Origin of the sequence: Flavitalea sp., assembly GCF_035489435.1 — a bacterium.
Taxonomy (GTDB): domain Bacteria; phylum Bacteroidota; class Bacteroidia; order Chitinophagales; family Chitinophagaceae; genus DATHKG01.
Genome location: NZ_DATHKG010000108.1, coordinates 1 through 57,671, shown reverse-complemented (window position 1 = coordinate 57,671; position 57,671 = coordinate 1). Strand labels below are relative to the sequence as shown.

Sequence of the window (57,671 nt, the reverse complement as noted above, 5' to 3'; positions counted from 1 at the left end):
TTAATGCTCTTAATCGGTAGCATGTGTTTAACGGCCTGTGACAAGGACGATGACAAAGACAAAGAAAAAACCAATACTGAAAAAATTACCCTGGCTGCCTGGAAATATGATAAGGCTTCCCTGGACGTTAATAAGGATGGTACAGGCGACATCCCGGTTCCCGATTCTGAACTTGAAGCTTGTGAAAGAGACAACCTGATCACTTTCAAAGCTGACAATACAGGCACTATTGATGAGGGTCCTGCTAAGTGTGACCCATCAGATCCTCAATCCATTGGATTTACCTGGACTTTCAAAAATAATGAGACGGTGATTAATTTTCCAACGGCTATCGTAGCAGGAGTTGATGGGGACGTTACGATAGTGTCCTTGTCTGAAACTTCCATGGTTCTGAAGGGAGAAATAGATGGCGTTCCTCCTATTATTTCCCCGACAGGTACAGCAAATATTATTCTGACGCTAAAGCACTAAGCTAAAAGTATCATGGCTTTCGGAAATGTTATCATAGGATTAAAAACATTTCTTTAACGTACTGATAATTTCTTAAGGCATTTTCTTACAATTGAAAGTCTCAAATTCAACCAGAACCTTAAGGTCCAATTGAATTTGAGACTATTAAATTTAAGATCCGGCAGGTATTATCAAGACAAATATTTTCCAACAATTGGCATCCGCCGCCCCACGCCAAAAGCTTTGCAACTTACCCGGATGATAGGACAGAACTGATTCCTTTTGTACTCATTTGTGTTGACAAGCTTCAGTGTTTTGTTCACTACAGCCTCATCGATATCCATTCCAATTATATCCTTTGGTCCCTGTCTTTTTTCTATATACTGGTATAAAATCTTATCAAGGATTGAATAATCAGGCAGGCTGTCACTGTCCCTCTGATTTGGTCTTAATTCTGCAGATGGTGCCTTTTCAATAATATTAGCGGGGATGATCTCTTTGTTTTTATTAATGTACCGGGCAAGTGCATAGACCTGGGTTTTATAAACATCACCCAACACACTGAGTCCGCCGGCCATATCGCCATATAAGGTGCCATACCCTGTTGCGAGTTCACTTTTATTTGAAGTGTTTAAAAGTATATAACCAAACTTATTAGCTATCGCCATTAGGATGTTTCCACGGGTGCGGCTTTGCAGGTTTTCTTCAGCAACACTAAAAGGAAGATCTTTAAAGGCCGGTTTCAATGCAGTCATCAGGCTTTCATAAACATTTTTTATCTCAATGATTTCATAGGGATTATTTAAACGCTGGCTAAGCAATTCTGCATCGGTAACCGAATGTGATGTTGAATACTGAGAGGGCAACAAAACTGCACGTACGTTTTCATGACCTATGGCCTCAACAGCCAGCGCAAGTGTGACGGCGCTGTCAATACCACCGGAAGAACCCAATATTGCTTTTGTAAAACCAAGCTTGCTGAAATAATCGCGAATGCCGAGTATAAGCGCCTGGTGGATCTCACCTATATTTTTTTCAGCAATCATATACTCCATGATCCGAGCCGGATCATTCATTTTAAACACACGCATTTCTTTGTCAAACTGGCGGTCAGGGTTAAGCGGACCGCTGGTACTTCCGCTGTCCCTTGCAAAATCTTCAGAGTCGTATACAAAATAATCCTCCTTAAAATAGGCAAGTTCCTTTACAATTCTGCCCTGGGCATTCATCACCAGGCTGCCGCCATCAAAAACAATTTCTGTTTGTGAACCGACTGCATTGCAGTAGAATATTGGTAGCTTATATTTTAATACATTCGCCCGGATAACTTCTTTACGGTCATCATCATGATCATAATCGAATGGTGATGCAGAAATATTCAGCATAAGATCCGGGGACTGTTCCATCAATATATCCATCGGGCAGATCCTGTATAAAGGATTATCACCCAGGTTCCAGATATCTTCGCAGATTGTAAGTGCTATTTTTTTCCCTTTGAATGGGATTACATTCCATTGATAAGCTGGCTCGAAATAACGGTTTTCGTCAAAGACATCATAAGTAGGCAATAAGGTCTTTTGGGTTGTGGCCAACACCTCTTTCTCATACAGGAACCAGGCAGCATTGAACAGGCTCTTGCCTTCGCTGATGGTATTTCGTTGCGGTGCACCAACTATCACAGCAATCGTGTCTGCATGCTGTTTGATTTCATTGATTGCCTGGTCACATTTATTAATAAAGTCTTCAAATTCAAGGAAGTCACGTGGTGGATAACCACAAATCGACAGTTCCGTAAACACGATGATATCAGCACCATCATTTTTTGCTTTTTTTATAGCCTCGATTGCCTTTCTTGTATTCTCTTCAAAATTTCCAATATGATAATTTTGCTGCGCTAATGCTATCTTCATAGTTCAAAATTAAGTCAAAATCTAAACGAAGGATCTTAAAAAAATATGCCATCGGCTAAAACAATTCAACCTATGCGAAACACCAGAAACCGGCCACAACTTTCCCATCCGATAAAATTTCGCAATCTACGTCATCTCGTAATTACTATCATATTTGCCATTTGCCTGGCTTCATGCAAAGATTCTGATGAGCCCGATGTTTCAGACATTAAAGTGAATCTTGAAATGCAGCGTTTTGAGCAGGATTTTTTTGCAATTGATACCAATGATCTGAATGGCAGCCTCGCTAAACTCCAGGAAAAATATCCCGTGTTCCTCGGAGATTTTATTCAAAAAGTTCTTGGTCTTCCACCTTTGTCTGCCGGCTTACCGGAAACAAGGACCCTCATCACGAAATTTCTTTCAGATTACCGGCCGATCAAAGATTCAACCGACCAGGTATTTAAAAACATTGATAAGTCAAAAGAAGCAATTACTGAAGGCTTGAAATATGTAAAGCGCTATTTTCCTGCCTATAAAACTCCTGGTAAACTAATCACTTTTATCGGGCCTATGGATGCTTATTTCGAAGCTTCCACCGCTGGTTACGGAGATGCCTTAACTACAGACGCATTAATCATTGGCTTGCAACTGCATCTCGGCAGCAACTTTTCGCTTTACAGGTCTGAAATGGGACAAGCATTATTCCCGGCTTATATCTCGAGAAAGTTTTCACCGGAATACATCCCGGTAAATGCTTTGAAGAATATAGTAGATGATCTCTATCCCGAAAATACAGTAGGTAAATCGCTTGTAGAAAAGATGGTGGAGAAAGGTAAGCGCCTGTACCTGTTAGACAAATTCCTGCCTCATACTGCAGACACATTGAAAATCGGTTATACCGAAAAGCAACTAAAAGGATCATATGACAATGAAGGATTAATCTGGAACTTCATACTTACCAATAGTCTTGCATACAATACCGACCCTTCGATCATCAAAGGTTATATCGGGGAAGCGCCGAATACAGCAGAACTTGGTGAAGGATCACCTGGTTATATCGGGCTTTTTATTGGCCGCCAGATAGTAAGAAAGTATATGGAAAAGAATCCTAAGACAACCTTAACTGAACTAATGAAACTGGACCCGAAAAAACTATTTGAACTGAGTAAATACCGGCCGGGATAAAATAAATTTAAAACTGTGCTGCAAGCGTTGCCTGAACCGGCTTTTTGCCTAACTGGCGCATAAAGCGAAAGTGGGAAGCAACAGCTCCTGACATGGTTGGAAACTCGACATAGTTGATACCGTGTTTCTCACAGCTATCCCGCACAATCTTACTCAGCGCAGGATAATGTACGTGGCTTACGCGCGGAAACAGATGATGTTCAATTTGAAAATTCAACCCACCGACGAACCATGAAATGATTTTATTGGAAGGAGCGAAATTCGCAGTTGTTCTTACCTGGTGAATAGCCCATTCATTCTCTACAATTTTATCATCAATACCGGCTGCTTCAAACTCCGTATGTTCAACAACGTGAGCGAGCTGAAATACTATTGCAAGTGTAAATCCAAGCACTACATGCATGCATGCAAAACCGATAGCCCATGGGCCCCAGCCAACCGCAAGTACTGGGATTACAATATAAAACAGTATGTACATGACCTTACTGAACCAGAATGTGAAATGGTCCTGGAAGGTCATCTTTTGTAATTGAGTAGTATATACTTTACCGGATAAGTATTTATTCAGATCCATCATAAAGACCCAGGCGAAAGATGAGATGGCGTAAACCAAAACGACATAGATATGCTGGAACCGGTGAGCAGGCACCCATTTCTGTGTTGAACATTGGCGCATAAGCGGGCTCTTCGCAATATCATCATCAATACCATCAACGTTGGTATAAGTATGATGAATGATATTGTGTTTGAATTTCCAGATGAATGCGTTACCACCCAGCGCATTTAATGTAAGTCCGAGTGTATCATTAACCCATTTCTTGCTTGAATAGCTACCATGACATGCATCATGCATAATATTAAAACCTATGCTTGCCAGGATAAACCCGAGAAGGCATGATAAGGTAATAGCAAGAAAAGCCGGCATGGTTACCGTCAATAAAAGTATGTAGATAGTGATTGCCGCAGGTATTAGCGTTGCAGCTTTTATATACAAACTGAAGTTTCCTGTTTTCTGAATATTGTTTTCTGTAAAGTAGTTATCGACTGAACGTTTAAGCTCGTTAAAGAAAACTTTGTTTTTGTTGTTGAAGCTGAACTTTGACATTGGATGATATGAATGTTTCGATATAGCAAAATATGTAATAGCCTACCGTGAATATACGAAGATAACGAATTAGTATAACCGTTGGTGTAGAAGCAGTGTAAATTAACGTTTTACAATCTTTTCGCGAAGAAGTCCGCGTGTTTCATGTAGCTCAGAAATATCCTTAAATGAATCCTTTGGAACCAGGAAAAAAGACCTTGAATCAAAGTATAAATGAAAGAAATAAGGAGTCTCCACAAAATGACTGAATTTAGTCCATCCCCAATCCTGTATACCCCTTTCAGTTTCCAGGCGAACACCCTGTGGTTCAAAATGCATGATAAACTGGTCCCGGAAAGTTGCGGAGTTCCTGTATATACTTGCAGGCAATATTCTCCAGATAACGAGCATTAAAACAAACCATAACACCGAAAAGATCAGAAAAGAGACTGCCTGGATCATTTTGAAGTAAAAAAGTATTGCAGAAGCGATCGCAAACACATTAATAAAAATCAACAGGAGTTTTATTTCTTTCCGGTTGATAAAATGATAACGAAGTCCCTGTAATACCTGTTTTTTCTCATACCCGAATTGTACAGTCATTTTAGCTTTGATGTTATGGTTGAATGTTCAAAATACCAATAATTCGGGCAAATATGTGTGCGACAGTGTCAAAGAATAAAAAATCCTGTAAAACACAGGCTTATTCCAGCCGATCAGATTTTTTCGTTTTTTACAGCGGGTTATTCAATGCACCTTTGGACCGGATTTTATGAATAATTATATTAATTTGTTTGAACATCCTGGCACCATAACAAGGCAACGAAAAACGGCACCTGCCTGGATTATTTTCTTTCTTCTTTTTGTTTCATGTGCAACAGGAGAAAAGAAAGCCACGGTCAAAGCATTTTATTACTGGAAGTCTTATCTGGAACTATCGTCGCCGGAAAAAAATGCAATTTCAACATTGGGCATCCGCAAAATGTATATTAAATTTTTTGATGTTGTCTGGAACGAGGGCTCTCATTCACCCTTCCCGGTTGCTAAACTAACAATAGATGAGTCGATTCCGGCTTACCTTTCAAATGAATCCATTGAAATCATTCCAACTGTATTCATTACCAATGAATGCCTGTCGCGGGTGGATAGCGACAAAATTCCGGATCTGGCTTCCCAGGTGAACAACCTGGTTAATTCAATGCTTCGAACCAATGGTTTTATAAGCAACAAGATCCGCGAGTTGCAATTTGATTGCGACTGGACCGCTTCGACCAGTGATAATTATTTCACGTTTCTGAATTCAATAAAAAAACTGCGTGCATCTCAAAAAACCCGGCTTTCCGCGACGATCAGGTTGTATCAATGTAAGTATCTGAAAAGAACCGGGGTGCCACCGGTTGACCGGGGCCTCCTGATGTGTTACAACATGGGGAATCTGCGTGATCCATCCCACAAAAAAAATTCTATCCTGGATCTTAATGATCTGGAACAATACACAGCCGGGCTCGAAAATTATCCCCTCCCTCTTGACCTGGCCTTTCCGCTTTTCGACTGGAAGGTGTTATTCCGGGCCAATACTTATGCTGGACTTGTTCAGCGTCTGCCGCAACATCAACTTGAAGATTCCCGGGTTTCCGTACGGGAAGACAATGTTTTCAGGCTGCTGAGGGATACGATAATCGGGGGTTATTCATTCAGGAAAGGTGATCTGCTGAGGGATGAACAAAGCAATCCCGGCGATATTATCAGCGCAGGAAAAATTTTGAGCAGGAAACTAAAAAATAAAGAAATTACAATAAGTCTTTATCACCTCGATTCAGCCACGATCGGAAAATATACTATGCATGAACTGGAAAATATATTTAGTAGCGTTCATTAACATTATAGCCGTTTGCCTGCCTTATAATATAATCGGCTGTGCATCAGACGGTGTAGATCCGCACGATTATTTTGTTTCGTTTTTTGATAAAAATCTTTCCACTGAATCCACACTGAAACCTTTCTATTACACAAGCTACCAGTTTCTGTATGACCCTGAAGAAATCGTTGATGTGTCCAGACTAACATCAGCCGAATGGGTCGGTTATAGCGGGAAAGCAATATCAACAGATGATGCCTATGATTTTGTTTGTCGCATAAATGTTCAGCTTCTTTCCGCAATATACCAGCACATAGAAAAAAAAGTACCACTGGCTATTCCTGATTCAATTCTTAATAATGGACTCGCTAAATACTTCATTGAAACCGATGATCGGGAAGCACTTGGTTACCTGATGTTTGCGCGCAAACTCGAACCCCATGTCACCGGTAGCTGGAGTGGCTGGGAACCACTCGAAAGAGACAGCCTGGCTATGTCGAAACTGATTCGAAACGGTGAACAGCTTTTTGCGGTGGCAAAAAACGATTTTATAAGACTGAGATATGCTTATCAGTTAATAAGACTTGCTCATTATAGTAGACGATACAAGGATTGTATAAATTGGTATGATCAATATATCAAACCGATGACGTCAAAAGGGGTAGTACCTGAACTTTCGGTTTCACTAAAAGCCGGCGCCCTGTTACGTTTAGGGAAAAAGAACGAAGCCGCATATGAATTCAGTAAACTTTTCAGCCGGAACAGATTTAACAGGATATCCAATTACATGAGTTTTGACTGGAGCGTGAAAAGATTTGATGCAAATAATCGCCTTGCCTGCCTGCAGCTTTGTAAGAACGACGGGGAAAAGGCGGACCTGCTTGGTCTGTTTGCTTTAGGCAGTAATGAAGATGAACTTAAGACACTAGAACAGATTTTTAAACTCTCACCTGATTCAAGGTTGCTTGAGCTCTTAATTATACGTGAGATACATAAACTGGAAGAAAATTATTTTACTCCTGGCCTTGCATTTTCTTCCGGGAAGGAATTATCAGTAATCGGATACGAAGAAAAATCTGAAAAAGACAGTTCGTATATAATAGCCATGCAGGAAATAACAGGCTTCATTAATCTTTGCAAAAGAATTGCTGCCGATACAAAACCCCGGAACAGCAATGTTTATTCCCTTGCTGCCGCCCACGCGGCGATGATAGGCCATGACATTAACGGTGCTTCACTTATTCTTAAGGGTATAAAACAACAGGAATTAACCGGCGCTCTTAAAGATCAATGGAACATGACTAATATACTTGTTACCATCAATGCCAAAGATTCCATGAGCCCTGCTTTTGAAGACCAGTTAATGACTTCTGTAAAATGGCTGGAGTCGAAAGCCCGGAACAATAAAGAATATCAGAAGTTCTACAGGAGATTATTCGCAGATGTACTTGCCCCCAAATACCAGCAAATGAAAGGTCCGGACCAGGTAAAATACCTGCTTTGCGAAGGGGTGGGAGACCACATCTCAAAATCTTCCGAAGGAGCTGGCTGGGGTTATCCCTCAGCTTTGTCTCATCTTCGAAACCAGGTTGATGCACCCCGGATTGAACAACTAATTCAACTCATGGAAAGCAAAAAACAATCGGCCTTCAACAAATTCCTTGTAGCTAACAGTGATTTTACAAGGGATGATCTTAATGATATTGCCGGCACTACCTGGTTGCGTAAGTTTAATTTTACTGCCGCAGAAAAATGGTTCAGCAAAGTCCCGGCTGATTATTATCAAAAGGAACCTTTTAAAACTTATCTCAGAGCTAACCCCTTTGCGGACCTGATCCTGGATACTCATGCACCAACAGCACAGGATACAGTTGTCTATACAAAACTTTCATTCACCAGGAAGATGATTGCATTGGAAAAACAATTGACCACTGGTACAGGCGATCAAAAAGCCCGCGCTTATTATGAGCTGGCAAAAGGTTGCTATCATACGAGTTATTGGGGTAACAGCTGGTTGATGGTTGCCTATGAATGGTCAAGCTACTATGATCTGTCATCCAAAACGGAAAATGAAAATGTAGAATACTGGTACGTCAATCGTGCAAAAGATTATTATCTAAAAGCCTATAATGGATTTACTGATCGTAATATGAAAGCCAAAGCGCTTTTTATGGCAGCTAAATGTGATCAGAAACAAGAGGCCGATCTACCCAACTTTTTTTCCTACGGCGACATGAAGGAATATAACGCCGCCATAAGCAAATGGGTCAGTGCATTTGATAAGAAAAATAAATATTTCTCAACCCTTGGGAAAGACTACAACAATACAGCCTTTTATAAAGAGGCTTTAAGATCTTGTAGTTTCCTAAAAGATTTCATAATAAAGGGGAATCAAAAATAAGATCAGCAAAAATAAAGGGGGATCAAAAAGAACGTGGTGAATATAACAGCTGAGTGATGAGAGTAGCAGCCAGCATTATCTGACCCATTTCCCACATTTTGCTTTTCCATTGGCGGCTTGCATCGGCGAAATATACCGGCTACAGGAAGTAAAAGCTATTGAAAGGACTACAATAATCAGAACAAGTTTAGATTTCATATCAGGGTTGTTTGTGGGTACTGGATCGGGTTGTTTGTTTCTACGGGTGTTAAAAAATGATCGGATATTTTCTATTGAGAAAAGCATGCCAGTTTTGAAAATCTCGTACTCTTTCTGCCATTATGCGCATATTTACATTTCACTTCGTATTTATACTAATAGAAAACTACTGTTATATAAATTTATCTTCACGCATCACCCCATCCAATTGTGCTTTTCGGCAATGATGAAATAAACGGACGGCTCCTGATGAAATTGTGTCAGCAAATCAAAAAGAAAAGTGAATGTTTTCAGTAAAAAAAATCCGCCCAATAATATGAGCGGACTTTACTAATAACCATAACCGTCCAGATTATACGTTAAATGTATTTATATGATCAGCTGCATCCCATACTGTTGCCACAGTTTAGGCATTTGTAACAGGTGCCGCTTCTTATTGTAATATGTCCACAGGTATTACAGGCCGGTGCATCACTTTGCATACTCCTGGCTGCAGCATTTACAGCGTTCATACTGCCCGAACCGTCCATTCTTGATGCATTCACCGAAGGCCTTGAAGTTGTTGGCTTTGATTTATTTTCAGCCGCTGCCGGTATCATAGACTTCAAAATCCTCACATCACTTAATGGCGGTGTTTTTTTATCTCCCCCGGTAGCCGGGTTGTTTTCATTTACGGGTTGATTGTCATCCCAGTGTTCTTCCCCGGTGTTCGCTATCTCCGGCTTGTCGAGCACATGCACAAGATCTGTCCTGCCAAGATATTCATAGGCCAGTGCCCTGAAAATGAAATCCACTATAGAAGTTGTGCTTTTAATATTCGGGTGATCCACCATTCCCGATGGTTCAAAACGGGTAAACACAAATTTCTCAACAAACTCCTCCATAGGTACCCCGTATTGAAGGCCGATTGAAATTGAGATCGCAAAACAGTTGAGCATACTTCGCATGGTTGCTCCTTCCTTTGCCATATCAATAAAGATCTCACCCACGGTTCCGTCGTTATATTCTCCTGTACGAAGGAATATTGCCTGGCCATTGATTTTGGCCTTCTGAGTGAACCCGCGCCTTTTTGCTGGCAGGGTGCGCCTTTCAACGATCCTCGCCAGTTCGCGTTTCAGTTTGGTATCAGGTGAAGATTGCACTCTCTTGGTCACTTCCTCGAGCAGTTCGCTGACTGAAAGCTTACTCATATCAACGATATTGCTTTCAACAGGTAATTTTTCTTCAGCAACCGTTTCATCAGACTTTTTCTTTTTGTCTGATTTATTACTCAGTGGTTGTGACATTTTAGAACCATCACGATAAAGCGCACACGCTTTCAAACCCAGCTGCCAGCTTAGCAAATATGAATCGGCTATCTCTTCTACATTCGCCTCATTTGGCAGGTTAATGGTTTTGGAAATTGCGCCGCTGATAAAAGGTTGGGCTGCAGCCATCATCCGGATATGACCATGTGCATGGATAAATCGCTCGCCTTTTTTTCCGCATTTATTGGCGCAATCAAATACTGTAAGATGTTCGTCTTTTAAAAGGGGGGCACCTTCAACTGTCATGGTTCCGCAAACAAAATCATTGGCCGCTTCCATTTGCTCTTCGGTGAAACCGAGTGCATCAAGCAGGCTCCATTCGAAATTGAAATACTGCTCCGGTTTGAATCCAAGACGTTGCAGACACTCTTCACCCAGGTTATATACATTGAACACGAAGCCAATTTCAAATGCTGTATTAACAGCATTGTCAAGCTTTTTTATTTCCTCAGCTATAAAACCTTTTTCACTTAAAGTCTGATGGTTTATATATGGTGCTCCCTGGAAAGTTCCCGTACCAACTGCATACTTGATAATGGCATCGGATTCCTTCGAACTATATCCCAGGTTTTTCAGTGCGGATGGAACCGATTGATTGATGATCTTGAAGTATCCACCACCTGAAAGCTTTTTAAATTTAACGAGTGCAAAGTCAGGCTCCACTCCGGTAGTGTCACAGTCCATTACCAGCCCGATTGTACCTGTAGGTGCAATAACCGTTGTTTGCGCATTGCGGTATCCGTGTTTTTCGCCAAGTTGTACGGCTTCATCCCAGGCTTTGGTCGCCGCTTTCAGCAAATAGTCGGGGCAATACCTGGCTTTTATTCCCTGTGGTTTAACACTTAAGTTTTCATATTCATCTGCATCATAAGCTGCAAGCCTGTGATTGCGCATAACACGCATCATATGCTTTTTGTTTGCTTCATAACCCGGAAAAGGTCCAAGGATAGAAGCAAGCTCTGCAGATGTCTTGTAAGAGATTCCTGTCATGATTGCTGAAATAGCCCCGGCAATTCCCCTTGCTTCTTCACTGTCATAAGCTATACCCATAACCATCAGCATAGAACCGAGGTTTGCATAACCCAATCCAAGTGTCCGATAATCATAACTCAGTTGTGCCACCTCTTTAGAAGGAAACTGTGCCATCAAAACAGAAATTTCGAGAACAGTTGTCCATAACCGGCAGGTATAAGCGAAACCATCAACATCAAAGTTGTTGGTTGATTCATCGTAAAAACGCCTGAGGTTTACAGAAGCGAGGTTACATGCGGTATTATCAAGGAACATGTATTCACTGCAGGGATTCGATGCACGGATCTCTCCACCTTCAGGGCAGGTATGCCATTCATTGATCGTTGTATTGTATTGTGTACCGGGATCCGCACAACGCCAGGCTGCATAGGAAATCTTGTTCCATACTTCTCTGGCAGGCACTTTCTTCATTATCCGGCCATCGCTTCTTGCCTTTAGTTCCCAGTCTTCATTTTTTTCAAGCTTCTCAAAAAATTCATTGGGAATTCTGACAGAGTTATTTGAGTTCTGACCGGAAACAGTTTTGTATGCGTCACCTTCGTAATCGCTTGAATAACCTGCAGCAATAAGCGCTGCTACCTTCTGTTCTTCTTCGACCTTCCAATTTATAAAATCCAGTATTTCCGGATGGTCAAGATCAAGACAAACCATTTTTGCTGCACGCCTGGTAGTTCCACCACTTTTAATGGCACCTGCCGCACGATCACCGATCTTCAAAAAACTCATCAGACCGCTGGAAGTTCCGCCACCACTAAGTTTTTCATTCTCACCACGTATGTTGGAATAATTCGTACCCACTCCTGAGCCATATTTGAATATCCTTGCTTCACGAACCCAAAGGTCCATGATGCCGCCATCGTTTACCAGGTCATCATCTACGGAAAGAATAAAACATGCATGTGGTTGTGGACGTTCATATGCAGAAGTGGATTTCTTTAATTGTCCATCCAGTTGGTCAACATAATAATGCCCTTGTGGCTTTCCCTTGATACCATAGCTTTCATGCAGCCCTGTGTTAAACCACTGCGGACTGTTAGGAACACAAGCCTGGTTGAGTATGCAATAAACCAGTTCTTCATAAAATATCTGTGCATCCTTCTCGGTTCCAAAATAATTGTAACGTTGTCCCCAAACCTTCCAGCAATTGGCCATACGATGAGCTACCTGTTTGGCAGAGGTTTCCCTTCCCATTGAACCATCAGCCTGGGGTACACCGGCCTTTCTGAAATATTTTTGGGCGAGTATATCTGTTGCAATCTGGCTCCAGGTTTTTGGAACCTCCACATTTGTCATTTCAAAAACAATTTCACCGCTTGGATTCCTGATAACAGATGTCCGATAGTCATATTCAAACTGATCAAACACGCTGGTGCCCTCGATTGTAAAGCGGCGGCTGTATTGCAAGCCTTGTTCAGATTGCTTCTTGTTAGCCATACTAAAAATATTTTTAGATGATAAGTATTCAGGTGAAACAGTTTCTCAGGGAGGGTTAACGAAAATATCTTTCTGGAATCAGAATTCCGTGCTGTAAATATGCACAGGCTGTGGATAAAGGACTGTTAAAATTTTGTATGCAGCCATGGGTTTGATTTATCTCTCAAATGCGTTTTTTTGTCATTTTTTCAGACCCTAAAAATCGCGAAAAACCACTTAGTAAACATACCCGTAAAACGAGTAAACATACCCTTCCTGATTTGTATTTAACGGAAGTGATTGAGGTTTAACTGAATAAACAATAACAACTATATTAAGCTTATGTTATCCCTTTATCGGTTATTTTCGCTTTTTTTAATAGGTTTTATGAGCAGGTTAAGGATTTATCTCATCGTATCTCTGATTGGAAGTTTATTAATGATTGGGAACAGCTGCATTTCACAAACAACCTTTAATGGTTGGTTTGGAGCTTTCAGCACTTTTAAATTTGATAAGAAATTCAGTGTTAACGTGGATGTGCAAGCCCGTAGCACCGATCAGCTGGAACACCTGAATACCTTCATTTTTCGCCCGGGTCTGAACTGGCATTTCAGAAAAAATATGATTGCAACCGTAGGATATGGCTATTTTCATATCCGTCGTATGAATTCCGGAATTTCAGGCTATGCGCCCGAACATCGAATCTGGCAGCAACTCATTATTAACCACAATGCCGGATTTATCCCTATTCAACACCGGTTCAGGCTAGAGCAAAGATTCATTGGCAAAACCACTGTTGAAAACGGGGATTTGAAAGTAAGTGGTAACAGCTTTGCAAACAGGATCAGGTATTTCAACCGGGCAATCATTCCATTTAATGGTTCTAAACCCTTTATACATGGAATATTTGGTGCACTGCAAAATGAGGTGTTCCTGAATATTGGAGACAAATCTGCAGTGAACGGAAAGTTCTTTGACCAGAACCGTGTCTATCTGGCGATTGGATATAGACTGAGTGCAAAATTTGATTTAGAAGCTGGTTATATGAATCAATATGTTTCCGGTTCAAATGATAATCTAAGCAGGGCTCATATCCTCCAGCTTGCTACTTATCTTCGATTGTAGTATATTTCAAGCGATTACGTATGTTATGCAGATGGGCAAAACTTAACATCCTTTGGAAAAGTTTTCGCATTTTTGCAATAAGCACCAACTGAAAGTGAATGAAGCAAGGCATTTATCAATCTTTACTGGATAAAAAATCTAAGGGACAAAAGTCTTTCGCTGTACTTATTGACCCTGATAAGGTTGATGAAGCCCTGATAGAAGAACTGGTCACACTTTCTGTCGAAGCAAAAGTTGATTATTTATTTATTGGAGGCAGCCTGGTGATCAGCAATCAACTGGATGAGGTAGTAAAGCAGGTAAAAAACACTTGTGATATACCCACTATCCTTTTTCCCGGCAGTCCCAGCCAGATCTCCTCATATGCTGATGCATTGTTGTATCTCTCCGTAATTTCCGGCCGGAACCCCGAACTGCTTATTGGCCAGCATGTGATTTCAGCCCCTTTTGTAAGGCAAAGCGGACTTGAGATAATGTCTACCGGTTATATGGTTATTGACGGTGGTGCACCTACTACGGTATCTTATATCAGCAACACCATCCCAATACCGGCAGATAAAAATGAAATAGCCATGTGCACTGCAATGGCTGGTGAGATGCTTGGCATGAAACTCATTTATATGGATGCTGGCAGTGGTGCAAGGCGCCCGATAACCGAAAGTATGATTGCAAAAGTCTCCGGCGTGATTGAGGCTCCCCTTGTTGTAGGTGGAGGAATTACTGATCCTGAAAAAGCTTATCTCAATTGCAGGGCTGGCGCAGATGTTATCGTTATTGGTAATGCTATTGAAAAAGACGCCTCTCTCATTAAAGAAATGAGTGCAGCAATTCATAGTTCTCCGCAAGTGAGATTCGAAAATCTTTAACCTTGAAGGTTCAGGCTTCATCCAGATCTACCCACTCACCATGAGCACAATTACTTGCAACAACAATACGTTATTGATTGTATAGATTTGGAAAATACAAATTACCTATTTAAGATATCTGCATGCGTTTTCTGGTGTTTGTCTGTATAACGGTATTGTGTAGTGGTTGCTTCAGCAGATTTGTAATGACCGAAAAGGAAATCAGGAACCATTACAAAAACAAGGCTGTTAAGCCAACTTATTTTACAATTAAGAACGATTCGGTAAGCCTGTTTTGTGCAACAACTGGCTCTGATACCTTACCTCCGTTATTGCTTGTACATGGAGCTCCTGGTGCCTGGTATGGAAGCCGTAACCTGCTTGACGATACCATCGTTCAAAAACAGTATCATATTATTGCAATGGACAGGCTTGGATATAATAAATCAAGGTTCAAAGGAAAAAGAGGACCCGTAACATCTATTGAAACGCAGGCCGTTGCTATCCACGAAGCTCTCAGACTTAATAAATCTTCCAAAACAGGTGTTGTGATGGGATCTTCATTTGGTGGACCGATAGCAGCTAAGATTGCTATTATGTACCCGGACAGGTTTCACCAGTTGGTAATGCTTGCGCCCGCCATAGATCCGGACAACGAAAAGTATTGGTGGTTCCACCTGTTTATACGGGGCGGACTTGTAAGAGCGCTGATGCCGAAGTTTGTAAACAACGCAACTGACGAAAAATTCGCTCATGTCGAAGAACTGAAAAAGCTGCTGCCTGAATGGAGCAAACTTTCTATCCCGATTACTATGGTCCAGGGTGGGGAAGATAATGTGGTTTACCCATCGAATCTCGACTTTGCAAAAAAAGCTTTGTTGGGAAAACCGGCCGAGTTCGTGTTTCTGCCTGCCTCAGGTCACATGATCAGATCCCAGAATCCTGACCTGGTCAGATCTATAGTCCTGAAGGCCCGCAAGTTCGCAAAACTCAGGATATTCAAGTCCAATCGCAAATCCGAGTTAGCTAACTATCAATAATTTGCCTCTTAACATATATTTTACACCAACCTGCTAAATTAATTCCTCAAAAACAGGTAAAAACCTGAAAATTTTATTTTCTTTGCATAGTAAAAAACAATTCGATAGCGTTTATTCTCAGAGAATGATAAAAAACCTTTACATATCAAATGCGGACACAGCAAATATTGCTGAGTTACTGCGTGGGGTTTTTCCTGTACATCTCTGTACAGTTTTTCCTTTTCAGCCTATCCCCTTTTGGGTACGACGTTGATACAATCCAGCACCCATAGTGTCCCCTGTTAAATCGGAACTATGAAATCCCTTCGAGGGAACAACCATATATCGTGGTACGGCTAATGCCGGCATTTTTCAACTCGCGTTTATTTTCATTAAAATGGACACTCAACAGGAACAATTTCAAATCCTTATAGCTAACGAATCTCATACAGGATTCGGGCAAATCATCTGTGACGAAATGGCTTCGTCTGCACAAGCACGTGGAACTGGCATTGCCAAAAGAAGTCCTGAATATATCCAGGCAAAAATGAGAGAAGGCAAAGCAGTTATCGCTTTTACATCGGAGGGAATCTGGGCAGGTTTTTGTTATATCGAAACATGGAGCCATGGCGAATATGTAGCTAATTCCGGTCTAATCGTTGCCCCTGCATTCCGGAAAAGCGGACTTGCAAAAAAAATCAAAAAGAAAATATTTGAACTAAGCCGCAAAACTTATCCTGAATCCAAAATTTTTGGACTTACAACCGGACTTGCAGTAATGAAAATTAACTCAGAGCTTGGTTACGAGCCTGTCACCTATTCCGAGCTTACCCAGGATGAGGCTTTCTGGGCTGGATGTAAAAGTTGTGTGAACTACGAGATCCTGATGAGCAAGGACCGGAAGAACTGTATGTGTACTGCAATGTTATATGATCCAAAAGATCATTACGAGCCAGAAGAAACGATACAGGATTTCAAGAAACATTCTTCTTTATACGAACGCTTCATGCGTATCAAACAGTGGAAATTGCTGAAGCCGTTACTCCGAAGGGACAAGGATAGCAAGAAAGCAGACAAATCAAAGCCCTCACTGCTCCATTTCTTTTTCCATTTTTAACCGGTAACGTACAGAACACCTGATTTTTTCCCGTTGTTAGCTGTTCAGCGTTAACTGAATCGTACTTTTGCTATCGTTTAAGCTTTAGCAGATCTTTGTTCATTATTTTAAATCAATCATGTTTCCATGGGTAATAAAGTTGTACTGGCCTACAGCGGCGGATTAGATACTACATACTGTGCTATCTACCTGCGCAAAATTAAAAATCTTGAAGTTCATGCACTCACGGTGAATACCGGGGGTTTCAGTGCCGAAGAAATCGGCAATATTGAAAAACGCGCCAAAGAACTTGGTGTCGCTTCTTTCACCTGTGTTGATGTAACAAGAGATTATTACGATTCATGTATCCGCTACCTCGTTTATGGCAATGTGCTGAAAAATGCAACCTATCCCTTAAGTGTAAGCGCAGAAAGAATGGTCCAGGCAATTGCTGTCGCTAAACATGTACAGGCAACCGACGCTTCTTATGTGGCGCATGGCAGTACAGGTGCAGGCAATGACCAGGTGAGGTTTGACATGGTTTTCCAGAGTATGTTACCGGGTGTTGAAATCCTTACCCCTATCCGGGATATGCAGCTCAGCCGCGAAGCAGAGATTAATTTTCTAAAAGAACATGGTGTCGATATGAATTTTCATAAGGCACAATACAGTATCAATAAAGGTTTATGGGGCACATCAGTTGGCGGTAAAGAAACTTTAACAAGCAGGGAATACCTACCTGAAGAAGCCTGGCCGACCCAGGTTACCGAATCCGGCTTAAGAAATATCGAACTGGTTTTTGAGAAGGGTGAACTTAAAGGCGTAGATGGAAAGACCTATGATCACCCGGTAGAAGCCATACAATATCTTCAGTCAATTGCCCAGCCTTATGGTGTCGGGCGGGATATACATGTTGGTGATACCATTATTGGCATAAAGGGTCGCGTTGGATTTGAGGCAGCGGCACCACTCATCATCATCAAAGCACATCACCTGCTTGAAAAACATACTTTGACAAAACACCAGTTATACTGGAAAGAACAATTAAGTACCTGGTATGGCAACTGGTTACACGAAGGTCAGATGCTTGACCCGACAATGCGTAATATTGAAAAATTCCTGGCAGATACACAGGAAACAGTAAGTGGAAAAGTGTTTGTCACCGTTCAACCATATCGATTTATCGTAACCGGCATCGAATCACCGCACGACCTGATGAGCAATAAATTTGGAAGCTATGGTGAGATGAACAAAGGATTCACCGGCGATGATGTAAAAGGATTTGCCCGGATCTTCGGTAACCAGGCAGCAATTTATCATAAAGTCAATACAACAGATAATGATTAAGGTAGGCATAGTCGGAGGCGCGGGTTATACAGGCGGGGAACTGTTAAGGCTTCTTGTAAATCACCCGGAAGCGAATATAATTTTTGTGCATAGCAAGAGTAATGCAGGCAATACAGTTGCCAGTGTACATGGTGATCTTGCGGGCGAAACCTCATTGCTGTTTTCCGATAAACTAAATGATGATATCGAAGTATTGTTTCTTTGTGTGGGCCATGGGGAGGCAAAGAAATTTCTGCAGAACAATTCAATCGCTGATAACGTACGCATCATTGATCTCTCACAGGATTTCAGGTTGAAAGAAGCTAATATTCTAAAAGCTTCGGAAGGCTCAAACGACTCGAATGGCTTAAGTCCGTCTAAAGGTAAGAATGAACGGAGATTTGTTTACGGCCTTCCTGAATTAAATAAAGAAGAGATAAGACGTGCATTTAATATTGCAAACCCAGGTTGTTTTGCCACCGCTTTGCAGCTGGGTCTGTTGCCATTAGCAAAAGCCGGTTTGCTGAAGGATGTTTATACCACCGGCATTACCGGTTCAACCGGTGCCGGGCAGGGACTTAGCCCCACATCACATTTCTCATGGCGGGCAAATAATATCCAGGCTTATAAGACGCTGACACATCAGCATCTGAAGGAGGTTGGTCAGTCACTTACCCAGCTAAATGATAAATCTGATATTGACATCAATTTTGTTCCCTGGCGCGGTGATTTTACCAGAGGGATATTTATCAGCTCACAATTAAAATGTGATCTTTCTCAAACTGAGTTGGATGAATTGTATGAATCCTTTTATAATGATCATCCATTTACCATCATAAGCAAAGAACCGATATATCTGAAACAGGTAGTGAACACGAATAAATGTTTTATCCAGCTTGAAAAAGTTGGTGATAAACTGGTGGTGCACTCAATTATAGATAACCTGTTGAAAGGTGCCAGTGGCCACGCAGTGCAAAACATGAACCTGATGTTTGGCATTGATGAAACAACCGGCCTGCGATTAAAGGCAAACTATTTTTAGGTCAACAACACTGTTCAATCTTTTAATTTTGAATTATGAAATTATTCGACGTTTATCCTATTAATGATATCACTATAACCAAAGCCCGGGGCTCGAATGTCTGGGACGATAAAGGCACTCAATATCTGGATCTTTATGGTGGACATGCCGTGATCTCAATTGGCCATACACACCCGCATTATGTTGAAAGACTCAATACGCAATTAAACAATGTTGGTTTTTATTCCAATTCAATACGTATCCCTTTACAGGAAGAGCTTGCTTTAAAACTTGGGAAGGTTTCAGGTAAAGAAGATTACCAGTTGTTCTTGTGCAACTCCGGGGCTGAGGCAAATGAAAATGCACTGAAGCTTGCATCTTTTTACAATAACAGGAAAAAAATCATTGCTTTCAGAAAGGCATTTCATGGGCGTACCTCCCTGGCTGTAAGCGTTACTGATAATCCAAAAATTGTTGCGCCAGTTAATCAGAATGACAATGTGATTTTTCTGCCCTTCAACGATGAATCATCTCTTGATGCAATATTCCGGGCGCAGGGTGATCAGATTTGTGCAGTAATCATTGAAGGTATACAAGGTGTGGGCGGAATCAATGTAGCCAGCGATAGCTTTCTGCAATCAATTCGCAAAAACTGTGATAAATACAATGCTGTATTTATCGCCGATAGTGTACAATGCGGATACGGAAGAACCGGCAAATTCTTTTCCCAGGATTTCAGTGGTGTTAACGCTGATATATATTCAATGGCCAAAGGCATGGGCAATGGATTTCCGGTTGCCGGGATTATCATAGCACCACATATCAAGCCGGTACCGTTGATGCTCGGCACTACCTTTGGCGGAAATCATCTTGCCTGCGCTGCGGCACTTGCTGTCCTGGAAGTTATTGAGTCAGAAAATCTGATCGCAAATGCAGCGACAGTTGGTGCATATATCATGGACAAACTGAAAGAAATTCCATCCTTACAGAACATAAGAGGAAGAGGTCTGATGATCGGATTTGATGTGCCGGAGAACCTGAAGGATTTGAAAAAGAATCTCCTTTTCAAATATCATATTTTTACCGGTGAGGCTAAGCCAAATGTTATAAGGCTTCTTCCTTCGCTGGCACTTACAAAAGCCGATGCCGATATTTTTCTTGAAGCAATCCGGGCTGAAATTGAAGCCCTGGAGCCGTCAACTCAACAAGCTCATAATTAATGAAAAATTTTATCTCTGTTAATGATGTTTCACATATTGACGGGCTGGTTGCAAAAGCCCTGATGTATAAGGCCGATCCTTTTAGCGACTTATCCCTGGGAACGAACAAACGTATCGGCTGCCTTTTCCTTAATCCTAGTATGCGCACTCGTTTAAGTACGCAGGTTGCTGCGCAGAATCTAGGCATGGAAGCCATCGTTTTTAATGTTGATAAGGAAGGGTGGGCTTTGGAATTTGAAGAAGAAGCCATTATGAGCGGAAACAAGGTAGAACATGTTAAGGATGCGGCACCTATCATGGGCAAATATTTTGATATCCTTGCCATCAGGACTTTTCCGGGTTTGAAAAACAGGGAAGAAGATTACAGTGAACTATATATAAATCAATTTATAAAATATGCCGGGATTCCGGTCGTCAGCCTCGAAAGTGCTACCCTGCATCCTTTGCAGAGCCTTACTGATATTATTACGATAAAAGAATCAATGAGTAAATGGACCAGCCCGGCCCGTAAGCCAAAAATTGTAATGACCTGGGCACCACATGTTAAGGCACTGCCACAATGTGTGGCGAATAGTTTCTCTCAATGGGTAAATGCCTGGGGCCAGGCAGATTTCGTTATCGCACACCCCGAAGATTATGAGCTCGACGAAAAGTTTACCAAGGGGGCAACAATAACACATGACCAGGACGAAGCACTTAAAGATGCGGACTTTGTTTATGTGAAGAACTGGAGTACCTACAATGATTATGGCAGAATCTATTGTAATGATCCGGAATGGATGCTGACAAATGAAAAGCTTGGATTAACAAACAATGCAAAGGTGATGCATTGTTTGCCTGTTCGCCGCAATGTTGAATTAAGTGATGAAATACTTGATGGCCCGGATAGTATAGTGACACTTGAAGCTTCGAATAGGGTTTGGGCAGCGCAGGCGGTGATTAGTGAGATCCTTAAGGAGTTATGAGTGATGAGTGATGAGTGGAGTGGTAAGTGGTAAGTTAAGTTTTTGAAATTATGAGTGATGACTAATAATTGACGGTTGATTGGGATGTTTGATGAGGAATAATGGATGATGGATGTGGGGTTGATGTGTAAGGATTGATGTGTAAGGATTGATGTGGGAGGTTAATGTGGGAGGATTGATGTGCGAAATACAGTAATGATAATAAGAGTTCATGAACAAGTTGTTTGTTATAAAAATTGGTGGAAATATTGTGGACGATGAGATAGCTCTTTCGGCTTTTCTTGATTTGTTTGCTGGTGTGGCTGGCAAAAAGATTCTTGTACATGGCGGAGGCAAAGTTGCTACCCGGCTTGCAAAGGATCTCAATGTGCCACAACAACTGGTAGATGGCCGGCGGATTACTGATGCTGCAACACTCAGGATCGTAACCATGGTTTATGCCGGTCTGATCAATAAAAATATCGTAGCGCAATTGCAATCAAAAGGATCAGATGCAATCGGCCTTACCGGCGCCGATGGCAATGCTATCACCGCTCATAAGAGGAAACACGCCGCGCTTGACTATGGTTTTGCCGGTGATGTTGACAATATCAATTCAAAGATGATTTCGGGTTTACTGGAACAAGGGCTTGACCTGGTTTTCGCACCTATAACACACGACAATAAGGGACAGCTCTTAAATACAAACGCAGATACCATTGCCCAGGAACTGGCCCGTGGTCTGAGTAAAAACTATGAAGTTCATCTGATCTATTCATTCGAAAAAGCCGGAGTGCTTGAGGATGCAAATGATGATAACACAGTAATAAAAAGGATAGATCCGGATACCTACCAGTCGTTGAAAGAAAAACAGATCATTTTTGCAGGAATGATACCCAAACTCGATAACGCATTTGAGGCAATCCGGAGTGGTGTGAGCAGGGTAATTATTGGCAAAGGAGAACAACTTGCCGAACTAATAACCGGCGCCGCCGGTACAACCATTACGGATGCAGCATGACCGAATCGACATATTACAGGCAGACGCAATAAACTTGCTCAAAGAGCTTATTGCGACTCCTTCATTTAGTAAAGAGGAAGATCAGACGGCGGGAATCCTATGCCGGTTTCTCGGAGAACGCGATGTGATTCATTACCGGATCCAAAATAATGTTTACGCTTTTAACAAGCATTATGATGAATTAAAACCTTCGGTTTTACTCAACTCTCATCATGACACGGTAAAACCCAACAAAGCTTATACACTGGATCCTTTTACACCGGTTGTAAAAGACGGAAAACTTTTTGGGCTTGGATCTAATGATGCCGGGGGCTGTCTTGTTTCGCTGATAGCAACGTTCCTGTATTTTTATCATCGTGAAGATTTGCCTTTTAACCTGGTGCTTGCTGCCAGTGCTGAAGAGGAGATCAGTGGGTTTAATGGAATTGAATTGCTGTTGAAAGACCTTGGACCAATCAGCTTCGGTATTGTTGGCGAACCCACACAAATGCATATGGCGATTGCGGAGAAAGGTCTGCTGGTACTTGATGTTTATGCCGAAGGAAAAGCAGGCCATGCTGCACGTGAAGAAGGTGAGAATGCAATTTACAAGACCCTGAAAGATATGCAGTGGTTCAGCACTTACAAGTATCCAAAAAACTCGGAACTTCTCGGACCCGTAAAGATGAGTGTAACAGTAATCGAAACAGAAAATAAAGCTCACAATGTGGTGCCTTCCAGCTGTCATTTTGTGGTCGATGTGAGAGTGAATGAGCTTTATAGTTTTGAAGAAGTGCTTGGCGTTATAAAATCTCATACCAGTTGCGTGGTAACACCAAGAAGTTTAAGGATGCGTTCTTCATATATTTCGCTTGACCATCCGATTGTAAAGGCTGGTATCAAACTTGGTCGCGATTATTACGGATCTCCCACCACTTCTGACAAAGCGCTAATGCCTTTCAATACCTTGAAGATGGGTCCAGGTGATTCAGCCCGTAGCCATACAGCTGATGAGTACATATTTATCGAAGAGGTTAACAATGGCATCGAACTGTACATTCAATTTTTAAATGAGCTGATATGAAATTATGGAGTAAAGAGAAAACCAACACATCCGAACTTATAGAAAGGTTCACAGTTGGCAGGGACAAGGAATTTGACATCCTGCTGGCTGAACACGATGCACTCGGTTCCATTGCTCATGTAAAGATGCTTGGCCAGGTTGGGTTGATGAAAAAAGAAGACGCAGAGACCGCTGTTAAAGGGCTTGAAGACATTCTTGCAATTATCAGGTCAGGTGGTTTTGTTATTGAAGATGGTGTTGAAGATGTTCATTCGCAGATAGAATTTTTACTCACGAAAAATATTGGCGAGGCTGGTAAACAGATTCATAGCGGCCGAAGCAGGAATGACCAGGTTGCTGTTGCGATCAAATTATATCTCAGGTCAGAAATACTTAAGATCACGGAGGCCACCAAGTCTTTGTTCAACTTACTTATTGATCAGAGCGAAAAGTTTAAAGACAAATTATTGCCGGGTTATACGCATTTGCAAATTGCTATGCCTTCATCTTTTGGCCTATGGTTCGGCGCTTATGCCGAGAGCCTGGTTGATGATACGGAAATGCTTGCCGCAGCATATGCTGTGGCTAATAAAAATCCGCTCGGAAGCGGTGCGGGCTATGGTTCGTCTTTCCCTCTGAACAGGACCATGACAACTGAGCTACTGAATTTTGGAGCCATGAATTATAATTCGGTTTATGCCCAGATGAGCCGTGGCAAAACCGAAAAAATTGTTGCCACAGGTATTGCCTCCATTGCTGCTACATTGAGCAAACTTTCAATGGATGCCTGTCTTTATATTAATCAGAATTTCGGTTTTATTTCGTTTCCCCCGGAGCTAACAACCGGCAGTAGCATTATGCCGCATAAAAAAAATCCGGATGTTTTTGAATTGATCAGGGCAAAATGCAACCGGATACAGTCAACTCCCAACGAATTGACCCTATTGATCAATAACCTGCCTTCCGGTTATCATCGTGATATGCAGCTTACAAAAGAAATACTCTTTCCTGCGATTGAAGAATTGAAATCCTGCCTGGAAATTATCCAGCTGATGCTTTCAAACATCACTGTCAAAGATCATATACTGGACGATGAAAAGTATCGTTACTTATTTAGTGTAGAAGCAGTAAACGAACTGGTAAATAAAGGCATTTCATTCCGCGATGCCTACAAAGAAATAGGCAACCAGATAGACAGTGGCAATTTCAATTTCGACTACAAACAACAACTTCACCACACCCACGAAGGAAGCCTTGGTAATCTCTCGAATGACAAGATTCGAAACGAAATGGAGAAAACCCTAAACAAGTTTTAGTTATGAGTTATGAGTTATGAGTGAGTTATGAGATGTTTAGTTGAAAGTGGGTTATGAAGCTTTTAATTATGAATGTTGTGCAAAGTATTTCACTCATAATTCTCAACTCATAACTCACTCATAACTCATCACTATATAAAGCCTATCTCAGTTGTTTCGTGTCTACCCTTGTTGGCGTGTCTTTACCTGCGATGATGCTGGTTGAGCTGAGCGCTATGGCCTTGATGATCTCAGCCATGTTGTTCATATCAAGGGTTTCGATTTCATCATCCTTTGTATGATAAAATTTTTCGGAGTCCATCTTTGAGGTAGAAATAGTGTGTGCCGCTACCCCCTGGCGCGCGAGGGTGGCATTATCGGAACGATAAAAAAGTTGCTGTTCGGGATAAGGATCAGGATAAAATTTGAAGGCAGTACCAGCCAGATTTTTTTCGAGGATCTTACCAAGATCAGTTTTTTCATAGCCCGTTATATAGGCTGAGTTTTTTCCCCATTTGCTGTCGGTTCCAATCATTTCTATATTAAACATAGCCATCACCTTTGATGAATCGAATTGGCCTGAAAAATGTCTTGCGCCGAAGCCGCCGACTTCTTCACCTGTAAATGCTGCAAATACTATAGTTCTTGCGTTATCTTTTTTCTTTGCAAAATAGTTTGCAAGCATGATCACCGCAGTTGTACCAGCCGCGTCGTCGTTTGCACCATTGTAAATAGAATCGCCGTTTGCATCAGCTGGACCGATACCGAGATGATCGTAATGAGCCGAAAAAATTACGATTTCGTCTGGTTTTGATTTGCCGGGTATCATGCCCACCACGTTTTTCAGGGGCATCTGTTCCGTTTTTTTGTTAAGCGTCAGTGCAAACGTTGAGGGCTGTGTTGAACCTAAAAGAAAAACAAGATTAGATTTCATGGCAGGATTTATTCTCCTCGCCTGGCGGATGCTAATGAAAACCTGGGCATGTGCAGTATCCACCAGTATTAAATAATTACCTGTTGATTGTTGCAATCGGCGGAACACCACCTGCGGGGTATCAGTTGCCTTGATCGTGATTTTCTCAATAGTTGAATCATTGGTCAGCGTGTAAGTTTCGCGGGCCGATAAAAAAGCAACATTGTTCGGGTTAACAGGTGATCCGTCTACTGTGCCTGAGATAATAAACTCTGTTTGTGGCACAGAAAACTCCTGTAGATAAGAACCCTTTACCGGTTGAATACCGGATTTACGAAACTCTTCAGCTATGTATTCAGCAGCCTTGTCGATACCGGGAGTAAATGTTTTTCTGCCCTGCATTTCATCTGAAGATAATTTTCTTTCTATCTGTTCAACAGCTTTGGCGTTGATTATCTTATCTATCTGCTGCGCGTTCGTTATCGTTGCCAGGCTCAGCGCACTAACAACAGTAAATAAATATTTTCTCATGTTTGTTTATAAACTCATCATCTCTTTAAACTTAACTGTCTGGCGGCGGCTAACTTCAATCTTTTCTCCCCCTTTTAGCTCAAGCAGCAGACCTCCGTTGAAATAAGGTTCAATCTTTTCAATCAAACGAAGATTAATGATGTGTTTTCGGTTAGCCCTGAAAAATGTTTTCTCATCAAGCCTTTCTTCGAGTGAATTAAGCGACTTCAATATCAGTGGCTTGTTTGGACCAAAATAAACCTTGGCATAGTTACCAACGCTTTCGAATAACCGGATTTCAGACAGTTTAACGAACCAGCAGCGTTCTCCATCTTTCACAAACACCTGGTCGTGTTCACTGAGGATAGAACGGTTCACGTTCGGGTTCATTGGCATTGAACCATTCTCCTTTTCATCCTGCATATGGAGCTTCTGAATAGCGTCGGCAAGTCTTTTGGGTTCAACCGGTTTCAGAAGATAATCCAATGCATTTACTTCAAACGCTTTCAGTGCATATTCATCATAAGCCGTGGTAAAGATTACATTTGGTATCCGGTCCAGTTCAGACAACATATCGAATCCAGTTTTTCCCGGCATCTGGATGTCGAGAAAAATGAGTTCAGGATTCATGTTTTCTATACGCTCGATACCCTCACCGGCATTCGCGGCTTCAGCAACGACCTCGATTTCCGGGAAGTCCAGCAATAATTTTCTTAACTCGTTTCTTGCTAATCTTTCGTCATCAATTATTATAGCTCTGATCATACCTGTAACTATTTTTTGCAACGGGAATCAATACTCGAACTTCCACCAGTTCCGAATTAACCTGGCGGATAGCAAAATTAGCTTTTTCTCCAAACAAAAGATGTAGCCTGTTTTTTGTACTGGAAAGCCCGAATCCGTCGCCCGCATTACCATAGCCGTTAAGATGGCCGGTGTTCTGTATAATCAGTTCATGGAATTCGTCACGGAATTCCGAAATCACCTTTACGATTCCGCCGTTTATCTGTTTACCAATTCCGTGTTTAATAGCGTTTTCGACCAGCGTTTGCAACATCATCGGGGGGATAGGCTGATCAAGTGTATCTTCATCAATCTCATACTCTATCTGCAGCCGGTCTTCAAACCTGATATGTTCAAGAGCGAGATAGTCTTTTACAATATTGAGTTCTTTTTCGAAAGGCACTGTTTCCAGTTTTTCAGCCTGCATAGAACTACGCAGAATATTACTCAGTTCGGTTATTGCATTTCTGGCGCGGCCCGGATTTTCATCAATCAGTGCCCTGATACTGTTTAATGCATTAAAGATAAAATGCGGATTGATATGAGACTTAATGGTCTTCAGCTCCAGTTCCTTGACTAACGCCTCCAGCTTCAGGGTATCGAGTTGCTGGCGTCGGTTGGTTTCGATATAATGATAGAAATAATAAATGAGCACCCAGGGTATTACAAGAAATCCACTGCTTAATATGTTTGCGATAAAACGGGTTGTTATATCAAGCCTGTTTTCAGTAGTAAGGTTGAAAATTTCTATCCCCGCCATCACAACCAAACTATTAATAACGCAGGTAATGAGGATGGCAAATACCAGTCTTGAAAAGATCTGCTCATTAGGCAGAAGCATCCATTTTTTCCTCTTGATGTATTCCCGTAGCAGGTGGGTACTCAGTATTCCACCACCGATCATCACGAGGATCTTTTCAATCCTGTCTAAATTGATTTCTTCTTTGAAGATGAAAACATATAAGAGGGCTGATAGGCCTGCAAGACCTGCCCAACCCAGAATCTGGCAAAGCCAGTAATTGGATATTTTTTTGAGAACGCTCATAGTTATCCTACAAAACTAGGGTTTACGCCAAGAGCCCTTGGGTTAAATGTTATATGTGGCATAAAATGACTGTCAGGTTTAGAGTGTATGGCCGGTGCCGCAGAGTCAAAATATACTATTTTCTTAAAAATCAACGTTCTACTGCGAAGAACAGCCATTTGGGGTTGTAATCCTAAGATATAGCTTTTGTGTCAAAAGGTATAAAAACAGTATTTTTGTCTTATAAAATCAAAGAATGAACATCAATCCCGGGGCTTTGCTTCAAACGGTGAACTCACCGGCGGACCTGCGAAAACTCAGCAAAGAACAGCTTATCCAGCTTTGCGACGAACTAAGGCAGTATATTATTGATGTTGTTAGTGTTCATGGCGGTCATTTCGGGGCCAGCCTGGGAGTTATTGAACTTACTGTTGCACTTCATTATATCCTTGATACCCCAACCGATCAGCTTGTTTGGGATGTGGGTCACCAGGCTTACGGTCATAAGATCCTTACAGGTCGCCGTGACAATTTTTATACAAATCGTAAATACAACGGACTCAGCGGTTTCCCAAAAAGATCCGAATCAGAATATGACACTTTTGGCGTAGGTCACTCTTCAACTTCCATCAGTGCCGCCCTCGGGATGGCCATCGCTGCCAAATATAAGGGTGAGAACCGCAAGGCTGTTGCTGTGATAGGCGACGGGGCGATGACTGCAGGTCTTGCTTTTGAAGGAATGAATCATGCCGGTGTGGCTGACACGGACCTGCTCATCATCCTGAACGACAATTGCATGAGCATTGATCAGAATGTAGGCGCGCTCAAGGAGTATTTAACCGACATAACCACTTCTCCAACTTATAATAAGTTTAAGGACGATATCTGGAAAGCATTGGGCAAACTGCCGCTTGGCGGGAATTTCAGCCGTGGCATGGCCAGCAAACTGGAACAATCGATAAAAGGCTTTATCAATAAAAGCAGTAACCTGTTCGAGGCACTTCAAATCCGGTATTTCGGCCCCATTGACGGCCATAATATCACCAACCTGGTTGACACCTTAAAAGATCTGAAGGATATTCCCGGCCCAAAACTGCTCCATGTTGTTACCGTAAAAGGTAAAGGATATGCCCTGGCAGAAAAGGAACAAACACTTTGGCACGCACCGGGACTTTTCGATAAAATAACCGGGGAAATCTTCAAAAAGAAATTTGACATCCCACAACCGCCAAAATACCAGGATGTTTTCGGTCATACCATCATAGAGCTGGCAGAAAAAAACGACAAGATTTTCGGAATAACACCAGCTATGCCTTCAGGTTCATCTCTTAAATTTATGATGGATAAAATGCCTGACCGTGCAATTGATGTAGGGATTTGCGAGCAACACGCAGTTACCGTGAGCGCTGGTATGGCCACACAGGGCCTGCGCGTTTATTGCAATATTTATTCCTCATTTATGCAAAGGGCTTTTGACCAGGTTGTACATGATGTCGCAATTCAACAGCTGCCTGTCATTTTCTGCCTCGACCGTGCCGGCCTGGTTGGCGAAGATGGACCCACACATCATGGTGCTTATGATATCGCTTATATGCGCTCGATACCAAATATGATCGTAAGTGCGCCGATGAACGAAAGCGAACTGCGGAACCTGATGTATACAGCGCAGCTTGAATCAAATAACTCCCCTTTTGTGATCCGATATCCAAGGGGCGAAGGTGTAATGCCGGAATGGAAAACACCATTTGAGGAAATTCAGATAGGTAAAGGGAGAAAACTGAAAGATGGATCAGGTATTGCTGTTCTCTCAATTGGCCATCCGGGCAATTTTGTTAGTTCTGCGCTGAGGGAACTGAGAACCGAGGGACTAAATCCTGCTCATTATGATATGCGATTTGTAAAACCTCTTGATGAAGAGATGCTTCATGAAATATTTTCGAAATTTACGAAGGTTGTTACTGTTGAAGATGGAACAGTGACCGGTGGTTTTGGATCGGCTATCCTGGAATTCATGGCCCTATACAATTACAAGGCTGATGTAAAAATATTAGGTATCCCTGATCGCCTCGTTGAACACGGTACACTTAAGCAATTACAGGCTGAATGCGGTTTTGATGCTGCAGGCATAGCTCTTGCCATTCGGGAGATGATGAAAGATTCACTTAAGGTGGGTGTTTTTCAATAACCCGGATCAGGATAAATATTTACAGGATAAATTTAGATAAGATCAAGTATCACCGCTTTAGATATCATCAGTTGTCACCACGTCCTCTTCGCGGTTTTCATTGAACTCTACAATGAAATTATTCCGGCCTTCGCCGATCATGATGGTCATGTACTTTCCCTGGACCAATTCGAGCATCGAGAGGAAAAGGAAAATCGCATGTATCCTGTCCTGGCAAGGTTCGAAGATTTTTTCGAATGACATTACCTTTTCCCTTTTCACAGCATCTATCATGTGTTGGCGGCTGCCTTGCATGGTGTAGTTATAATTAACTACCGTGTGTACAGGCTTAAGTTTTTGCTGTTCCAATCTTTTGATCACCTTTTCGAAGGTTTTCATCAGCTTAAACAGGGTTATGGCCTGGATTTCGGTGCCTTCGCCACTTTCCTCGCCGATCAGTGCAAGTTCAGACTGGGTGTTCCCCCTCCTGACCATCAGCATACGCATAGCTTCCATCTCCGCCATCTTTGCAGAAGCTTCCTTGAAACGTTTGTATTCCATGATCTTGTCGATCAATTCCTGCCTTGGATCAATTTCATTCCCCTGGGGATCAATCTCTTTGCGAGGTAGCAACAATTTTGCCTTTATCCGCATCAGGGTAGAAACAAAAAGGATGAATTCACTTGACAGCTCGATATTCAGCTTTTCCTGCGAATGAATATAATCCAGGAAGTCTTTTATGATCTTAGTGATTGGGATATTATAAATATCCAGCTCGTCACGCTCGATGAAAAACAATAAGAGGTCGAAAGGACCCTCAAACTGAGGTAATACGATCTGGTATGATGACTGATTCAATTCAGAGATATTTAGTAAGCGTTCACGACAAACCTACACCAATTATGATCAGGATAAAAAACAGGTAACTCACAATTTTAACGGGTGATTGTGGAATAAATTATCGTTCCGGTGGCGCTTTTATCAAAAACTAACCGGCTCTTATCAAAAACTAACCGATAGCCCGACAGCCAGCAGCGACCTCAATTGAATGGCGGCTGAAGTCTTTTTATCTCCAAACTGCCTGACGTCATCATCATAAATCAGGTCGAAATTATAAGTCACATTCAGTATCTTATTTACTTTCATAACAATCAGATTGGTCCAGAATACATCTACATTCTGAGGTTTAGCAGCATTTTCCTGGATGTCGATCTGCCCGGGACCTGTAGCAGTAAAGCGCTCTGTTCCGAGATAATTGGAATAAAGATCCATACGGCTCTTATAACTCACATTTTTAAACAGCTCTTTGTTGAAGGTGATGGAAGCGAAGCCACCCACTTCGGTTCTTACTTTCCTTTGTGGATTAACCCCGTACAAAGCGGCCAGGGGAAGTTCAAAACCGCCACCATCTGCAGCAGGTATTACACCGTTCGGGAAAAAATAACTTCCAGGCTCGTTAGTGACAATAACGAAACGTGCGGATACCGGTGAAACAAAAATATTAAAATAAGGCGCGGGGTGGTAATCAATACCTGGGGCGACGATAAGATATGCCGGGGCCATAAAATTCGAGGTTGCCTTCTGATAGTCTTTACCCAGGTAATCATAGTCATAACCCGGGGCAAACTGAGTCCGGAAATTTACCACGCCCGCAAGGCTGAAATGCTCACTTAAGGCATGACCGGCCTTAGAGTACAGGTCAATTTTATCATCAGTTTTCCGCAGCCCATTGGATGTTGTATTTATCATCGCATAGCCTAGGTCAAGGGTATTTTCCCATTTGAATCTGCCGGATTTATAACGGGCATATACACTCAGGTAACCAGCAAGAGAAAGTGAGAATTTCTCAGCACCCGCTGCCCAGTTTTTACTGGATCCCTGACCAGCATTCAATGTGAACACACCTCCGGTTCTCCAGCCTTTGATATGTGTAGTATCATCAGTAAATCCTTTTTTCTCGGACGTTTCCTTAATTGTTTTGATTGTCGGATCCTGGGCTAACGATATCGTAACGAAAACAAATAAAAAATAAAATGATAAGAATAAATGCTTCATATTATAAGATTTTACGTGAAAAATCTAAGTTGTGATTTATAAACAGGCAATCGCCTGAAGGGCAAAAGCCATACCAATGCTTCAAAGTTTACTGCAGTGAAACAGCCTAATGATTTAATAACTTACTGTTGCTATTGAACAGTCAATCGATACGATTTCCGGCAAAACCATCTATACCTGTAATAGCGATTTACCTGTAGTAGTGATTTACCAGTAGTAGCGATTTACCTGTAATCGCGCAAGCATTGTAGCAGAAATGGGGAATGATAAATATTGACTTAAAGTCTATGGCTTTTTGAGTTCGTCGCGTATCTCCATAAGCAGTTTGTCAGTTGAACTTGGTCCTGCAGGAGCGACTTCCTCCTTTTTGTTAAAGCGGTTCATGGCCCTGATGATCAGGAAAAGTATAAGAGCAACAATAATGAAGTTGATACAAGCAGAAAGGAAAACTCCAATTTTTACTGTTCCAAAAATCCTTAGCTTATCCAGTTCCGTTAGGTTGGCACGCTCTAATATAGGTTTCAGAAGCAGCGGTGTGATCACGTCTTCAATAAGAGAGTTAACAATCTTGCTGAAAGCGGCGCCAATTATCACACCTATAGCGAGATCTACAACGTTGCCTTTCATTGCGAACGTCTTGAATTCTTTTAAAAAACCCATGGAACAATTTTTAATGGTTAACGATCAATGCCTCAGTAATTTAACTGATTTCGGGGATGTCAACAAAGCAATTGTTAAAAAGTTGCACTCCTTTATATTATAATGCATCTGGATTATAAAGCATTTGTATTATAAGCATCAGTATTATAAAGTATCCTTTATTTTATAAAGCCTCATTCCACTGGCTCAGACATTCTTGTTTAGTATCGGGGTGGATATTTCCCGGTTATAGCTGCCCGTTAATCAATTAAGGTAAACTCGCTAACCAGCTATTTAGATTTTTGCATTGGTGGGTATTGCATCCTGAAACCCTTCAGGGTATCCAAAATTATGCTTGCGATAAGATGCTCCTTATACCAGTTCTGATCGGCCGGTACAATAGTCCAGGGCACTTCGTTGCAGTGCTCAAAAGCATCTTCATACATTTCAATATATTTATCGCGCAACTTTGCTTCTGCGAAATCACCTTCATTGAACTTCCATTGTTTTGACGGGATGCTCATCCGTTCCTCCAGCCTGCCCGCCTGCTCTTCGGCTGATACATGCAGGTAAAATTTAAGTATCGTGGTATTATTATGTTCAGTGATAAGTTCTTCAAATTTATTGATGGCATTCATCCTTTTTTTAGCCAGGTCATCATCGCACCAATTGTGAACCCGTGTTACCAATATATCTTCATAATGTGACCGGTTAAAAACCTGGATCATCCCCTTTGCAGGTGCTGATTTGTGAATGCGCCATAAAAAATCATGTGAAAGTTCTTCTTCTGTTGGAACCTTAAATGAATGGACCAAAACACCCTGTGGATTGAAGGCACCGAACACATTTCTGATAACACCATCTTTTCCGCTCGCATCCATTCCTTGCAATATTACCAGGAGTGAATGTTTCGATTCAGCATAAAGCAGATTTTGCAAGTCGTTCAGCTCTCTAAGCATAGCTGCCGTAATCGCTTTTGTTTTTTCTTTTTCAAATTCTTTGGGTGCCCTTGTACTTATTTTGGAGAGTTTTATCTTATCCATGCAGGTTGATATTATATACAGAATATTGTGGCCGCAGACGCAACTACCTTCAGCATAGCAGTATCAGATATGATATATTCAATAATAAAAGATATTGAATACTCAACATCTGTCAGAAGTCATGTGTCAGACAATGTTGTCAGATAATGTTGCCAGACAGCCTTGTCAGACAGTCATGATCTCTTTTTCTTTGGCGGCAAAATGTTTATCCACCAGGTTGATATATTTGTCTGTAAGATCCTGGATTTCTTTTTCTGCGTCCTTGCAAATGTCTTCGCTCAGGCCATTTTTTTGAAGCTTTCTAACTTGTTCAATGGCATCGCGGCGTATATTACGAATCGCAACCTTTGAGCTCTCGCCTTCAGCATTTGCCCTTTTTACCAACTCGCGTCTGCGCTCTTCCGTCAGTGGTGGCATAAACAGCCTGATGATTACGCCATCGTTCTGAGGAGTAACCCCAAGGTTGGCAGCAATGATGGCACGTTCTATCGGCTGCAACATATTTTTTTCCCAGGGCTGAATGGTGAGCGTGCGAACATCTGCCACTGAAACATTTCCTACCTGGTTCACCGGTGTCGGAGTACCATAATAATCAACAACAAGTCCTTCGACGAGGTTTGGGTTTGCCTTGCCCGCCCTTACTTTTATCAGTTCTGACTCAAGATGGGTGATCGCTTTTTCCATCCCTTCATGTGCCTCTTCGGTGATCATACTAAGCTCTTCTGACATATTCATTGTTTAATTGGATGCAAACCTAAAAAAAAATCAAGCTCAAACATTCAATTCTGCCTGATAAGTCTGATGAATGTTCTGACAAGTGACTGCGGCCATCTTTGTGCCACAGAATCGCTGAGCTAATTTTTGTGTTCGAGGATAGTGTCTTTTGTAAGAGGTACAATCTTGGTGCTTGCCTGTTCGGAAAGTGACTCCTGCATAGCTTTGGCAACAAAGAGTCTTGGTTTGCGACGGGTATAGTACAGTGCCGCAATCCCTGCAAAAAACAGTATAACAGTATAAAATATTAACCAGGTACAACCCAGGCTCCGGCAAAAATAACTGGCGACAATAAACGTAAAATTTATCGACACAAGGGTGATAGTAATAAAACGGTGAGATAAGCCTTTATCAAGCAGCAGGTGATGAACATGGTTCCTGTCCGGGCTAAAGGGTGAGCGCCTGTTGACAATGCGGATGGCGAAAACACGAAGAGTATCAAGCAAAGGAACCATCAAAATTGCAAACCCGATAGCCGGGGCAGCCACAATAGGGAAAGCCGTTTCTGCGAGATCCGCTATATTAATAAATTTAACGACCAGGATAGCATTGATCAGGCCAATCAACATCGAACCCGTGTCGCCCATAAATATCTTAGCAGGCTGAAAATTAAAGATCAGGAACGCAGCAACGCTACCAGCAGTAGCAAACGATAATATTGAATAAGAGTACAGATCGAGCTTTAAAAAATAGAAGCCGAAAATGGTGGATGCCATCAGACCCAGGCTACCGGCCAAACCGTCAATACCATCAATCAGGTTAAAACTATTTATGATAACAATGATAGTAAAATAGGTCAGCAGTAGGCTAAACATGTCCGGTAGTTCATAAATACCCAGGAAGCCATGCATGCTTTTAATCTGAACACCACCCTTATATATGATAAGGAAGGTTGCAAGTACCTGCCCGATAAATTTCTTAATAGGTGAAATAATCAGGATATCATCCTTAATACCAAGGAAAAAGATCACGAAGGCTGCGGCAAAGAAGTACTGAAATTCACCCGCAACCTGGAAACGAAGGGTAATAAGGCAGGCCAGGATAAAGCCTGCGAAAATGCCAAGGCCACCAAGCGAGGGAATTGGTGACTGATGAATTTTCCTTTCATCCGGGATATCAAACAGTTTTTTCCTCTCGGAAACTGTTATAATAGCGGGTATAGAAAGAAAAGTTATTGAGAATGAGATAGCTATAGATAATAAAACATCAAACATTAGCCTGCTTTTGAATGGTAAAATTCACACCTCTGTTCTACGTTTGGCTCCATAGCCCCTGACTTCACCGGGCTGCAAATTAATATTTGTTTCCCGAATATCCTCTTTTCAAAACACGCTTTCTTGTCGCATTAAAGACTATCATAATGTATTTTGATAATCTTTAAAGTTTGAGCGTGAACAACCAGATTTCCTTTAGTTTTGCGACCATATATATAAAATGTCATGCCAGAATTAAAAGAAATTGCCAGCCAGGTTCGAAGAGATATAGTAAGAATGGTCCATGGTTCTGCCAGTGGCCACCCTGGAGGTTCTCTGGGTTGTGCTGATTTTTTGACTGCTTTGTACTTCAAGATAATGCATCATAAGCCCGAATTTAACATGGACGCCACCAATGAGGATGTGTTTTTCCTCTCAAACGGGCATATTTCTCCCGTTTTCTATAGTGTTCTTGCCCGTTCGGGATATTTTGACGTAAAAGAACTGGCAACTTTCAGAAAACTTAATTCAAGATTGCAGGGGCATCCCGCTACACATGAGCATTTACCAGGTGTACGGATAGCCAGCGGTTCTTTGGGCCAGGGTATGAGCGTTGCCATTGGAGCCGCGCTTGCAAAAAAAATCAACGGTGACAAACACCTGGTTTATTCATTGCATGGAGATGGTGAATTGAATGAAGGTCAGAACTGGGAAGCTATCATGTTCGCATCAGCAAATAAAGTAGATAATCTCATAGCTACGATAGACTGGAATGGCCAGCAGATTGATGGTCCTACCTCTAAGGTTCTTGATATGGGAGATATCCCCGCAAAGTTTGAGGCTTTTGGCTGGGAAGTACTTCAACTTGATAATGGAAATGATGTGGACGCAGTGGTTATTGCCCTGGAAAAAGCAAAGACATTTGCGGGAAAAGGCAAGCCTATCGTTCTCGTGATGCGCACAGCCATGGGTAGTGGAGTTGATTTCATGCAGGGAAGCCACGAATGGCACGGTATAGCTCCAAATGACGAACAACTGGCAAAGGCGCTGAGTCAGTTGCCTGAAACGCTTGGAGACTATTAATAAAGGATCAGGTACCAGGTAAGTTGATCAAAAACTAAAGCTCACCACAAATTCGATATCTATGGGATTGGTAGAATATTTTAAGCGAAAGTTCCTCAAAAGAAAAGCGAGAAGGATTTTTGGTGAATATCCAACAGTTGTCAATGATTTTTTTCTGGCTGCTGACGGAAAGATCCAGTTTGCAAACTGGGAAAACCCGCTGATGAAACCGAAGTCAATAACTCAGTCCGAGGTCAACTTCTTCAAAAGATTTATTCCTGCCGGGTCTATGGCAATAGATATCGGTACCAATATCGGGGACACAACAGTTCCAATGGCAATTGCTGCGGGTAAAGAAGGTGTTACGCTTGGTTTTGATCCCAACCCGCATGTATTTAAGGTACTTGAAGCAAATGCGAATCTTAACAAGGATAAAACCAATATCATTCCTCTTCCATATGCGATCACTGAAAAGGAGGGAGAGTTTTATTATACCTCATCCGAAGCATCATTCAGTAATGGCGGCATCACCAGTGAGCCAAGCAAGATACATGGAGCATATTCGTTAAGCACAAAGATAAAAGGGATAGTTCTCGAAGATTATCTAAAGAGTCAGCTTCCACATTGGTTACCAAAATTATCTTTCATTAAGATTGATGCTGAAGGTTATGATAAAGAAATCATCATTTCTATTCATTCTTTGATAGAGAAATACAAACCAGTAGTGATTTCAGAATGTTTCACGAAGATGTCAAAACCAGAAAGGGATGCGTTGTTTGATAGCATAGCTCTAAAAGGCTATGATCTTTTCTTCTTTGAAGACTTCGACGAGAACGCAGCTGTAATACCGCTTACGAAAGATGACATGATGCGGTGGAAAAACTTCAACTTCTACGCAACACCTAAGAAAAACTAACAGATCCAAAAACTCAACTCTTAAGCTCAATAGGCTGAGCCGCTGCCTTTCTTGATGGATACCAGGCAGCAATACCAGCAACAAGGAATACCGTAATCAATACGAGTATGAAGTCTCCGGCTTTTAAAGTAACCGGGTAATAGTCGATCAGGAAGGTGCCACCTTCTATCGGCACCAACTTATATTTTACCTGTGCCCAGCAAATGATAACCGCGAGTATGAAACCGGTAAATGCACCAATACCTGCAAGCAACAAACCTTCCTGGAAAAATATACCCTGAATACGTTTATTGGTTGCACCCATGGCTTTCAATACCTGGATGTCTTTCTGTTTTTCAAGTACAAGCATTGTTAAGGCACCAATCATTGTAAACGCTGCAACTATCAACATCAGGGTAAGTATACCGTATATCGCCCATTTCTCGAGATTCATTACACTATACAGGCTTTTATTTTGTTCATACCTTGATTCAATCAGGTAAGTGGGTCCGAATATTTTGCTTAAAGAATTTTTCACAGAAGTACCATCACCAGGGTTTTTCAGGGCGATCTCAATATTACCCGTTTCATTCTCTTTCATCCCCAACATCCGGCGCATGAAATCGATATTTGTTATTGCATACTTATTATCCAGGTCCTGTTGGATAAAAAAAGAACCGGTGGGATTCATATTTTCGGCTGACATCACCTGCGTCGGATCAACTACATTTATGTTTACCCCTCGCTTGAACATATATGCTGTAACCGGGTAAAGGCTTCTGTCTGATTCGATAGCTAACCCGTTTTCAATTCCAGAGCCCAATACAACGGAAGGTGCTTCAGCGGTGCCCAGTTCAAAGCTACCCCTGATCAGTTTTTTACTTACATCGGATACGTTGCTGTAATTTTCGTCTACCCCTTTCAGATACAAGGGAATCTGATTCTCACCATTGCGAATAAGCGTTTTTTCTTCTACAGTCAGTGAATAATCTTTGATTTCGTTGTTCGCCTTTAGTTGTTCAAGTTGCCGGGCTGTGACCTGCATAAATTTTCCTTTGGCAGGCGAAATACGTATATCTGTATAAAAAGTAGAATAAAGAGATTTGACAAGGCCTTCGAAGCCATTGAAAACACTTAACACTATAATAAAGGAAGCGGTAATAACTACTATTGCCAGGGCACTCACCCAGGCAATGATATTAATAGCATTTGTGGACTTTTTAGCTTTAAAATAACGCCAGGCGAACAGTAGATTCATAATGAACAGTTCACTCGTTATCTTTCTTTTTGATGCTATTGAGCAGCTGTTCCATCTTAAAAGCCTGGTCAAGCGTGTCATCATGATAAAACTGAAGCACAGGCATACGTCGCAACTGTTTTGACACTCTTGACGTTAATTCTTTTTTTATCTCCCAGCTACGGTCGCTGAATTTTTGCATTACAGCCTTTACATCATTCACTTTAAAAAGGCTTAGATATATGCGGGCCTCGAGCAGATCAGGGGTTACTTTTACGGATGATATGGACACCATTCCTCCATCGACCATAGATAAACCAAGTCTTTGAAATATCTGATTCAATTCTTCGTTTAACAAGCCGGCAATCTGTTTTTGTCGTTTACCTTCTTCCATTACATTAACTTATTAATACTTGTAAAAGTACTTACTTTGCACGGTTTACTAACCATTTTAACCTGATGAAACGCCCATGACGAGATTTTCATGCACCGGAAGTTGTCTCCAGGGCGTTCTCCCGCAAAAGCGGGACAGGCTATTCGACAAAAAAGAAAAAATTATGAACGGATGAAAAGATTTTCGATCATTATAAAGTACCTCCGGGATCAGAAGGGAAATATTCTTTGGTATACATTGTTCATGTTTCTTTCCATTATCTTTTCAATATTCTCTTTTGCAATGGTTGCGCCATTTCTGCAAATGTTATTCACCAAAGGAGAAATCGCGGTTCCACAACCGGCACAGGGCATATCGCTTGAAAATTTTACAGATTATATTGACTTTTATTTATACAACTGGATGCAGCTCAATGGCAAGTCTTATGCGCTTGCGGCGGTGTGTATCCTGGTAGTTGTGGCAACTCTGATCAAAAACGTCTTCCTTTACCTGTCTTACAGGGTTATGGCACCTATTCGTAACCACGTAATGACTGAACTACGTGCTAACCTGTATTCGAAGATTTTGCGATTGCCAATCGGCTATTTTACTGATCAACGTAAGGGTGATATCATCAGCAGAATGAGCAATGACATGAATGAAATCGAATGGAGCATTATCGGTACCCTGGAAGGTCTTATCCGGGAGCCACTCACGATCATTATTATACTTACTACACTTGTAATACTTAGTCCCACCCTTTCCGTTTTTCTTCTGGTTTTGTTACCCGTTACCGGCTTTGTTATTGGTCGCCTGAGTCGTTCACTTAAAAAAAACAGCGGCAAAGCACAGGAAGAACTTGGAGGATTGTTATCAGTAGTTGATGAAACGCTGGGTGGTTTGCGGGTAATCAAGGCCTTTAATGCAGAGAAGAAAATTGGTCAGAAATTCTTCAATATAAATAATTACTTAAATCACCTTCGTAATAAAATTGCTTTCAGGAGAGACATGGCTTCACCATTGTCGGAAACCTTAGGGGTATTGGTGTTGGTTTGTATCCTGTGGTTTGGCGGTAGCCTTGTTTTACAGAACGAGGTAATGAAGCCTACCGATTTTATCACTTATATTATCCTCTTTACTCAAATCATTAACCCTTCCAAATCGTTGTCTACCGCATTTTATAATGCGCAAAAGGGCAGTGCGGCCATCGAAAGAATTGAAGAGATCCTTGTTGCCCCGGTGGTAGTGGAAGAACTTGAAAATCCTAAGGTACTAACAGAATTTTCAAGCAAAATCGAGTTTCGCAATGTCACTTTCCGATATGAGGATATCGTTATCCTGGATGATATTAACCTGGTTATTGAAAAAGGAAAAACAGTTGCACTGGTCGGTTCATCCGGTGCGGGTAAATCTACTTTAGCCGATCTTATTCCCAGGTTTCATGATGTGAGCGAGGGTCAAATCCTTGTCGACGGTGTTAATATCAGGGAGTACTCATTACAGTCGCTAAGGGAACAGATGGGTATAGTTACCCAGGAACCAATCCTGTTTAATGACAGTATCGCCAACAACATTGCCCTTGGTACGCCTTCGGCAAATATTGCAGAAATCGAATCCGCTGCGCGTGTTGCAAATGCACACGATTTTATCATGAGCAAGGAAGAAAATTACCAGACCAATATTGGTGACCGGGGTGGCAAACTCAGTGGCGGGGAAAGACAAAGGGTAACTATCGCCCGGGCAGTTCTCAAAAATCCGCCTATACTAATTCTTGATGAAGCCACATCTTCGCTTGATACGGAAAGCGAAAGACTCGTTCAGGACGCCATTAATAAAATGATGCAAAATCGCACCAGTATCGTTATCGCACACAGGCTCAGTACTATCCGGCATGCAAATGAAATCGTTGTTCTTCAGAAAGGAAAAATCGTCGAAAGAGGCACTCACGATCAGTTGCTTTCAGTAAACGGATTTTACCGTAAACTTGTGGAAATGCAGGAAGTACGTTAAGAGAGTGATGAGTTATGAGTGATGAGTTATGAGTAAAAAGTGGTAAGTTTTAAGCGACTGGTATATATATCAAAAAAAGCCCGGTTCTGAGATACAGAACCGGGATATATGTTTTGATATGAATATTAAAGAAGTTGCGCAGACTATTTATTCATCATTTGCTTAGCCTCAATGCTGAGGGTAGCATGAGGTACAGCGCGGAGACGGGCTTTGTCAATAAGCTTTCCGGTAACACGGCAGATACCATAAGTTTTGTTTTCTATCCGCATCATCGCTTTTTCAAGGTGATCGGTATAGTTGATCTGGCGGCTGGCCATCTGCGCAAGTTGTTCTCTCTCCATGCTCATACTGCCATCTTCCATAGTAAGATAACGGTTATCAGTATCATCACCACCCATCTCATCTTTCCGGGTGATCAGTCCCTGCAGATATTGCAGTTCCTTTTTAGCCTGGTCAAGTTTCTTCTGGATCAACTCACGGAACTCCTGGAGTTCCCCATCACTATATCTCATAGTTGGGCCAGAGTTTGAAGCTTCTGGCTGATCCAACACCGATTTTGTGAATTCGGGTTCGTACTTCCTGGATGTAGTGGTATTAATCTTGGGCATTTCGAGCTTTGCGGGCTTTGCAGGGGCAGCTTTTTTAGCAACCACGGGTGCCGCTGGAACTGGTGTCGGAGTTGGTGCTGGTGCTTCTGCTTTTTTTGCTTCAGCTTTCTTTCCTTCCACTTTCTTTTCCACTGGTGGTGTACTATTGTTTGTCGGTTTCTTCACTTCTACTTTTTTAATGGTTTTAGCCGCCACGTTTGGTTTGGCAGCTGCAGATTTCTTTGGAACAGGCGCATGTTTTGCGGCTTTCTTTACCGGGGCGTGCTTGGAAGACACAGCTTTTGCTGCGGGTTTCGCAACTTTAGCTGGAGCTTTCGCTGCAGGCTTTTTGGCAGGGGCCGATTTTTTCACTGGTGTTGTTTTCTTAGCAGTCTTCGCCGCTTTTTTGTTGGTTGCCATGTTGTTAGGCTTTTTTTGTAACAAACACTTTTAATGAAAGGTCATTTACTTCAATTTGAGTGCCATTCGGTAAATCTGACACTACTTCCAATTTATCTGCTAAAATTTCCGCGCAAATATAATCATTAAATTGCGCAAGTGAGTCATTCAATTGCTCTTGTCCCATTACTTTAACAACTATCCTGTCGGTCAGTTCAAACCCACTGTCTTTCCGGATCTTTTGGATGCGATTGACAAATTCTCTCGCGTTGCCTTCACTGAGGAGTTCTTTCGTAATTGTTACGTCCAGTGCGACAGTCAATAGGTCTTTGTTAGCAACGATCCAGCCGGGAATATCTTCGCTGGATATATCAACTTCCTGAATATGTAATATTAAGCGTTCGTTATCAATTAACAATGGATAGGAACCATCTTTTTCTAACTCGGCGATTTGTTCCTGGTTGAAGTTTGCCAGGGCGGAAGAAACAGCTTTCATTTTCGGTCCAAGCTTCTTTCCAAGCGCCACAAAATTCGGTTTTATTTTTTTCTTTATAAAACCTTCATCCCCCTTTATATATTGAATTTCTTTTACATTTACTTCGCTCATTACCAAATCAGCAATCAGTGAAATCTGAGACTCCATGTTTTTGTTTAGTACTGGTATCAGGATTTTCTGAAGTGGTTGTCTCACCCTGATATTCACTTTTTTACGAAGAGAAAGCACCAAAGAGGAAATATCCTGGGCAATTTGCATCCTCTCTTCCAGCTTCAGGTCAATTTTTTGCTCATCGGCCCCGGGAAAATCTGCATGATGTACAGAAAGTACTGGCGACAGACCAGTCACCGCGTTCAGGTTCCGGAAAACAGTATCGCTGAAAAAAGGTGAAATAGGTGCCATGAGTCTTGTTACAGTTTCCAGGCATTCATATAAAGTCTGGTATGCGCAGATCTTATCCTGCTCATATTCACCTTTCCAGAATCGCCTGCGACAAAGCCGCACATACCAGTTACTTAGATGTTCATCCACGAACTCCTCTATTGCCCGGCCAGCCTGGGTGGGTTCATAGTCATCCATGGCCAGGTTCACGGATTTTACCAGGGAGTTCAGGGAAGATATGATCCAACGATCTATTTCAGGCCTTTCATTTAATGGCACCGGCTTTTCCCGGAATGAAAAACCATCCACGTTTGCATATAGTGCGAAAAACTGGTATGTATTATAAAAGGTTCCAAAAAACTTACGTTGCACTTCTTTGATTCCATCCAGGTCGAACTTCATGTTCTCCCATGGAGAAGCATTTGTTATCAGGTACCAACGGGTGGCATCTGCACCAAACTGCTCAATGGTCTTAAACGGATCTACCACATTGCCAACCCTCTTACTCATCTTATTGCCGTTTTTATCCAGCACAAGTCCGTTTGAAACACAGGTTTTGTACGCTACTGAGTCAAACAACAAGGAAGAAATCGCGTGCAGGGTATAAAACCAGCCACGGGTCTGATCAACACCTTCAGCTATAAAATCAGCCGGGTAACTTTGATCAAATGGCTTGTTAAAAGGTTGAGGATCACCGGCGTCCAGTTTCTCATAGTCTAAACCCCATTGGGCATAGGGCATGGCTCCACTGTCGAACCACACGTCAATCAGGTCAGGCACCCGGGTCATCGGTTTACCGGAATCACTGAGTAAGGTTATGCCGTCAACATAAGGTTTATGCAAGTCGATCTCTGCATCACCGGCACGCAAACTGGCAGGATTGAGGTCACCTGCTTTTACAATTTCCTGTTTTAGCTCTCTTAGGTTGCTGATGCATTTCATTTCAGAGCCATCTTCCGTTTTCCAGATTGGCAGCGGCGTTCCCCAGAAACGACTACGGCTAAGGTTCCAGTCTACCACATTTTCAAGCCAGTTTCCAAAACGACCCTCTCCCGTTGACCTTGGCTTCCAGTTAATGGTGTTATTCAACGCTACCATTTTTTCCCGCGCAGCTGTTGTTTTTATGAACCAGGCATCGAGGGGATAGTAAAGTACTGGCTTATCGGTTCTCCAGCAATGCGGATAGTTGTGTTCGTATTTTTCTACCTTGAATGCCCTGTTCTCTTTTTTGAGTTTCACGGAGATGTCCACGTTCACATCAACATAATCAGGTTCGTCTTTGTAATTTTTTACATATCTGTTGCTGAATTCACCAAGTCCATCAATAAATTTGCCCTGGCGGTCTACCATGGTAAGGATACCAATTCCATATTTAGATCCTATCTTATAATCATCTGCACCAAATGCCGGAGCTGTATGCACTATGCCGGTGCCATCTTCTGTAGTAACAAAGTCACCTACCAGAACCCTGAACGGATCACCACCGGAAACTTCGGGCGAATTGGCTTCATAAGGCAATAATTGTTCATATCTGCAACCTTCCAGCACAGCACCTTTGAAATTGCCAAGTATAGTCCAGGGGATGAGTTTATCGCCTTCTTTATAGGTGTCAAAAGCCGTATTTTCAGCTTCAGCTTTAAAATATTTTGAAATAAGTGCTTTAGCCAGCACCACGTTAATGGGCAAACCGGTATATGGGTTGAAGGAGTGCACCAGTACATATTCGATTTTCGGGCCTACTGTTAACCCCAGGTTTGAAGGCAGCGTCCAGGGTGTCGTGGTCCAGGCCATAAAGCAGATCTCACCATTTGCTGCTGATTCACTGCCCTGGGCTGATTTATTGAGCATTTCAAACAAGAAGGCTGACTTTGCATCATCCAAGGCTTTGAACATAGCAACGACACTGGTGTCTTTTACCATCTTGTAAGTGCCGGGCTGGTTCAGTTCATGAGAGCTAAGACCAGTTCCTGCTGCAGGAGAATAGGGTTGAATACTTACACTTTCATAGAGCAGTCCTTTTTTATAAAGCTGGCTCAGCAACCACCATAATGTTTCGATATATGAATTCTCAAATGTGATATAAGGATCATCGAGATTAACCCAATAACCCATCTTCGTGGTAAGTTCATCCCACTTGTCTTTATACCTCATTACCGCCTCACGGCATTTCAGATTATATTCTTCGACACTGATTTTTTTTCCAATATCTTCTTTGGTTATGCCCAGTTCTTTTTCAACTCCAAGTTCAATTGGCAAGCCGTGGGTATCCCAACCTGCTTTCCGCTTAACCTGGAACCCTTTCATGGTTTTGTATCGGCAAACCAGGTCTTTTAATGTGCGTCCGATAACATGGTGTATTCCCGGCATTCCGTTCGCACTGGGCGGGCCTTCGTAAAACACAAATGGTTTTGCTCCATCCCTGAGGGAGATACTTTTCTCAAAGGTGGCATCCGTTCCCCAACTATTGAGCATTTCCTGCTCCATTGCTGGTAAATTGAGTTGTGAAAATTCCCGGTATCTTGAAGCCATTGTATAAAATTCCTGGTAGATAAAACTGTTTAAAAGTTCGCGAAGTTACTTAATTTCCGGCTATCGGATTTGAAGCCTTGGGCATCCTAAGAATAGGAATTTTTAGAATAAGAATTTTTAGAATGCGAATTTGTGAGAATTCATTTTTTGGCAAGGTATTAGTAATGTATGTGGGTAGTTCTTAATGTGCGAGTGAATAAGAAGCAGGTATATCGTTCATCCTCATGCTCCTATATGTAAACCCTTACATTCGGCGCCATACTTATTAAAAACGAATTAAAACCACTTTTTTTCTGGTTTTAAGTAAGCGTTTTTTCTCATACAGTTTGGCTTTTGGCATAGTTTATGAAACTGAATATGTGTTGTTATTACAATCTATAGCAATAAGCTATTTGATATATACCTTACTATTGGAAACCTTTTCTACGGTTTAGGGTTTAGGGGTTAAAAAGGGGAGTATTCCTACTCCCCTTTCCTTTTATTCTTAATCAGGGGAAAGGTTTTCTTAATTTCGTCAGATCTACCCGTTTTTAATCAGGATTTTTGGGTAAGTTCGTCAGAGCCTGCCTGAAAAACCAATTATTCCAATGCTTTTCTAAGAAAAACCAGTATCCAATTATTGTCTGAAATCCAGGTTTATCCAATTTTAGAATTCCAATTATCCATTATTCACTGAAAACTATCATGCGTTAGAGGCCGGTTCTCCGGAAAAAAATTTCTTACCTTAATAAAAAAACCTTCCCAATTTGTTTAGGAAGGTTTTTTTATGAGATATTTTAAGAGAATTATGAATTATGAGTTATGAGTTATGAAATTGCACCAGGCCATATTTCGTAAATCACAATTTTATATTTCTGATTTTCCATTCATCAATCACTCATCACTCATCACTTATAACTCATCACTTCTTATGAGCCGATGATTGCATGATGTCTCTATCAAATAAGTAGAGCCCGCTTTTGTCGTCTCCGATCAATTCAAGTTTATCATTCATTGTTCTTGCCAGTCTTTCTTCTTCAATTTGTTCGTTTACATACCATTGAAGGAAATTATGAGTCGCATAATCTTTCTCTCTTAAAGACTGATCAACAATATCATTAATACTTTCGCTTACAGCTTCTTCGTGTTTCAGCAGTTCTTCAAAAGCCTGCTTGAGGGATACGAATGTCAGTATTGGCTGGGTAAGGGCCGGCACCATGGCAAAACCACCCCGCTCATTTACAAAGTTCATGAGCTTCAGCATATGCATCCGCTCCTCGTCTGAATGTTTATAAAAAAAATCTGTGACACCTTTAAGCCCGGGTTGAATATCGGCCCAGCTGGCCATGGCCAGATATGCCTGTGAAGATTGAGCTTCCATTTGAATCTGCCTGTTAAGAGATTCCTGCATAGTTTTACTTAGCATAGTGCGATTATTTATAAAAAGTAATTGACTGAATCTTATCAGTTGACTATTGAAGTCAGTTGACCATTGAAGTTAGCTGATGTTTAGCATCTAAACCAGCTGACCACGAAATTACTGATCTGCGAAATTACTGACCTACATGGACACCTGGCTACTGGGACTAAGGACTCTTAGCTTTTTGGACTCCCGGCACTACATGGATTCTTGGCCACAATAGACTCCCGGCAATACGGACTTCTGGCTATACGGCCTTCTGGCTATACGGCCTTCTGGCTACCGGGACCAGGGACTCTTAGCTCTTTGGACTTCCGGCTACATGGACTTTTAATGGAACAACAGTTCACAAGGTTTCAACCCCGTATGTTTTTTGAAAGCAGTGGAAAAATGGGAAATGGAGGAATAACCGAGCATCATGGATACGTCTGTAACACTGAGTCCTTTCTCATATAAAAGGTAACGCGCATGCTCCATCCGCTGGCTTTGGTAAAAATCAAAGATGGTGGTGCCAAACATCTCTTTGAAACCTTTTTTCAGGTAACATTCATTAATGGCAACTTTCCGGCTCAATTCCTTAATTGTAATAGGCTCTCCGATATGTTGCAGCAAAACCTCCCTGGCCTTGGTGATCTTCGTCCTATCCGCTTCATTTGCCAGGAACTTGCATTGAAAACTCTCGATGTTTTTGTCACCCAGCATACATTCAAGACTGTATAACAATAACATCTGTGTCTGGGCATTTATATAAATGTTCTCGAGACTACCGGTATGGCTATGATTCAACAATGCCTCCAGTACCATTCTTGTCCGGCTGCAAAGCGAAAGTATTTTTGTGAAGGAGGATTTATGTTTGAACTGAAGGATGTTTTCAGAAACGACATCAACTGTTTTACCCGGTTTAACAAACTGCGACAAATGCACAGGGGAGAAACGGAAGCTTAACAGATCTATACTTTCCACCCGCTCAGAGCAATTGTGTGATGAATTCAGTCGGCAGCTGTTACATTCCGTGTCTTTCTGTTTGCAATAAACATTACCTGAAATACAGAATCTCAACTCAAGAGAGTGTTCAGAAACGGCATCCTTAGCATAATGATAAACCAGCATCCCTGTGTCTTCAATATTCCATTGCGGGTTTTTCAGATGTCGCTTAATGGTGTACTGGACGGACCCTGGCATATGCTGATCCTTTTCATGCAAAACGCTTAGCTCGCCTTGCATTATTGGCTGCTTGTATGCGATTGATAAAATGTCAGGTGCCTGGAACATGGCGGCAAATTTAGTTCGAAAAAAGCATTCCCAATGAAAAGAAGAACCAAAATAAAAAAAGCAACAGTAATATGACAATCCGAAAATGGGGAACAAATATTTGCTAATCAGGCTTCAATCAAATACTTGTTAATCAGGCTTTAATCAAAACTTTGATTCCCTGCAGCTGCCATCTTGAGAATCTGGTCAAACTGTTCCGGTGTAAGGTCATTATAAAAGAAATAAACAGGGTCGATGGGTCGGCCGTTTTTGTGGACCTCGTAATGACAATGTGGCCCTGTCGATTTGCCGGTGCTACCGACATAACCGATGATCTCGCCACGTTTTACCCGGGTACTGTTTTTTATCTTCACTTTAAACATGTGTCCATAAAGCGTTTCATAGCCATAACCATGATCAAGTATTACATAATTTCCGTAGCCATTGCCCGCGTTACCCGCAACTTTAGCCACCCCATTCGCGGTAGCATAAATGGGCGTACCCTGGGGAGCCGTAAAATCGAGCCCGGCATGAAATCGCACTGTCTTGTAAACGGGATCAATCCTGTATCCGAAACCTGAAGCGACTCTTTTTAATTCTTTATTGCTGATGGGTTGAATGGCTGGTGTGCTTGCCAGCAACTGTTCCTTGTTTCGGATGAAGCCGGCGATCTCGATGTAAGATTTCTCCTGTACTTTTATCCGGCTTGACAGGGTATTCAGGGTTTGGACTATCGACTGTTCCAGGTCAAACCGGTTCATGGCCTGCACGATTTTTATTTCCTGCTGCTGTTCGAGCTGTTTAGCCCGCGCACTATCTGGTATTGGATTTGACTCAAATATTTCGCGGTAAACTTCATTGTCACGTTTTTCAAGATCGTGCATCTGTCGTTGGAGCTCAAGGGTCTTATCTTCCAGAACAAGGAAATTTTCCTGGAGTCTTTCATTTGCCTGGAGAAGACGTTTCTCATTGGCCGATGGAAAATAACGATACGCGATAGAGACAATAATAATAGCGGTCACTAATGCAGCTGAAATAAAACCGAGGACGCGCAACAGAGTTACACGCAGGGGGGTTTCCAGCTTTTCATAGCGGAGGGTATTGGTGTTATAGTAATATTTGATTTTCTTCACCTGTTTGCCTATTCCTTAACTTTGCGATCGTTCAATAAAGACAACTTTCACAAATATAAAGACTTAAAAGAGGCTTTCACATATCAAAGATTATTCCGTTTATGTTAAACAGCGCTGAAATACGACAGAAATTTCTGGATTTTTTTCAATCTAAGAACCATGTAATCGTGGCTTCCGCTCCTATCGTGGTAAAGAATGATCCAACGCTGCTGTTTACAAACGCGGGGATGAACCAGTTTAAAGATATTTTTCTGGGGAATAAAGCCATCCAATATCCGCGGGTTGCTGACACACAGAAATGTCTCCGCGTGAGTGGCAAACACAATGACCTGGAAGAAGTAGGGGTAGACACCTATCATCATACAATGTTTGAAATGCTGGGAAACTGGAGCTTTGGTGATTATTTCAAAAAAGAAGCTATTGCCTGGAGTTGGGAATTGCTTACAAATGTGTTGGGACTGGATAAAGACCGTTTATATGTCACCATTTTTGAAGGTGATGCCGCTGAAAACCTGGAAAAAGATGAAGAAGCTGAAAACGAATGGAAAAAGTGGCTCCCGGCGGACCGGATTCTGAAGGGTAATAAAAAAGACAATTTCTGGGAGATGGGTGACACCGGACCTTGCGGCCCCTGCACTGAAATTCATGTTGACTGCCGCACGGATAGTGAAAGGGCATCGGTTGCCGGATCTAAGCTGGTAAACAATGACCATCCCCAGGTGATTGAAATCTGGAACAATGTATTTATGCAGTTTAACCGTTTGAAAGATGGAAAACTTGAACCCCTCCCTGCCCGCCACGTGGATACAGGGATGGGTTTTGAGCGACTTGTACGCGTTATTCAGAAAAAAAATTCAAACTACGATACAGATATTTTTGCTGGTACTATCACGCTTACGGGTGAGCTCACTGGCAAAAATTATGAAGGGACTGATTCGAAAGCAGATGTAGCATTCAGGGTAATTGCTGATCATATCCGGGCTATCAGTTTTTCAATTGCTGATGGCCAGTTTCCGGCTAACACCGGTGCAGGTTATGTAATCAGGCGGATCCTCCGGCGAGCTGTACGTTATTCTTATTCTTACCTGGATTACAAAAAGCCATTGCTCAACCAACTTGTAATTAAGCTGGCTCTCCAGTTTAAATATGTGTTCCCCGAATTATACAACCAGGCCGAATTTGTGGCCAGGGTCATTAAGGAGGAGGAAGAATCTTTTCTTAAAACCCTTGACAAAGGAATAAACCGCTTTAATATTTATACAATAGCGGGAAAAGATCTTCCCAGCGTAGTTCCGGACCCAATTCAATTGGAAGACGAGGATGATATTCGTAAGATGAGTGATCAGCATAAGTTTTTGAAACAAAGGCAATCAAAAGTTGTAGCTGGTGAATTTGCTTTTGAATTAAACGATACCTATGGGTTCCCGATAGACCTTACCACACTCATGGCTAAAGAAATTGGCTGGACAGTTGACCATACCGGGTTCCAGGAAGCTTTGCAGGTGCAGAAAGACCGCAGCCGTGCTGCTACCACTTTAGATACAGGTGATTGGGTTCAACTGGAAGAAAATAACAAATCTGAATTCGTTGGATATAGCGAGAAGGAAACTGAAACCAGGCTGGTGAAATACCGGAAGGTAAAAGCACGTGGGAAAGAATCCTATCAACTGGTATTACAGGAAACGCCATTTTATGCCGAGAGCGGAGGCCAGGTGGGTGACACAGGCGTTTTAGAGTTTGGCGGAGAAACCATTGGCATCACAGATACCAGGAAGGAAAATGATCTGTTCATCCAGTTTTCGGATGAACTTCCCGGCAATCTTACTGCCCGGGTTACAGCAAAAGTTGATGCTGAAAGAAGGCAGCAAATCAGTGTGCATCACACAGCTACTCATTTACTGCATGCCGCTTTGCGTACTGTATTGGGAACGCATGTTGTCCAAAAAGGATCTTTAGTGAATGATGAACACCTGCGTTTTGACTTTTCTCATTTTGCAAAGATGACGGAAGATGAGATTCATCGTACAGAACAGATCGTCAATGAAAGAATACGCGCAAATATCCCCGTAATAATAAAATGGATGAATAAGGATGAAGCCATGAAATTGGGCGCTATGGCCCTTTTCGGGGAAAAATACGGGGATCGTGTGCGAGTGGTTATTATAGATCCTGGATTTTCAGTTGAACTTTGCGGCGGAACCCATGCAGGAGCCACCGGGGAACTTGGTTTGTTTAAGATCCGGCATGAAGCCGCTGTTGCTGCCGGTGCCAGGCGTATTGAGGCACTGAGCGGAAAATATGCGGTTCAGTTTGTAGATGAACAGCTGGCAGAATTGCGAACTATAAAGGAACATTTCAAAAATCCAAAGGATCTCAACAGGTCCGTTGAGATGATGCTGGCTGAAAATTCAGACCTCCGGAAAAAGATCGAACACCAGGAAAACCGGCTGCTTGTTGGCATCCGGAATGAACTGATGCAAAAAGATCAGATTATCAACGGAGTAACTTTTGTTGGTGAAGTTATCACGGTAAATAATGCCGATGCTTTGCGCAAACTATGTACTGACCTAAAAAACAATCTCCATGACCACCTGGTTGTGCTTTGCGCAAACATAGGTGGCAAACCGGCAGTAGCTGTTGGCATTTCGGACACGGTGGTGGCAGCAAAAAATCTCGATGCTGCCAAAATTATCAAAGAACTTGTGGCACCCCTTATTAAAGGAGGAGGAGGCGGACAGAAAAACCTCGCAACCGCTGGTGGCCAGGATGCCGGATCGTTGGATGAAGTAATATCGAGGGTAAGGGGATTGCTGTAATACCGCAATAATGCTTTCTTGCAACTAATCCAGCCTTCCGGAAATCGGCAAACATTTTCTTAACCCGGCTTGTTCGTTCTTGTCAGAGGCTTATTTTCTCCTTAACAAAACCTTTACTGCGAAATTTTTCGTATTTCCATTTATTCCCTATATTTGAAGTACGAAATCTAACGTAGTTGTAAACCGAAAATAAATTAAGGAATGAAAAAATCTGTTTTGCCTGTTGCAGCCCTGATGGCTTTTAGTCTTATGATCATGGGCACTGCCGTTGCCCAGGATGTAGAGAAGGATAAAGAGAAAGAAAAAGCTAAAACCAAATCCAAACTCGGCGAATATGAAGAAATCATCATAAAGAAAAAAACGGATGCTGATACCAAGGTAACTGTTGAAATAAAAGATGGTGAAGTAAGAGTAGATGGTAAACCTATCGATGATTATGAAAGTGAAGCGTTATCAGTTCGCCGTCGTAAACCAGCAGTAATTACATACGGCAGGGCAACATCACCTTTCAGCTCAGGTAATGTTACCATAAACGGCGATTCTGATATTTGGTCTGGTCTTGACTCGAACCGTGCTTTTCTGGGTATCTCAAGCCAGGACTCACCGGATGGAGTTAAAATTATGCAGGTAACCGACGAAAGCGCTGCTGAAAAAGCGGGTTTAAAATCCGGTGATATCATCGTTAAAATCGATGAAAAAAATATTGAAGATCCGGAGGATGTTACTGCGACCATACGCAAACACAAGCCGAATGACAAGATAACTATCACGTATAAGCGTAATGATAAGGAAGCAAAAGCAACTGCAACCCTTGGTAAAGCGAAGGGGAGTTTTTACCAGTCATTCAACTTTAACAATGATGTTCATCCACAGATTGAAAGGTTGAGATCTATGGAAAACTTCAGATTTGAATCACCCGTTGCGCCAGGTATGACTTTCACCAATCGTCAGAGAATTGGTATCCGTGCCCAGGATACCGAAGAATCAAATGGAGCTAAGGTACTTGATGTGAGCCACGAGTCAGCCGCTGAAAAAGCCGGAATTAAAGAAGGTGATATCATTACTTCTTTTGATGGCAAAAGGATTACAAATGCTGATGAGTTATCCGCAGCTGCAAGAGAAGCTAAGGATAAAACCACCATGGATGTAAAATATAACAGGGCAGGTAAAGCCCTGACTGCACAGATAAAGATTGCAAAAAAGTTGAAAACCACCAGCCTGTAAGCGAAATCTGAAAACTTTGTATTAAATACAAGTTTTGAATTTAATACAAGGTGTTTTGCAAACATGACTGAAAAGAGGAAAGGGTTTCGGGATTTCGCCCGTAACCCTTTCTTCTTTTCAGGCTGGCTTTTAAGGCTGGAATGGGCTTCACAGCGTTTTGGTGTTAAGCCAGTCCCGGTTTTACCACTGGTCCAAGAAAACAGGACAGGGGATATTAAATGCGGACTGAATAAGGTAAATTTGTCGCCAAATAGATGCGATGTTTGATGATTATGAAACGGTGATTGGACTAGAGGTGCATGCTCAGTTACTAACAAAAAGTAAATTGTTTTGCGGTGATAGTTCATCCTTTGGTGCTGAGCCAAATACACATATCAGCCCTATTACATTAGGGCACCCGGGTACCTTGCCAAAACTGAATAAGGTAGCTGTGGAACTATCAATCAAGATGGGACTGGCTTGTCATTCCCGTATAAGCCGTCACAACTATTTCGCACGCAAGAATTATTTTTATCCCGATCTTCCAAAAGGTTACCAGATAACACAACACACCACTCCTATTTGCATTGGTGGTTATGTACCGATTAAATTGTCTGACGGCACTGAAAGACAGGTTCAGCTCAACCGTATTCACATGGAGGAAGATGCTGGCAAAAGTCTTCATGACGTCGACCCGTTCAACACCGCTGTTGATTATAATCGCGCAGGTGTTCCACTTATTGAAATTGTAACCGAACCAGATCTTTCCAGTGGCGAAGAAGCTGCGGCCTATCTTACCGAACTCCGCAAACTGTTACGTTATCTCAAAGTTTGTGATGGCAACATGGAGGAAGGCAGTATGCGTTGTGATGCCAACATTTCAGTACGTAAAAAAGGTGATCCTGTACTGGGCACTAAGGTTGAAGTAAAAAATCTCAACTCCATTCGTAATGTGCGACGTGCGATAGAAGTCGAATCAAAAAGGTTAATGACACTTCATTCTGCCAGCGAAGTAATCGTACAGGAAACCAGGGGGTATAATGCAGGAGATAACACTACCTACTCCCTGAGAGTAAAGGAAGATGCAAATGATTATCGTTATTTCGCAGATCCTGACCTTACTCCTTTTGAAGTTACTGACATTCTTTTAAATGAACTCCAGGCGCAGATCCCCGCATTGCCCGAGGAGCGTGTGTTGCATTATTGCGATGTATTACAGCTTACAGATTATGATGCACGTACGCTGACTGATGAAAAAGAACAGGCTGATTATTTTGAATTGTTGATCAAAGAAACCCGTAACTATAAATCGGCGGCAAACTGGATTCTTGGTCCTGTAAAATCTCATCTGAATGAAAAAGGACTGAGTTTTGATAATTTCAATATCAAACCAACAGCAATTGCAGAAATGATTGCACTGATCGATGAAGGCAAGTTGAATTTTTCGATAGCCTCCACCCGCATATTTCCTGCATTAGTTAATAATCCGGAAAAGACTGCAGTTTCAATTGCTGCGGAGCTTAACCTGGTTCAGGATTCTAATGAGGGTAATGTTAGCGCCTGGGTAGAGGAGGTGTTGAATAAAATGCCGGAAAAAGTATCAGAGTACCGGAAAGGAAAAAAGGGTTTGATCGGCTTGTTTGTCGGGGAAGTAAAAAAACTTTCAAAAGGCAAAGCAGATCCAAAACTTACTAATGACATCCTAATTAAAAAATTAAGTAGCACCGCGTAAATTATGAAAACAAGATATATCATTTCGATCCTTTGTGTTGCCATGTTTTTCATTTCCTGCTCGGAGAAGAAAAAGGATACTATTGAAGTAAAAGGCACACTGAAAAATATAGACAAGATTATGGCGCTTTATCCCGAAGCGTTTAAATCAGATAGTATATCGCTGCTGTTATATGAAATGCCTTTTGGCGGGGATCAGCAACCCGTACAGCTCGACAGCGTTATTGTTAGCAGGCTCGCCCCGGATTTCATTTTAAAGGGTAGGGCGAATGGTACCGGCATTTACGACGTTGTTGTGAATAAGGGGCCGATGATACCATTGGTAAATGATGTCAGTGATATTAAACTTGATATAGATCTCACAAACAAAGACAGATATTATACTGTAACCGGATCACCGGCAAGTGAAACTTTAAGGAATTTTATATTCAGCTATTCCGAGAAATCAATTGCTGTGAATAAGTCTTTCAAAGTACTTGATAGCCTCAAGCTCTATAATGCTTCTGACTCAGTGGTGATTGATGCCACTAATCAAAAAAACAAGTCCCTCACTTCTGTAAACGAATTTGTAAAACAATTCCTGTCCCGTGATAACAATCCACTGGTTGCAAGTTTTGCAGCCGGGATCGCTTCTAATACTTTCAGCCCTGAAGAATACGAAGCTGAGCTTGCAAAGCTGACAAAGAAATATCCCGCTGATTCAAATATTTCTTTCCTGAACCAACAGTTTGCACAGCAGAAAGCACAGTCTATGCAGGCAGAAAAATCAAAACAATCCAATTCATGGGTTGGCAAAAAAGTTCCTGACATGTCTATGCCGGACGTAAATGGCAAGGAAGTTTCAATCTCTTCTTTCCGTGGCAAATATGTGTTGATTGATTTTTGGGCGAGCTGGTGCGGACCATGTCGCGACGAGAACCCGAATGTTGTAAAAGCTTTTAATCAGTTCAAAGACAAAAACTTTACAATACTTGGAGTATCCCTTGATAAAGACAAACCAAATTGGATAAAGGCAATAAAAGAAGACAACCTCGCCTGGACGCATATCAGTGACCTTGCTTTCTGGAACAGCAAGTCTGTAGAAATCTTTAAGTTCGAAGGCATTCCCTTTAATGTGTTGGTTGATCCGGAAGGAAATGTAATAGGTGAAAGTTTACGCGGATTTGATTTGTCAAAGAAATTGAGTGAAGTGTTGAAGTGACCGGAGGACCTTATTTTAACGGGGTAGATTGGTTATAAAAAAGAAAAAGCCTGACTAAGTCAGTGTTCATTCTAAGATCCAGATTCTGCGAAATAATAAATGTCTGAATATCTTTTTTCCTGTCATTCATTAGCTGAACTATGGCATCCGGAGATTTCGGTAACTTCTCCGCGGCGTTATTCCCCCGTATGTATTCGAAGTATTCCTTCCTGGTAAAAGTTCTGGTGGTATTTGTGTTTCCATATTCCTGTGTGTCTTTGTAGGTAATATTGATTTTCGTCAGGAGTTTAAGTTTTCCGTCGGCACAGACCATAGCGATATCGGCACCCTTTGCGTTCACAGCTGAATTAAGACTGGTAATGATAATGCTATCAAGTCCCGGGTAAGATATTGGCGCAACGGTAAATATGATTTGCTTTACAGGAGTGGTAGAAACCATTTCTTTTCCATCAGGCAGACGATAATATATTTCTTTGTCAACAAGGTTTACCTTGACCATAATGTCAGAATAATATTTCCCGTCCAAAGATATTAAGGTAACTGGCAGATAATCCTCAAACAGGAAAGGAGAACCTTCAGTATTGTAATTGCTTTTCATATACAACGGCCGTCCGTTTGAGTCGTTAATGAATGGATTTGCTCCAGTCTCGGATTGAGCAAAAACTTCTCCACGGAAACAGACTGGTATAATTAATAAGAACATATATCTCAGGATCTTCATAGTCATCATCTTCATGGTCATCGCTTTTTGAGTTATTTAATTATCCCGCTTAGGAAAAAGTAAACGGTAGAATAAACAAAAAAAAACTGCAGCTGAATAATCGCTGCAGTTTAGTTATAACTTATCAATTTTGATATTAATTGTCAGTCATGAGAGTATTGAAAATAAGTTCATTATTCGATATTGGCAGGATATAGCCAGACTCTCCAGGTTTGGTTTCAGCTTTACCAGGGCGAGCTGGTAAGTTAAGTCCCAATCTCATGATATCAAGATTTCTGATTCCTTCTCCAATGAGTTCTATTCTTCTTTCCTTGAGAATAGCATTTATCAAAGCTGTTGATGTAGCAAAATCGCCGGCTGTAAATACAGTTGTTG

General features: G+C 41.8%; 45 protein-coding genes (1 of these 45 running past the window's edge). 23 read left to right on the top strand and 22 right to left on the bottom strand.

Annotated elements, in window-relative coordinates:
* Positions 1-471, top strand: partial view of a lipocalin-like domain-containing protein gene (locus VK664_RS17830; RefSeq protein ID WP_461400047.1) — the 3' portion only. 27 nt of this gene lie to the left of the window's left edge; only the last 471 of its 498 coding nucleotides appear in the window; the start codon falls outside the window, past its left edge; it ends in the stop codon at positions 469-471.
* A gap of 170 nt (positions 472-641) precedes the next feature.
* Here the strand turns inward: VK664_RS17830 and VK664_RS17825 are convergent, their stop codons facing one another.
* Positions 642-2,360 carry an NAD+ synthase gene (locus VK664_RS17825; RefSeq protein ID WP_461400046.1) on the bottom strand — a complete coding sequence of 573 codons (1,719 nt, stop codon included), beginning with the start codon at positions 2,358-2,360 and terminating at the stop codon, positions 642-644.
* A 72-nt stretch (positions 2,361-2,432) separates the two neighbouring features.
* Between VK664_RS17825 and gldB the strand changes: the two genes are divergently transcribed.
* Positions 2,433-3,527 (top strand): gliding motility lipoprotein GldB, encoded by a 1,095-nt coding sequence (gene gldB, locus VK664_RS17820; RefSeq protein WP_461400045.1) that lies wholly within the window; start codon positions 2,433-2,435, stop codon positions 3,525-3,527.
* A gap of 7 nt (positions 3,528-3,534) precedes the next feature.
* Here gldB and VK664_RS17815 read toward each other — a convergent pair whose 3' ends face one another.
* Both VK664_RS17815 and VK664_RS17810 read right to left on the bottom strand, forming a co-directional pair.
* Entirely contained in the window at positions 3,535-4,632 is a 1,098-nt protein-coding gene (locus VK664_RS17815) for a fatty acid desaturase family protein (protein WP_461400044.1), read from the bottom strand.
* Between the two features lie 102 nt (positions 4,633-4,734).
* Positions 4,735-5,214 carry a YcxB family protein gene (locus VK664_RS17810; RefSeq protein ID WP_461400043.1) on the bottom strand — a complete coding sequence of 160 codons (480 nt, stop codon included), beginning with the start codon at positions 5,212-5,214 and terminating at the stop codon, positions 4,735-4,737.
* A gap of 169 nt (positions 5,215-5,383) precedes the next feature.
* Between VK664_RS17810 and VK664_RS17805 the strand changes: the two genes are divergently transcribed.
* Positions 5,384-6,490 carry a hypothetical protein gene (locus tag VK664_RS17805; protein ID WP_461400042.1) on the top strand — a complete coding sequence of 369 codons (1,107 nt, stop codon included), beginning with the start codon at positions 5,384-5,386 and terminating at the stop codon, positions 6,488-6,490.
* Positions 6,456-8,870, top strand: a complete 2,415-nt coding sequence (locus tag VK664_RS17800) for a hypothetical protein (protein ID WP_461400041.1) — start codon at positions 6,456-6,458, stop codon at positions 8,868-8,870. The genes VK664_RS17805 and VK664_RS17800 overlap by 35 nt, the downstream gene beginning before the upstream one ends.
* 575 nt (positions 8,871-9,445) lie before the next feature.
* Here VK664_RS17800 and VK664_RS17795 read toward each other — a convergent pair.
* Positions 9,446-12,841, bottom strand: a complete 3,396-nt coding sequence (locus VK664_RS17795) for a vitamin B12-dependent ribonucleotide reductase (RefSeq protein ID WP_461400040.1) — start codon at positions 12,839-12,841, stop codon at positions 9,446-9,448.
* A gap of 366 nt (positions 12,842-13,207) precedes the next feature.
* On the opposite strand from VK664_RS17795, the gene VK664_RS17790 reads away from it, so the two are divergent.
* The 11 genes from VK664_RS17790 to argH all read left to right on the top strand — a co-directional run bounded on the left by VK664_RS17790 (position 13,208) and on the right by argH (position 24,795).
* Positions 13,208-13,945 carry a DUF2490 domain-containing protein gene (locus tag VK664_RS17790; protein WP_461400039.1) on the top strand — a complete coding sequence of 246 codons (738 nt, stop codon included), beginning with the start codon at positions 13,208-13,210 and terminating at the stop codon, positions 13,943-13,945.
* A 98-nt stretch (positions 13,946-14,043) separates the two neighbouring features.
* Positions 14,044-14,811, top strand: coding sequence for a phosphoglycerol geranylgeranyltransferase (locus tag VK664_RS17785; protein WP_461400038.1), 768 nt, complete (start codon positions 14,044-14,046; stop codon positions 14,809-14,811).
* 122 nt (positions 14,812-14,933) lie between these two features.
* Positions 14,934-15,830, top strand: a complete 897-nt coding sequence (locus VK664_RS17780) for an alpha/beta fold hydrolase (RefSeq protein ID WP_461400037.1) — start codon at positions 14,934-14,936, stop codon at positions 15,828-15,830.
* 376 nt (positions 15,831-16,206) lie between these two features.
* Positions 16,207-16,926, top strand: a complete 720-nt coding sequence (locus VK664_RS17775; RefSeq protein ID WP_461400036.1) for a GNAT family N-acetyltransferase — start codon at positions 16,207-16,209, stop codon at positions 16,924-16,926.
* 126 nt (positions 16,927-17,052) lie between these two features.
* On the top strand, positions 17,053-18,252 hold the full coding sequence (locus VK664_RS17770; RefSeq protein WP_461400035.1) for an argininosuccinate synthase: 1,200 nt from the start codon (positions 17,053-17,055) through the stop codon (positions 18,250-18,252).
* A complete protein-coding gene (argC, locus tag VK664_RS17765; protein WP_461400034.1) occupies positions 18,245-19,273 on the top strand; it encodes an N-acetyl-gamma-glutamyl-phosphate reductase in 1,029 nt (342 codons plus the stop codon). Before VK664_RS17770 ends, argC begins: the two co-directional genes overlap by 8 nt.
* Positions 19,274-19,308: 35 nt before the next feature.
* Positions 19,309-20,472 carry an aspartate aminotransferase family protein gene (locus tag VK664_RS17760; protein ID WP_461400033.1) on the top strand — a complete coding sequence of 388 codons (1,164 nt, stop codon included), beginning with the start codon at positions 19,309-19,311 and terminating at the stop codon, positions 20,470-20,472.
* Positions 20,472-21,437, top strand: a complete 966-nt coding sequence (locus VK664_RS17755; protein ID WP_461400032.1) for a Rossmann-fold NAD(P)-binding domain-containing protein — start codon at positions 20,472-20,474, stop codon at positions 21,435-21,437. The genes VK664_RS17760 and VK664_RS17755 overlap by 1 nt, the downstream gene beginning before the upstream one ends.
* 211 nt (positions 21,438-21,648) lie before the next feature.
* Complete coding sequence (gene argB, locus VK664_RS17750) at positions 21,649-22,437, top strand: acetylglutamate kinase (protein WP_461400031.1); 789 nt, start codon at positions 21,649-21,651, stop codon at positions 22,435-22,437.
* Positions 22,427-23,500, top strand: a complete 1,074-nt coding sequence (locus VK664_RS17745) for a M20 family metallo-hydrolase (RefSeq protein ID WP_461400030.1) — start codon at positions 22,427-22,429, stop codon at positions 23,498-23,500. Before argB ends, VK664_RS17745 begins: the two co-directional genes overlap by 11 nt.
* The gene (argH, locus tag VK664_RS17740) at positions 23,497-24,795 is read left to right on the top strand and encodes an argininosuccinate lyase (protein ID WP_461400029.1); all 1,299 of its coding nucleotides are present in this window, start codon (positions 23,497-23,499) and stop codon (positions 24,793-24,795) included. Before VK664_RS17745 ends, argH begins: the two co-directional genes overlap by 4 nt.
* A 142-nt stretch (positions 24,796-24,937) precedes the next feature.
* Here the strand turns inward: argH and VK664_RS17735 are convergent, their stop codons facing one another.
* From VK664_RS17735 to VK664_RS17725, 3 genes are read right to left on the bottom strand one after another with little or no spacing between them, the layout of a single operon-like run.
* The gene (locus VK664_RS17735) at positions 24,938-26,218 is read right to left on the bottom strand and encodes a M28 family peptidase (protein ID WP_461400028.1); all 1,281 of its coding nucleotides are present in this window, start codon (positions 26,216-26,218) and stop codon (positions 24,938-24,940) included.
* A gap of 6 nt (positions 26,219-26,224) precedes the next feature.
* A complete protein-coding gene (locus VK664_RS17730) occupies positions 26,225-26,962 on the bottom strand; it encodes a LytR/AlgR family response regulator transcription factor (protein WP_461400027.1) in 738 nt (245 codons plus the stop codon).
* Positions 26,940-28,025: a sensor histidine kinase gene (locus tag VK664_RS17725; protein WP_461400026.1), complete on the bottom strand. Its 1,086-nt coding sequence runs from the start codon at positions 28,023-28,025 to the stop codon at positions 26,940-26,942. The genes VK664_RS17730 and VK664_RS17725 overlap by 23 nt, the downstream gene beginning before the upstream one ends.
* A 235-nt stretch (positions 28,026-28,260) precedes the next feature.
* On the opposite strand from VK664_RS17725, the gene dxs reads away from it, so the two are divergent.
* Positions 28,261-30,189 carry a 1-deoxy-D-xylulose-5-phosphate synthase gene (dxs, locus tag VK664_RS17720; RefSeq protein WP_461400025.1) on the top strand — a complete coding sequence of 643 codons (1,929 nt, stop codon included), beginning with the start codon at positions 28,261-28,263 and terminating at the stop codon, positions 30,187-30,189.
* Positions 30,190-30,246: 57 nt separating this feature from the next.
* On the opposite strand, the gene VK664_RS17715 is transcribed toward dxs, so the two are convergent.
* From VK664_RS17715 to VK664_RS17690, 6 genes are all read right to left on the bottom strand, one after another.
* On the bottom strand, positions 30,247-31,026 hold the full coding sequence (locus VK664_RS17715) for a segregation and condensation protein A (protein WP_461400024.1): 780 nt from the start codon (positions 31,024-31,026) through the stop codon (positions 30,247-30,249).
* Between the two features lie 144 nt (positions 31,027-31,170).
* The gene (locus VK664_RS17710; protein WP_461400023.1) at positions 31,171-32,223 is read right to left on the bottom strand and encodes a DUF3078 domain-containing protein; all 1,053 of its coding nucleotides are present in this window, start codon (positions 32,221-32,223) and stop codon (positions 31,171-31,173) included.
* Positions 32,224-32,508: 285 nt separating this feature from the next.
* Positions 32,509-32,883, bottom strand: coding sequence for a large conductance mechanosensitive channel protein MscL (gene mscL / locus VK664_RS17705; protein ID WP_461400022.1), 375 nt, complete (start codon positions 32,881-32,883; stop codon positions 32,509-32,511).
* A 269-nt stretch (positions 32,884-33,152) separates the two neighbouring features.
* Positions 33,153-33,905 (bottom strand): PPK2 family polyphosphate kinase, encoded by a 753-nt coding sequence (locus VK664_RS17700; RefSeq protein ID WP_461400021.1) that lies wholly within the window; start codon positions 33,903-33,905, stop codon positions 33,153-33,155.
* A 165-nt stretch (positions 33,906-34,070) separates the two neighbouring features.
* Complete coding sequence (frr, locus tag VK664_RS17695; RefSeq protein ID WP_461400020.1) at positions 34,071-34,634, bottom strand: ribosome recycling factor; 564 nt, start codon at positions 34,632-34,634, stop codon at positions 34,071-34,073.
* Positions 34,635-34,759: 125 nt separating this feature from the next.
* Positions 34,760-35,893 carry an MraY family glycosyltransferase gene (locus tag VK664_RS17690; protein WP_461400019.1) on the bottom strand — a complete coding sequence of 378 codons (1,134 nt, stop codon included), beginning with the start codon at positions 35,891-35,893 and terminating at the stop codon, positions 34,760-34,762.
* 225 nt (positions 35,894-36,118) lie between these two features.
* Between VK664_RS17690 and VK664_RS17685 the strand changes: the two genes are divergently transcribed.
* A complete protein-coding gene (locus VK664_RS17685) occupies positions 36,119-36,955 on the top strand; it encodes a transketolase (RefSeq protein WP_461400018.1) in 837 nt (278 codons plus the stop codon).
* A gap of 61 nt (positions 36,956-37,016) precedes the next feature.
* Positions 37,017-37,850 carry an FkbM family methyltransferase gene (locus VK664_RS17680; RefSeq protein ID WP_461400017.1) on the top strand — a complete coding sequence of 278 codons (834 nt, stop codon included), beginning with the start codon at positions 37,017-37,019 and terminating at the stop codon, positions 37,848-37,850.
* 13 nt (positions 37,851-37,863) lie between these two features.
* Here the strand turns inward: VK664_RS17680 and VK664_RS17675 are convergent, their stop codons facing one another.
* Together VK664_RS17675 and rbfA are read right to left on the bottom strand one after the other, a co-directional pair.
* A complete protein-coding gene (locus VK664_RS17675; RefSeq protein ID WP_461400016.1) occupies positions 37,864-39,087 on the bottom strand; it encodes an FtsX-like permease family protein in 1,224 nt (407 codons plus the stop codon).
* A 10-nt stretch (positions 39,088-39,097) separates the two neighbouring features.
* On the bottom strand, positions 39,098-39,460 hold the full coding sequence (gene rbfA / locus VK664_RS17670; protein ID WP_461400015.1) for a 30S ribosome-binding factor RbfA: 363 nt from the start codon (positions 39,458-39,460) through the stop codon (positions 39,098-39,100).
* Between the two features lie 171 nt (positions 39,461-39,631).
* On the opposite strand from rbfA, the gene VK664_RS17665 reads away from it, so the two are divergent.
* Positions 39,632-41,449 (top strand): ABC transporter ATP-binding protein, encoded by a 1,818-nt coding sequence (locus VK664_RS17665; protein ID WP_461400014.1) that lies wholly within the window; start codon positions 39,632-39,634, stop codon positions 41,447-41,449.
* A 143-nt stretch (positions 41,450-41,592) separates the two neighbouring features.
* Here VK664_RS17665 and VK664_RS17660 read toward each other — a convergent pair whose 3' ends face one another.
* The 5 genes from VK664_RS17660 to VK664_RS17640 all read right to left on the bottom strand — a co-directional run bounded on the left by VK664_RS17660 (position 41,593) and on the right by VK664_RS17640 (position 49,624).
* Entirely contained in the window at positions 41,593-42,456 is an 864-nt protein-coding gene (locus VK664_RS17660) for a TraR/DksA family transcriptional regulator (RefSeq protein WP_461400013.1), read from the bottom strand.
* 4 nt (positions 42,457-42,460) lie between these two features.
* Positions 42,461-45,841: an isoleucine--tRNA ligase gene (ileS, locus tag VK664_RS17655; RefSeq protein ID WP_461400012.1), complete on the bottom strand. Its 3,381-nt coding sequence runs from the start codon at positions 45,839-45,841 to the stop codon at positions 42,461-42,463.
* Positions 45,842-46,742: 901 nt separating this feature from the next.
* Positions 46,743-47,246: a ferritin gene (locus tag VK664_RS17650; protein WP_461400011.1), complete on the bottom strand. Its 504-nt coding sequence runs from the start codon at positions 47,244-47,246 to the stop codon at positions 46,743-46,745.
* Between the two features lie 324 nt (positions 47,247-47,570).
* The gene (locus tag VK664_RS17645) at positions 47,571-48,512 is read right to left on the bottom strand and encodes a helix-turn-helix domain-containing protein (RefSeq protein ID WP_461400010.1); all 942 of its coding nucleotides are present in this window, start codon (positions 48,510-48,512) and stop codon (positions 47,571-47,573) included.
* A gap of 140 nt (positions 48,513-48,652) precedes the next feature.
* Complete coding sequence (locus VK664_RS17640; protein WP_461400009.1) at positions 48,653-49,624, bottom strand: M23 family metallopeptidase; 972 nt, start codon at positions 49,622-49,624, stop codon at positions 48,653-48,655.
* 101 nt (positions 49,625-49,725) lie between these two features.
* Here VK664_RS17640 and alaS point away from each other — a divergent pair, with 101 nt between their 5' ends.
* The 4 genes from alaS (at position 49,726) to VK664_RS17620 (ending at position 56,575) form a co-directional block, all read left to right on the top strand.
* Positions 49,726-52,440 carry an alanine--tRNA ligase gene (gene alaS / locus VK664_RS17635; RefSeq protein ID WP_461400008.1) on the top strand — a complete coding sequence of 905 codons (2,715 nt, stop codon included), beginning with the start codon at positions 49,726-49,728 and terminating at the stop codon, positions 52,438-52,440.
* Between the two features lie 201 nt (positions 52,441-52,641).
* Positions 52,642-53,664, top strand: coding sequence for a PDZ domain-containing protein (locus VK664_RS17630; RefSeq protein WP_461400007.1), 1,023 nt, complete (start codon positions 52,642-52,644; stop codon positions 53,662-53,664).
* A 259-nt stretch (positions 53,665-53,923) separates the two neighbouring features.
* Positions 53,924-55,375 (top strand): Asp-tRNA(Asn)/Glu-tRNA(Gln) amidotransferase subunit GatB, encoded by a 1,452-nt coding sequence (gatB, locus tag VK664_RS17625; RefSeq protein WP_461400006.1) that lies wholly within the window; start codon positions 53,924-53,926, stop codon positions 55,373-55,375.
* 3 nt (positions 55,376-55,378) lie between these two features.
* Positions 55,379-56,575, top strand: coding sequence for a peroxiredoxin family protein (locus VK664_RS17620; RefSeq protein ID WP_461400005.1), 1,197 nt, complete (start codon positions 55,379-55,381; stop codon positions 56,573-56,575).
* A gap of 10 nt (positions 56,576-56,585) precedes the next feature.
* On the opposite strand, the gene VK664_RS17615 is transcribed toward VK664_RS17620, so the two are convergent.
* Positions 56,586-57,311 (bottom strand): hypothetical protein, encoded by a 726-nt coding sequence (locus VK664_RS17615; RefSeq protein ID WP_461400004.1) that lies wholly within the window; start codon positions 57,309-57,311, stop codon positions 56,586-56,588.
* A gap of 121 nt (positions 57,312-57,432) precedes the next feature.
* Positions 57,433-57,671: RagB/SusD family nutrient uptake outer membrane protein (locus VK664_RS17610; RefSeq protein WP_461400003.1), on the bottom strand; the 239-nt coding region annotated here is incomplete at its 5' end.

Bases quoted from the DNA above. Each gene is read 5' to 3' on its own strand.
- VK664_RS17825 (WP_461400046.1), bottom strand. From the start codon at position 2,360: ATGAAGATAGCATTAGCGCAGCAAAATTATCATATTGGAAATTTTGAA.
- gldB (WP_461400045.1), top strand. From the start codon at position 2,433: ATGCGAAACACCAGAAACCGGCCACAACTTTCCCATCCGATAAAATTT.
- VK664_RS17815 (WP_461400044.1), bottom strand. From the start codon at position 4,632: ATGTCAAAGTTCAGCTTCAACAACAAAAACAAAGTTTTCTTTAACGAG.
- VK664_RS17810 (WP_461400043.1), bottom strand. From the start codon at position 5,214: ATGACTGTACAATTCGGGTATGAGAAAAAACAGGTATTACAGGGACTT.
- VK664_RS17805 (WP_461400042.1), top strand. From the start codon at position 5,384: ATGAATAATTATATTAATTTGTTTGAACATCCTGGCACCATAACAAGG.
- VK664_RS17800 (WP_461400041.1), top strand. From the start codon at position 6,456: ATGAACTGGAAAATATATTTAGTAGCGTTCATTAACATTATAGCCGTT.
- VK664_RS17795 (WP_461400040.1), bottom strand. From the start codon at position 12,841: ATGGCTAACAAGAAGCAATCTGAACAAGGCTTGCAATACAGCCGCCGC.
- VK664_RS17790 (WP_461400039.1), top strand. From the start codon at position 13,208: ATGAGCAGGTTAAGGATTTATCTCATCGTATCTCTGATTGGAAGTTTA.
- VK664_RS17785 (WP_461400038.1), top strand. From the start codon at position 14,044: ATGAAGCAAGGCATTTATCAATCTTTACTGGATAAAAAATCTAAGGGA.
- VK664_RS17780 (WP_461400037.1), top strand. From the start codon at position 14,934: ATGCGTTTTCTGGTGTTTGTCTGTATAACGGTATTGTGTAGTGGTTGC.
- VK664_RS17775 (WP_461400036.1), top strand. From the start codon at position 16,207: ATGGACACTCAACAGGAACAATTTCAAATCCTTATAGCTAACGAATCT.
- VK664_RS17770 (WP_461400035.1), top strand. From the start codon at position 17,053: ATGGGTAATAAAGTTGTACTGGCCTACAGCGGCGGATTAGATACTACA.
- argC (WP_461400034.1), top strand. From the start codon at position 18,245: ATGATTAAGGTAGGCATAGTCGGAGGCGCGGGTTATACAGGCGGGGAA.
- VK664_RS17760 (WP_461400033.1), top strand. From the start codon at position 19,309: ATGAAATTATTCGACGTTTATCCTATTAATGATATCACTATAACCAAA.
- VK664_RS17755 (WP_461400032.1), top strand. From the start codon at position 20,472: ATGAAAAATTTTATCTCTGTTAATGATGTTTCACATATTGACGGGCTG.
- argB (WP_461400031.1), top strand. From the start codon at position 21,649: ATGAACAAGTTGTTTGTTATAAAAATTGGTGGAAATATTGTGGACGAT.
- VK664_RS17745 (WP_461400030.1), top strand. From the start codon at position 22,427: ATGCAGCATGACCGAATCGACATATTACAGGCAGACGCAATAAACTTG.
- argH (WP_461400029.1), top strand. From the start codon at position 23,497: ATGAAATTATGGAGTAAAGAGAAAACCAACACATCCGAACTTATAGAA.
- VK664_RS17735 (WP_461400028.1), bottom strand. From the start codon at position 26,218: ATGAGAAAATATTTATTTACTGTTGTTAGTGCGCTGAGCCTGGCAACG.
- VK664_RS17730 (WP_461400027.1), bottom strand. From the start codon at position 26,962: ATGATCAGAGCTATAATAATTGATGACGAAAGATTAGCAAGAAACGAG.
- VK664_RS17725 (WP_461400026.1), bottom strand. From the start codon at position 28,025: ATGAGCGTTCTCAAAAAAATATCCAATTACTGGCTTTGCCAGATTCTG.
- dxs (WP_461400025.1), top strand. From the start codon at position 28,261: ATGAACATCAATCCCGGGGCTTTGCTTCAAACGGTGAACTCACCGGCG.
- VK664_RS17710 (WP_461400023.1), bottom strand. From the start codon at position 32,223: ATGAAGCATTTATTCTTATCATTTTATTTTTTATTTGTTTTCGTTACG.
- mscL (WP_461400022.1), bottom strand. From the start codon at position 32,883: ATGGGTTTTTTAAAAGAATTCAAGACGTTCGCAATGAAAGGCAACGTT.
- VK664_RS17700 (WP_461400021.1), bottom strand. From the start codon at position 33,905: ATGGATAAGATAAAACTCTCCAAAATAAGTACAAGGGCACCCAAAGAA.
- frr (WP_461400020.1), bottom strand. From the start codon at position 34,634: ATGTCAGAAGAGCTTAGTATGATCACCGAAGAGGCACATGAAGGGATG.
- VK664_RS17690 (WP_461400019.1), bottom strand. From the start codon at position 35,893: ATGTTTGATGTTTTATTATCTATAGCTATCTCATTCTCAATAACTTTT.
- VK664_RS17685 (WP_461400018.1), top strand. From the start codon at position 36,119: ATGCCAGAATTAAAAGAAATTGCCAGCCAGGTTCGAAGAGATATAGTA.
- VK664_RS17680 (WP_461400017.1), top strand. From the start codon at position 37,017: ATGGGATTGGTAGAATATTTTAAGCGAAAGTTCCTCAAAAGAAAAGCG.
- VK664_RS17675 (WP_461400016.1), bottom strand. From the start codon at position 39,087: ATGAATCTACTGTTCGCCTGGCGTTATTTTAAAGCTAAAAAGTCCACA.
- rbfA (WP_461400015.1), bottom strand. From the start codon at position 39,460: ATGGAAGAAGGTAAACGACAAAAACAGATTGCCGGCTTGTTAAACGAA.
- VK664_RS17665 (WP_461400014.1), top strand. From the start codon at position 39,632: ATGAAAAGATTTTCGATCATTATAAAGTACCTCCGGGATCAGAAGGGA.
- VK664_RS17660 (WP_461400013.1), bottom strand. From the start codon at position 42,456: ATGGCAACCAACAAAAAAGCGGCGAAGACTGCTAAGAAAACAACACCA.
- ileS (WP_461400012.1), bottom strand. From the start codon at position 45,841: ATGGCTTCAAGATACCGGGAATTTTCACAACTCAATTTACCAGCAATG.
- VK664_RS17650 (WP_461400011.1), bottom strand. From the start codon at position 47,246: ATGCTAAGTAAAACTATGCAGGAATCTCTTAACAGGCAGATTCAAATG.
- VK664_RS17645 (WP_461400010.1), bottom strand. From the start codon at position 48,512: ATGTTCCAGGCACCTGACATTTTATCAATCGCATACAAGCAGCCAATA.
- alaS (WP_461400008.1), top strand. From the start codon at position 49,726: ATGTTAAACAGCGCTGAAATACGACAGAAATTTCTGGATTTTTTTCAA.
- VK664_RS17630 (WP_461400007.1), top strand. From the start codon at position 52,642: ATGAAAAAATCTGTTTTGCCTGTTGCAGCCCTGATGGCTTTTAGTCTT.
- gatB (WP_461400006.1), top strand. From the start codon at position 53,924: ATGTTTGATGATTATGAAACGGTGATTGGACTAGAGGTGCATGCTCAG.
- VK664_RS17620 (WP_461400005.1), top strand. From the start codon at position 55,379: ATGAAAACAAGATATATCATTTCGATCCTTTGTGTTGCCATGTTTTTC.
- VK664_RS17615 (WP_461400004.1), bottom strand. From the start codon at position 57,311: ATGAAGATGATGACTATGAAGATCCTGAGATATATGTTCTTATTAATT.